At 49.9% G+C, this 57,671-nt stretch carries 51 protein-coding genes, 1 other RNA gene and 1 other annotated feature (1 of these 53 running past the window's edge); of the genes, 23 read left to right on the plus strand and 29 right to left on the minus strand.

The features are described 5' to 3' along the window. The first annotated feature begins 547 nt into the window (after positions 1-547). From WM46_RS00010 to WM46_RS00020, 3 genes are all read left to right on the plus strand, one after another. Positions 548-2,554, plus strand: coding sequence for an integrase (locus tag WM46_RS00010; RefSeq protein ID WP_102601107.1), 2,007 nt, complete (start codon positions 548-550; stop codon positions 2,552-2,554). A 14-nt stretch (positions 2,555-2,568) separates the two neighbouring features. Continuing rightward, a complete protein-coding gene (locus WM46_RS00015) occupies positions 2,569-2,967 on the plus strand; it encodes a hypothetical protein (protein ID WP_102601108.1) in 399 nt (132 codons plus the stop codon). Between the two features lie 146 nt (positions 2,968-3,113). Next, positions 3,114-3,539, plus strand: coding sequence for a hypothetical protein (locus tag WM46_RS00020; RefSeq protein ID WP_102601109.1), 426 nt, complete (start codon positions 3,114-3,116; stop codon positions 3,537-3,539). Positions 3,540-3,590: 51 nt separating this feature from the next. On the opposite strand, the gene WM46_RS00025 is transcribed toward WM46_RS00020, so the two are convergent. From WM46_RS00025 to WM46_RS00045, 5 genes are all read right to left on the minus strand, one after another. Continuing rightward, entirely contained in the window at positions 3,591-3,905 is a 315-nt protein-coding gene (locus tag WM46_RS00025; RefSeq protein WP_080845151.1) for a cell wall-binding protein, read from the minus strand. 19 nt (positions 3,906-3,924) lie between these two features. After that, positions 3,925-4,311, minus strand: a complete 387-nt coding sequence (locus WM46_RS00030; protein ID WP_080845153.1) for a hypothetical protein — start codon at positions 4,309-4,311, stop codon at positions 3,925-3,927. Between the two features lie 29 nt (positions 4,312-4,340). Continuing rightward, the gene (locus WM46_RS00035; protein ID WP_080845154.1) at positions 4,341-4,619 is read right to left on the minus strand and encodes a hypothetical protein; all 279 of its coding nucleotides are present in this window, start codon (positions 4,617-4,619) and stop codon (positions 4,341-4,343) included. Between the two features lie 223 nt (positions 4,620-4,842). Further along, positions 4,843-6,102 (minus strand): relaxase/mobilization nuclease domain-containing protein, encoded by a 1,260-nt coding sequence (locus WM46_RS00040; protein ID WP_102601110.1) that lies wholly within the window; start codon positions 6,100-6,102, stop codon positions 4,843-4,845. Positions 6,103-6,110: 8 nt separating this feature from the next. Then, complete coding sequence (locus WM46_RS00045; RefSeq protein WP_102601111.1) at positions 6,111-6,512, minus strand: hypothetical protein; 402 nt, start codon at positions 6,510-6,512, stop codon at positions 6,111-6,113. 147 nt (positions 6,513-6,659) lie between these two features. Between WM46_RS00045 and WM46_RS00050 the strand changes: the two genes are divergently transcribed. After that, entirely contained in the window at positions 6,660-7,394 is a 735-nt protein-coding gene (locus tag WM46_RS00050; RefSeq protein WP_102601112.1) for a hypothetical protein, read from the plus strand. A gap of 78 nt (positions 7,395-7,472) precedes the next feature. Here the strand turns inward: WM46_RS00050 and WM46_RS00055 are convergent, their stop codons facing one another. Next, complete coding sequence (locus WM46_RS00055) at positions 7,473-7,976, minus strand: hypothetical protein (RefSeq protein ID WP_187394429.1); 504 nt, start codon at positions 7,974-7,976, stop codon at positions 7,473-7,475. Positions 7,977-8,079: 103 nt separating this feature from the next. Between WM46_RS00055 and WM46_RS00060 the strand changes: the two genes are divergently transcribed. From WM46_RS00060 to WM46_RS00085, 6 genes are all read left to right on the plus strand, one after another. After that, the gene (locus tag WM46_RS00060; protein WP_102601114.1) at positions 8,080-8,679 is read left to right on the plus strand and encodes a hypothetical protein; all 600 of its coding nucleotides are present in this window, start codon (positions 8,080-8,082) and stop codon (positions 8,677-8,679) included. Positions 8,680-9,192: 513 nt separating this feature from the next. Then, positions 9,193-9,465, plus strand: a complete 273-nt coding sequence (hxsD, locus tag WM46_RS00065) for a His-Xaa-Ser system protein HxsD (RefSeq protein WP_087052122.1) — start codon at positions 9,193-9,195, stop codon at positions 9,463-9,465. Further along, positions 9,465-10,853 carry a His-Xaa-Ser system radical SAM maturase HxsB gene (gene hxsB / locus WM46_RS00070; RefSeq protein ID WP_102601115.1) on the plus strand — a complete coding sequence of 463 codons (1,389 nt, stop codon included), beginning with the start codon at positions 9,465-9,467 and terminating at the stop codon, positions 10,851-10,853. Before hxsD ends, hxsB begins: the two co-directional genes overlap by 1 nt. Then, positions 10,846-11,958, plus strand: a complete 1,113-nt coding sequence (gene hxsC, locus WM46_RS00075; RefSeq protein ID WP_102601116.1) for a His-Xaa-Ser system radical SAM maturase HxsC — start codon at positions 10,846-10,848, stop codon at positions 11,956-11,958. Before hxsB ends, hxsC begins: the two co-directional genes overlap by 8 nt. Continuing rightward, positions 11,955-12,590, plus strand: coding sequence for a His-Xaa-Ser repeat protein HxsA (hxsA, locus tag WM46_RS00080; RefSeq protein ID WP_102601117.1), 636 nt, complete (start codon positions 11,955-11,957; stop codon positions 12,588-12,590). The genes hxsC and hxsA overlap by 4 nt, the downstream gene beginning before the upstream one ends. Positions 12,591-12,657: 67 nt before the next feature. Further along, positions 12,658-14,307, plus strand: a complete 1,650-nt coding sequence (locus tag WM46_RS00085) for a DUF6119 family protein (protein WP_102601118.1) — start codon at positions 12,658-12,660, stop codon at positions 14,305-14,307. Between the two features lie 263 nt (positions 14,308-14,570). Here the strand turns inward: WM46_RS00085 and WM46_RS00090 are convergent, their stop codons facing one another. The 10 genes from WM46_RS00090 to smpB form a co-directional block, all read right to left on the minus strand. Then, positions 14,571-15,704, minus strand: a complete 1,134-nt coding sequence (locus tag WM46_RS00090; RefSeq protein WP_102601119.1) for a beta family protein — start codon at positions 15,702-15,704, stop codon at positions 14,571-14,573. A 13-nt stretch (positions 15,705-15,717) separates the two neighbouring features. Then, a complete protein-coding gene (locus tag WM46_RS00095) occupies positions 15,718-16,947 on the minus strand; it encodes an ImmA/IrrE family metallo-endopeptidase (RefSeq protein WP_102601120.1) in 1,230 nt (409 codons plus the stop codon). Further along, positions 16,944-17,207 (minus strand): type II toxin-antitoxin system HigB family toxin, encoded by a 264-nt coding sequence (locus tag WM46_RS00100; protein ID WP_102601121.1) that lies wholly within the window; start codon positions 17,205-17,207, stop codon positions 16,944-16,946. Before WM46_RS00100 ends, WM46_RS00095 begins: the two co-directional genes overlap by 4 nt. Positions 17,208-17,413: 206 nt before the next feature. Further along, positions 17,414-18,643, minus strand: coding sequence for an integrase domain-containing protein (locus WM46_RS00105; protein ID WP_187394430.1), 1,230 nt, complete (start codon positions 18,641-18,643; stop codon positions 17,414-17,416). Between the two features lie 166 nt (positions 18,644-18,809). After that, positions 18,810-19,172, minus strand: a transfer-messenger RNA (tmRNA) gene (gene ssrA, locus WM46_RS00110). A 61-nt stretch (positions 19,173-19,233) separates the two neighbouring features. Beyond that, on the minus strand, positions 19,234-20,424 hold the full coding sequence (locus WM46_RS00115; RefSeq protein WP_061075025.1) for an HlyD family efflux transporter periplasmic adaptor subunit: 1,191 nt from the start codon (positions 20,422-20,424) through the stop codon (positions 19,234-19,236). Continuing rightward, positions 20,405-22,591, minus strand: coding sequence for a type I secretion system permease/ATPase (locus WM46_RS00120; RefSeq protein WP_102601123.1), 2,187 nt, complete (start codon positions 22,589-22,591; stop codon positions 20,405-20,407). Before WM46_RS00120 ends, WM46_RS00115 begins: the two co-directional genes overlap by 20 nt. After that, positions 22,588-23,994 (minus strand): TolC family outer membrane protein, encoded by a 1,407-nt coding sequence (locus WM46_RS00125; RefSeq protein WP_102601124.1) that lies wholly within the window; start codon positions 23,992-23,994, stop codon positions 22,588-22,590. Before WM46_RS00125 ends, WM46_RS00120 begins: the two co-directional genes overlap by 4 nt. Before the next feature lie 83 nt (positions 23,995-24,077). Then, positions 24,078-34,823 (minus strand): BapA/Bap/LapF family large adhesin, encoded by a 10,746-nt coding sequence (locus WM46_RS00130; RefSeq protein ID WP_102601125.1) that lies wholly within the window; start codon positions 34,821-34,823, stop codon positions 24,078-24,080. Positions 34,824-35,443: 620 nt separating this feature from the next. Beyond that, a complete protein-coding gene (smpB, locus tag WM46_RS00135; RefSeq protein WP_042325938.1) occupies positions 35,444-35,926 on the minus strand; it encodes an SsrA-binding protein SmpB in 483 nt (160 codons plus the stop codon). A gap of 169 nt (positions 35,927-36,095) precedes the next feature. On the opposite strand from smpB, the gene WM46_RS00140 reads away from it, so the two are divergent. Next, positions 36,096-36,533, plus strand: coding sequence for a type II toxin-antitoxin system RatA family toxin (locus WM46_RS00140; protein ID WP_042325936.1), 438 nt, complete (start codon positions 36,096-36,098; stop codon positions 36,531-36,533). Continuing rightward, positions 36,523-36,813 carry an RnfH family protein gene (locus WM46_RS00145; protein ID WP_061075021.1) on the plus strand — a complete coding sequence of 97 codons (291 nt, stop codon included), beginning with the start codon at positions 36,523-36,525 and terminating at the stop codon, positions 36,811-36,813. Before WM46_RS00140 ends, WM46_RS00145 begins: the two co-directional genes overlap by 11 nt. Before the next feature lie 54 nt (positions 36,814-36,867). Here WM46_RS00145 and bamE read toward each other — a convergent pair whose 3' ends face one another. The 3 genes from bamE to nadK all read right to left on the minus strand — a co-directional run bounded on the left by bamE (position 36,868) and on the right by nadK (position 39,987). Then, the gene (bamE, locus tag WM46_RS00150) at positions 36,868-37,212 is read right to left on the minus strand and encodes an outer membrane protein assembly factor BamE (protein ID WP_102601126.1); all 345 of its coding nucleotides are present in this window, start codon (positions 37,210-37,212) and stop codon (positions 36,868-36,870) included. A gap of 149 nt (positions 37,213-37,361) precedes the next feature. After that, on the minus strand, positions 37,362-39,023 hold the full coding sequence (recN, locus tag WM46_RS00155) for a DNA repair protein RecN (protein WP_102601127.1): 1,662 nt from the start codon (positions 39,021-39,023) through the stop codon (positions 37,362-37,364). A gap of 85 nt (positions 39,024-39,108) precedes the next feature. After that, positions 39,109-39,987 (minus strand): NAD(+) kinase, encoded by an 879-nt coding sequence (nadK, locus tag WM46_RS00160; RefSeq protein WP_042325929.1) that lies wholly within the window; start codon positions 39,985-39,987, stop codon positions 39,109-39,111. Between the two features lie 122 nt (positions 39,988-40,109). Between nadK and grpE the strand changes: the two genes are divergently transcribed. Next, positions 40,110-40,703, plus strand: coding sequence for a nucleotide exchange factor GrpE (gene grpE, locus WM46_RS00165; RefSeq protein WP_061077920.1), 594 nt, complete (start codon positions 40,110-40,112; stop codon positions 40,701-40,703). Between the two features lie 81 nt (positions 40,704-40,784). Here the strand turns inward: grpE and WM46_RS00170 are convergent, their stop codons facing one another. Next, on the minus strand, positions 40,785-42,071 hold the full coding sequence (locus WM46_RS00170) for an HlyC/CorC family transporter (RefSeq protein ID WP_102601129.1): 1,287 nt from the start codon (positions 42,069-42,071) through the stop codon (positions 40,785-40,787). 19 nt (positions 42,072-42,090) lie between these two features. Further along, positions 42,091-42,882 (minus strand): inner membrane protein YpjD, encoded by a 792-nt coding sequence (locus tag WM46_RS00175; RefSeq protein WP_061075018.1) that lies wholly within the window; start codon positions 42,880-42,882, stop codon positions 42,091-42,093. 165 nt (positions 42,883-43,047) lie between these two features. On the opposite strand from WM46_RS00175, the gene ffh reads away from it, so the two are divergent. The 7 genes from ffh to WM46_RS00210 all read left to right on the plus strand — a co-directional run bounded on the left by ffh (position 43,048) and on the right by WM46_RS00210 (position 48,645). Continuing rightward, positions 43,048-44,409: a signal recognition particle protein gene (gene ffh, locus WM46_RS00180; RefSeq protein ID WP_042325920.1), complete on the plus strand. Its 1,362-nt coding sequence runs from the start codon at positions 43,048-43,050 to the stop codon at positions 44,407-44,409. A 253-nt stretch (positions 44,410-44,662) separates the two neighbouring features. After that, positions 44,663-44,911, plus strand: coding sequence for a 30S ribosomal protein S16 (gene rpsP / locus WM46_RS00185; RefSeq protein WP_042325918.1), 249 nt, complete (start codon positions 44,663-44,665; stop codon positions 44,909-44,911). Positions 44,912-44,929: 18 nt separating this feature from the next. Further along, positions 44,930-45,478, plus strand: a complete 549-nt coding sequence (gene rimM, locus WM46_RS00190; RefSeq protein WP_042325915.1) for a ribosome maturation factor RimM — start codon at positions 44,930-44,932, stop codon at positions 45,476-45,478. Between the two features lie 44 nt (positions 45,479-45,522). Further along, positions 45,523-46,290, plus strand: coding sequence for a tRNA (guanosine(37)-N1)-methyltransferase TrmD (gene trmD / locus WM46_RS00195; protein ID WP_042999689.1), 768 nt, complete (start codon positions 45,523-45,525; stop codon positions 46,288-46,290). A 40-nt stretch (positions 46,291-46,330) separates the two neighbouring features. Continuing rightward, positions 46,331-46,678, plus strand: coding sequence for a 50S ribosomal protein L19 (rplS, locus tag WM46_RS00200; protein WP_012134695.1), 348 nt, complete (start codon positions 46,331-46,333; stop codon positions 46,676-46,678). 135 nt (positions 46,679-46,813) lie between these two features. After that, positions 46,814-47,230: a DUF2946 domain-containing protein gene (locus WM46_RS00205; RefSeq protein ID WP_061075017.1), complete on the plus strand. Its 417-nt coding sequence runs from the start codon at positions 46,814-46,816 to the stop codon at positions 47,228-47,230. Between the two features lie 56 nt (positions 47,231-47,286). Beyond that, positions 47,287-48,645 (plus strand): PepSY-associated TM helix domain-containing protein, encoded by a 1,359-nt coding sequence (locus tag WM46_RS00210; RefSeq protein WP_102601130.1) that lies wholly within the window; start codon positions 47,287-47,289, stop codon positions 48,643-48,645. A 3-nt stretch (positions 48,646-48,648) separates the two neighbouring features. Here WM46_RS00210 and WM46_RS00215 read toward each other — a convergent pair whose 3' ends face one another. The 4 genes from WM46_RS00215 to WM46_RS00230 all read right to left on the minus strand — a co-directional run bounded on the left by WM46_RS00215 (position 48,649) and on the right by WM46_RS00230 (position 51,396). Then, positions 48,649-49,131 carry an OmpA family protein gene (locus WM46_RS00215; RefSeq protein WP_061075015.1) on the minus strand — a complete coding sequence of 161 codons (483 nt, stop codon included), beginning with the start codon at positions 49,129-49,131 and terminating at the stop codon, positions 48,649-48,651. Between the two features lie 15 nt (positions 49,132-49,146). After that, positions 49,147-50,370, minus strand: coding sequence for a diguanylate cyclase DgcN (gene dgcN, locus WM46_RS00220; RefSeq protein WP_102601131.1), 1,224 nt, complete (start codon positions 50,368-50,370; stop codon positions 49,147-49,149). Further along, positions 50,363-50,881 carry a YfiR family protein gene (locus WM46_RS00225; protein WP_061075013.1) on the minus strand — a complete coding sequence of 173 codons (519 nt, stop codon included), beginning with the start codon at positions 50,879-50,881 and terminating at the stop codon, positions 50,363-50,365. The genes dgcN and WM46_RS00225 overlap by 8 nt, the downstream gene beginning before the upstream one ends. A gap of 140 nt (positions 50,882-51,021) precedes the next feature. After that, positions 51,022-51,396: a DUF2799 domain-containing protein gene (locus WM46_RS00230; protein ID WP_102601132.1), complete on the minus strand. Its 375-nt coding sequence runs from the start codon at positions 51,394-51,396 to the stop codon at positions 51,022-51,024. A gap of 214 nt (positions 51,397-51,610) precedes the next feature. Here WM46_RS00230 and aroF point away from each other — a divergent pair, with 214 nt between their 5' ends. Together aroF and tyrA are read left to right on the plus strand one after the other, a co-directional pair. Further along, positions 51,611-52,681, plus strand: coding sequence for a 3-deoxy-7-phosphoheptulonate synthase AroF (gene aroF, locus WM46_RS00235; RefSeq protein WP_042325901.1), 1,071 nt, complete (start codon positions 51,611-51,613; stop codon positions 52,679-52,681). 10 nt (positions 52,682-52,691) lie between these two features. Beyond that, on the plus strand, positions 52,692-53,813 hold the full coding sequence (gene tyrA / locus WM46_RS00240; RefSeq protein WP_102601133.1) for a bifunctional chorismate mutase/prephenate dehydrogenase: 1,122 nt from the start codon (positions 52,692-52,694) through the stop codon (positions 53,811-53,813). Between the two features lie 102 nt (positions 53,814-53,915). On the opposite strand, the gene pheA is transcribed toward tyrA, so the two are convergent. The 4 genes from pheA to bamD form a co-directional block, all read right to left on the minus strand. Next, entirely contained in the window at positions 53,916-55,076 is a 1,161-nt protein-coding gene (gene pheA, locus WM46_RS00245; RefSeq protein ID WP_102601134.1) for a bifunctional chorismate mutase/prephenate dehydratase, read from the minus strand. A 22-nt stretch (positions 55,077-55,098) separates the two neighbouring features. Continuing rightward, positions 55,099-55,223, minus strand: a sequence feature (Phe leader region). Then, positions 55,175-55,222: a pheA operon leader peptide PheL gene (gene pheL, locus WM46_RS00250; protein WP_001386991.1), complete on the minus strand. Its 48-nt coding sequence runs from the start codon at positions 55,220-55,222 to the stop codon at positions 55,175-55,177. Its footprint overlaps the feature before it by 48 nt. A 102-nt stretch (positions 55,224-55,325) precedes the next feature. Beyond that, the gene (gene raiA / locus WM46_RS00255) at positions 55,326-55,664 is read right to left on the minus strand and encodes a ribosome-associated translation inhibitor RaiA (RefSeq protein ID WP_003031244.1); all 339 of its coding nucleotides are present in this window, start codon (positions 55,662-55,664) and stop codon (positions 55,326-55,328) included. A gap of 271 nt (positions 55,665-55,935) precedes the next feature. Then, positions 55,936-56,673, minus strand: coding sequence for an outer membrane protein assembly factor BamD (bamD, locus tag WM46_RS00260; protein WP_046485364.1), 738 nt, complete (start codon positions 56,671-56,673; stop codon positions 55,936-55,938). A gap of 131 nt (positions 56,674-56,804) precedes the next feature. On the opposite strand from bamD, the gene rluD reads away from it, so the two are divergent. Next, positions 56,805-57,671, plus strand: partial view of a 23S rRNA pseudouridine(1911/1915/1917) synthase RluD gene (gene rluD, locus WM46_RS00270; RefSeq protein ID WP_042999700.1) — the 5' portion only. It continues 114 nt past the right edge of the window; 867 of the gene's 981 nt are visible here — the first part of the coding sequence; the start codon lies at positions 56,805-56,807; its stop codon lies beyond the right edge, outside the window.

The following is a 57,671-nucleotide window of genomic DNA, read 5'->3' on the forward strand; positions in this document are numbered from 1 at the left end:
GGGAATCTTTACATATAAATGCCAGAAGGTTTCGTTATACGTTAGGAACACGAGCAGCAAGAGAAGGCTATGCAGAATTCATTATCGCAGAGCTACTTGATCACTCCACGATTAAGAGTGTAGGAGTCTATGTTCAGAATCATGTTGATAATGCTTATAAGATTGATAAAACTATGGGGCAGGCATTGACTGGAATATCATGCGTATTCAGAGGACAAGTAAAAAGAAAAGAAGATATTGAATACGACATAACTCCAGGTATAAAAATTAAAAATCATGATGGCGAAGACACTGGCAGTTGTCAGCAATGTTCCACATGTTCAGCTAATGTCCCCATTCCTTGTTATACATGTATGCATTTTACCCCCTGGCTGGATGGACCGCATGAAAAGGTTTATCAGTATTTGATTGGCGAAAGAGAGCGAATATACAGCATAACTAACGACAGAATTGTAACGGAATCGCTCGACAGAACGATCATTGCTGTAAAGGAAGTAATTAACCACTGCAACATAATGCGAAGCTCACACAAGGGGAATAAATCCATATGACCGATAGTAATGTATTATTCTTCAGGAAAAAGATTGATATAAATGCAGAGTTAAATCTGAAAGAGTTTATCCGATTTTGCAGATACGATCTTACCGCTTTAGGGAGTGATTTTAACTGGGAGTCTTACGAGTGGAGAGGTGTCGCTGTTTTTACCAAAATAAATGTAAAACGTAAGGTAAAAACAGATAAAGAACAATTACTCGATGAGGATTATATCGATTTTGCTAAAGCTTATATGAGATATCAGTCGGCTTTAACCAAAAGCAGATGGAAGCTGTCAGCTTCATTGACCATATTAAAAGTTGTCGAACAAACATTACTGATGGTCAATAAAAATGCAAATATCACCGGGGTCAGCATACCTGTTCTTGATGAAGCCATCCAAACCATCAAGAGTCTTTACAAAGAACATCCGGCCTATGATTATGGGCTGGAACTTCAGAAATTTGTGAAGTTCCTTGGTGAGAATGGTCTACTGATCGCGGGTGTCCTTTCATGGGTCAGCCCAATAAAACCACCGGAATCTGTTAACCGTGTGTCTAAAAAAGCAGATGAAGCAAGGTTAAGTAAACTTCCGGATGAAACGGCTTTGAATGCTATGGCAGAGATCTTCTCACTGCCTGATGAGGCATTGAGTTGCCGGGATATTTTTACTACTTCAATTTTTGCGCTCCTGATGTGTGCTCCCAGTCGGATATCGGAGATTTTGGCACTTCCCTGTGATTGCGAGATTACGGAAACAGACTCTAACGGGGTGGAAAGGTATGGGCTAAGGTTTTACTCCCTCAAGGGTTATGGTGCGGACATTAAATGGATTCCAGACGTTATGGTTCCCGTTGCCAGGAGGGCAATAGAAAGGTTAAAGAAACTTTCAAAAAATGCCCGTGAATTCGCACAGTGGGTGGAGGAGAATCCATCTACATTCTTCAGACGGGATAGCCTTCCTGAAACAGGCGAAAACGAAATATTAAAACCCTGGCAGATATGTGAAGGATTAGGATATAACCTTGAAAGAAAAAATGGGAATGTAAAGTTTTTATCTGGAGTGAGTTTTTATAATAGCCAGAAAAATTACACCATGAACTCATTATGGGAAGTTATCCTCTCCAGATTACCAGAAGGTTTTCCATGGTATGATAAAAACAAAGGCATAAAATACAGCAATGCACTTTGCCTGTTGAACACCCATCAACTGGAGAAAAGAAATGAAACTATCATTTACGAGTTACAGAAACCAACTAAAAATATTTTCATGATAGATATTTCTGAGAATAAGTATGAGGGGCTAAGGTTTGAAAACATATTTATCAGACATCGCTATATTGGCCCGGAAGGAAAAGCTCTGCATTTGAGAAGCCATCAGCCTCGTCATTTACTCAATACGATTGGACAGCGAAACGGGATGTCAGATCTCGACCTGGCGAAGTGGTCCGGGAGAGCACTGGTTACCCAAAACCCGGTTTACAACCACGTATCAGAAGATGAGATGCTCCGTAAGGCCGAGACACTGGATATCAGCACTATCGGCTCACAGGCCTTCATGATTGATTCCGTAGAGCCGAACCTTCCTGTTACTCCGGGTATGATCAATCTCTGGGAACATGGTGCAGTTCATGTCACCGAGTTTGGCTACTGTGTTCATGACTATATGATGAGCCCCTGCGACAAGTTCAGGGATTGTATAAACTGCAACGAGCAAGTTTGTGTGAAAGGCGAAGAAGAGAAGCTCCAGCGGCTCAGGGAAAGGCGCAATATGACAGAAGGGCTTCTCTCCAAAGCCAGGGAGTCAATGACGGAAGAAGAACTGGGTGCTGACCGATGGGTTCAGCATCATGCACTGACCCTTACTCGATTGAATGAATTGATCGCAATCCTTTCAAATAACGAAATACCAGACGGTTCACGTATAAAACCCGGTGGGGAAAGTTTCACTCAGCTTGGGCGAGTATTAAATAAATTAGAAAATCTCGAAAATAATGGGAATGATAAATATATAGAGTAAAACAGGAGAAGCATATGGCAAAACATCTTAACCGAAATGATATAGATACAATCATAAATACAATAATTGTTTGGGATAATGACAAAATTACATGGGATGAAATATGTAATGCTGTTGAACCATTAATCGGTAAAAAACCGACAAGACAATCTCTGAACATGAATAAAGATATTGTTGAAGCCTATCAGAACAGAAAGAAAGGTATCCGGGCTACGGATAATGAGGTCAGGAAACCTGCCAATCTGAAGATTGCTGCTGCGAGAATTGCAAATCTTGAGAAAAGAGTTCATCACCTCGAAGAACAGAATAAAAATTTAAAAGAACAGTTTGTGAAGTGGCAGTATAATGCTTATAAGCATGGAATGGAAGAACACCAGTTGAATGAAGATCTACCTACCATTGAGCGACATTGACTTGAGCAATCGGTACATCTGATAAAGTTAGTATAAATGTGTTAAATGTTGAGTTAATAGTTTTTGTCTATTGACAAATTAAATAAATTCGATAAGTTTATATATAGTCAGGATGACTATAACTATTTTTTGCAAGGATGCATTTTATGGACAAAATCAATATCAATCCAGACTTTACTCTGGAAGAGCAACTTATCATTATTGTCGATAAGTATATCTCAAAAAGATACCATCCCAGAGATAAAAGTTTCTCATATCAACTTTACCTAATTTTTGTGGGATACCATTTAAAATATTTCTATCCTAAAAGGATTTATTCCAAATCCAATCGTAATATTGATAACATAATGGCTATGTTTAGCTCGGTATACAAAAGTCTGACAAGCAATCTACTACAACGATTAAATAACAAACAAGGTGTTCTTAGAGAGCTAAACTCGCTTGTTAATTACATAGATAACAATCAGGAAAAAGCAGAAGAAATCTATGCTACTGTCAGAGCACAATATGAAATGAAAGTAATTGAGAAAGAGTTAATCCATGAAGCTCGCGTGAGAACCGTCAGATTATAGGCAATAAAAAGCCCCTATGCAGGGGCTAAAAGAGACTTCTCGATATAACTACTACTGAACTTCTTTCCAGACACCATCAGCTTTCACAAGCTTAACAGGCTTTGTCTGTTTCATATTGCTAATCGAGGCATCGACAATGCAGTTATAAACATTGTTTGCTTCTTCTGTGCAACTTACTTTCTTCACATAATCGATTCTTAAAAGATCTTTTTCGGGAATACTTGAGTTCAGAGCTTTCATACTTGCATTTGACCTGTCTACAACACTTTTAAAAACATTAAATATATCTTTTTCAGAAGGTTCTGAATTACAGGCTGTTAATAGAAAAGTAGAAAGGATAACTGCGAGAATTGAGTATGTTTTCATTTTCTTGTCCAGGAAACGATTAATTAAGAATGCCAGATTTTGTATTGTTATTATCAGTAGAGAATGTCCATTTGCTTACGGTTTCTCCATTGAAGTCGATTTCGAGAGTTTTAGACTGAGTCTGGGAACCGCCAGTTAGCAAACCGACAACAGGGATAAAAGTCGAGGCATTGAACTGATTGTTATACATGAAATATCTCCATTGCTCGTTGCCATCGTCAAGAGTCGTTCTGGTGTCAGGCTCACCAAGTTGAGCAAGTAGCTCTGCCTTAGTTGTTTTGTTTTTAATTATTTTTGATTGTAGACTCTGTGCCGTTTCATTTTTGATTTTTTGGTTGCCGGATGTAGAACAGCCAGAAATTGAAAATATTGCAATAAAAAAGGATGTAATAATAAATTTATTCATTTTATCTTCCTTATTATATTTGGACAGGGTTAGCTTTTATGTGTAAAAACGGCTCTGTGTGCAAATTTTTTACGTAAATAAAATTTTAAAGAAATTGCTGACGCAAAATAGATAACGACAGTTAATATAAAATTTTGACTGATAGCGAATATAAGAAAAGCAATCGCTAACAGCACAATTCCTATTAGTAAAGCTAACCAGGCTGAAACGGCTCCATATCTAATAGTTGAATGACAGCCAGTGCAGACACGGACACCAAACGGACTCTCCTGAAAGCAGAACGGGCACTTAATTGTTTCGTTTTTCATAGCAACCCCAGGGTGGAAGATTTACTGCGTGTTTATAGGGATTCTCGATGGCTGGCTGGCTAAAGTAAAATCACTTGTACCGATCGATGTTTGAATCATGATAGGTAAAGGCTATCATAAATAGTTTATCGATCTGTAATAACGATCAATAATTTCTTGACTAAACACAAATTTATTACTAGAGAATGGAGTGTGGTTACGAAAGGTGTTTACAACTAGCTGTCTATAAACGAATTTTTCTTTCGGGTTTCAGATGATGTGTTGAATAGACTTCTGAGAAGTTTGTAGGAACCTTGTGGAGGATGCTCCTTCCATATTTTCTGAGAAGCTCTATGAGCCGTTGTAAAAAGGGAATCCAGCCGGTGAGCCTGAGATGCTTTTGCTGTTTGACTGCATTCTTTTGAAGAATCTTTTCTACGATTTCGTTCCGTTTGTCTTCTCTGAGCCGTAGTTCCAGTTCTGCAATTTTTTTACCGATACTTTCCTTTCTCTCAGCGGTTTTCAAAACTGTTGCAGGAGCAGGAGCAGGAGCAGGAGCAGGAGCAGGAGCAGGAGCAGGAGCAGGAGCAGGAGCAGGAGCAGGAGCAGGAGCAGGAGCAGGAGCAGGAGCAGGAGCAGGAGCAGGAGCAACTGTGTTGGTATTAAGTAGTAGTGAGTTGTCTCGTTCAGGCTTGTAGTCGATGAGCTTTTGAAGATTTACCCAAGAAAACTTTTTGCCAAGTTGAGATGCTTTGAATGCAATACCATTGAATACGAAAGAAAAGCCGTTCATTCTACCAGTGGTAGCTATGTTAGCTGTACATGAAACTTTCGCTTCCTCAAGCCTCATTAGGAAAGTTTTCACATCTGGTGAATCTGCCAAACTTTTATCAAGGAGCATTTGTAACCGCTGCTTATTGCAGATCTCACCTGTTCTTTGTTCAAACATTGCTTCATTCCGGGAAATCTTTTTTGATTTTTGGGGAATTGCTTTGTTTGTTTCTTTTCCAGTATCCGTAGGTTTTAGTGGTTCAGGGCCTTTTGTGATAGTGAGACTGTATTTGATTTCAAGTTCCTGGATTATACGACCACTTTTAAGGCTTTCATGTCTTCCTAAGTTAACCCTTCCTGAGACTGAATCTATTCTGTTAGCAATGATGTGTATGTGCTGGCCTGCACTGTCGTCATGCAGAACATAACAACGAAGGTGAGTGTCACTGAATCCCATATGGTGCATGTAGTCGTCAGCTATCGACTTCCATTTCTCATTGGAAAGCTTATCTCCTTGAGGAAGACGAAGCGAGTTGTGCCAGGCCGGTTTAGCTATGTCCTTCCGTAGTTCGCTGGCCGTATCAAACTCTGCTATCAGTTCATTGGCACAATTACTTGTCATGTTACCTCCGATAACAACAGGATCACTTTTATGGTGAGAACCAGGCTTCAACACATACTTCACAACATTAACGAAGTTTTTGTGTCTTTTAATTCGTTGCATTCCTTTCATAGGAATACCTACTTAGCTGGCTGACCAAAAGAAGCTGTGAGACACGAACGAAGCTCTTTAATCTGTTTCTTGACGGCAAAGATCTCTGTTTTAGTTAATTCGCTATTGCTACTTTTTGTGTCCAGATGATCGATTAATCTATTTAACTTCTGGGATATGTCAGACAATGATTTCCATGCTTCAATATTTATTTTAGGGATAATGGCAGGAAGTTTATTAAGGGAAGTTAAACGAAGCCATTCGCCTTTACTTTTGTTTCCGCGATTGGAATTAAGGATCTCCAACTCTTCTTTATTAAATCGAACACTGACACAGTGTATTCGTAATGATTCATTCGGTGTCATTGCTGTTTTATGATTAACAATAGGCTGGAAATTATTTGTATAGGATAAGGTTATTGTATTACTCATAGAAACTCCTTTTCATATGTGTATTCGCTTTAGGGTGAGCAATTCCTTTGCTTACCTTCTATATTTATAAATTAAATATTATTCATGTCAATGTTTGCATTGTTTATTTTTTATAATATAATCGATTGAAAACAAAAGGAGATTATCATGAGCATTATAATTTTAGATAGTGACTGGGGAAATATTCCAACAAGTGATATCCATTGTCTAATTAATTCTGCAATAGATTTAATGGACTCATTTTATGGTAAGCCGATTCGTTATAATATCGAAATTAGTAACAATCCGAATATTAATTCTCCAATGGTATATCACAACAGAGGATTGTCAGGGCAATATTATGTGAATTTGACCATTCAAGGAAGCTATTATTCTCAATTATATTACCAGTTTTTCCATGAGTATTGCCATATCAGAACTAACTATTTGACTATAGATACTAAATATAGTTGGTTTGAAGAGTCTTTATGTGAATTAACTTCTATGTTCGGAGTTAAAAAAATGGCATCTGTTTGGAAAAAATCAAAGGTTTTACCAAATGCCGTAAATAATTACGGCTATGTCATAGAAAAATATATACAAAAAGTTATAAATAACCCCAAGAAAAATCTTTCCAAACAACAACTATTCAAAATATGGCTTGATGAAAACATCGAGTATTTAGAACTTGAAAGATACGATAGAGATAAAAATGGAATTGTAGCAAATCAACTTTTATCTTTATTCGAGAGAGAACCAACTTTATGGGAGTTAATGACCTATTGGAATAAATGGGAGATTAACCATAATGACTCAATCTATGAAGCTTTTGATAAATGGTTATCAATTCTTCCTGAAGAAAAAAAAGCAGTAGCCCAAAAATTAATTAATGTGTTTTTATGACTTCTTTTTTCAACGGAACGGCGAAAAAAGCAAGGGACAAGAGAAGCGGAGCTTCTCTTAGTCATACCTTGCATATGTTTATTTAAATTTCAATTTCACTTCGTTAGAGATATCGATAGCTTCTAATAAAGCATCTTTTCTTTTTTTAGTGTTTTCCAAAGTATTACTTATGTAATTGGGAAGTGGGGTCAGCAGGTTTTTTAGATAATCTTGATCTTCTTTGTCAAAAGATTCCCATCTTTTTTTTCCACCATTAAATTCAAGGTTATTATAAACTTCTTCACTATTAACAATTTTAGTAGTTACAGTGAGGCTTAGATTTACTGAAACAAAAGAATTTATATGCCCTATTTTGTTAGTATCTTCTTTAACTAAGTTACTATAAAATTCTTCTGCTTTTTTTCTCGAAAGAAATCTTTTGTATGGTTTTGGGTTGTTCTTTGCCATAATGAAATAAAAAACAACATACTTAGAGTTTGTAATGTAAGGTGTAAAATATGTAATAAATATAGGCGGGATGAGACATAAGGGATAATATACAAGAACTAAAATATAATTTTGGGAACTTATTTCTATCTTCATTTTAATACCCATAATAAACAATTGGAATATTTGTTCTTCTCTTGACTAATATAAAATAATCACTTAACTATTAAATTATTATTACAAGAGGATTAAGTATGTTATGAATCAATTCGAAAATAATATAGCAGAACTAATAAGTAATGTAAATGAAACGTTTTTTAATTACAAGTTATTAATAAGTGAAGATGATGTCGTTTACCTAAACAAATATAGGTTTGGAATAAACCTTTGTTCGCAAACTGACAGTAATGATATAGCAAGTAAAATTATAAATCTTAAAAATAAAAATAATATAAAGGAGTTATATGTCGAGTTATCTGAACATAATGTTATTAAAATAGATTATATGATAAAAGAAGAACTTCCTGCCGAATATTTTAATGATATTAGAAATACGGCTAAATTTTATATAAAAAGAATAAATGGGAATAAAAATCGAGATTGCATTATAGATTTATTATCAAAAGAAAGAATATTAAATTCCATGAAAATTATCCAATATTTTATTTTTTATAATTATATCAAACCACAATTAATTATGAGTATTCTCAATGACTATATAGATAAATTACATGATGAAACTGATTTCGGCATTAAAAACAATATTTTTTACTTGAAATATAAATGCCTCTATTTGCACAATTTAAATTATTTTAAGATTAATATTTTTAACAAAGATATTAAACATTCTTTTTTTTAAATGAAAATGCCAATATTGATGATTTTTTAATTTTTAAAACAAAATATTGTAGCTAATAGGTATGCTATATGGGATTTTAATTTTATTATTAGACTATTGACTGTTCTCTGAAAATATATAGTATTATATTTACTGGGTGTGGTAAAAGAGACTGCCCTCTCCACATGGCGCTGAAAGATGCAAGCAGACGAACACAATATTTGTTTTACAAAAAATCACCTGACAGGTGGTTTTTTTGTTTTTCTCCCACTACCACCAATGTATGCCACCAGTAAGCTAGAACCTACTTAGAAATCCCTTTCTGCGTCAATTTCAACAGTTTAACCATTGAAAAAGGGTACTGCTGCATCATTTGAGTATGCGATTCGATTTAACCTCAAAGTGAACTGGATCTCAGAATTTTGACATACTCAGTAACATTTTTCTAAAAATATTGTATCCTTAATTCTATAAGAAAAATCCTTAAATGGAATAAGTTTCTTTCCGTTATTATTTCTTTGGAAGGTAATGACAATGTGGGAAAAGGTGTTACAAAAAGATCAGTTTTCTGAATGGGTCATCCGAAACACCCTGTACTGGATGACACCTGTAAGCTCATGGAAACTTGAAGAAAATATATCCTCTTGGATTATCTTCTTTGAGACAAGTAGTCCTGAATGTGAGTTTGAATTCGAAAGGCTGGTAAACGATTTTAGCCTCAGGGAGAAACTTCATCATCAAACCGGTCAATTGCGTGATGCCATTGTCAGCAAGGTTCTCCGAAGCATAGATGACAGGCTTGCATAATGAGACTGATGCCTTTCAACTTCGACAGGATGCCTGACGACCGCGTTTTCATCAGCAACCTCGCTGGCTTTCATCATTTTTTAGGTGAGCAGGAATTTCTCGATCTGGTAAACGGTCCTATCAGTCAAGAACAGTCCTCATCGCTTGAAAGCAAACTTTTCATTAGCGGAGATGATAATTCCTCTGTTATTCCTTATGCATTAAGTTCGGCTTTTGCCAAACGACTCATGAATGAATTGGCGGTCAGGCCAATCTTCATGATTGTACCTACTCTTCGTTGTGATCATACTTGCAAATATTGCCAGGTCAGTAGGGCATCGGTCACCGCTGATGGTTATGACCTCAATCCTGAACTGATACCGCAAATTGTCAACACTATAAAGAAACTGGGTACACCTCCCTATAAAATAGAAGTACAGGGCGGTGAACCACTTCTCCGGTTCGATCTTGTCCAGTCAATCTATCACGAGTGCGAGATTTCATTGGGTAGGGATGCTTTCGAAATGGTGATTGCTACAAGTCTGTCATTACTCGATGAAAGCATCCTCTCATGGGTTAAAGGGCGGAATATCACCTTCTCTGTCTCGCTTGATGGGAATGAAGCCGTCCATAACAAGAATCGCATCCTTACTGACTTTCAGGCTCACAACAAAGCAGTAACAGGTATTCGGAAAATCACAGAAGAACTTGGGACAAACCGGGTAGCAACTGTCACCACCGTTACTAAGGAACTGACAAAGGAGCCGGCTTCCATAGTAGATGCTCATCTGTCTCTGGGTCTTACAGACATGTTTATCAGGCCTGTTAGTCCTTATGGGTTTGCTCAGAAGCAGAGCTTCACTTTTTCAATGCCAGAGTATTTTGCTTTTTATAAAGAGTTGATGCAGGAAGTGTTGATTCAGAATGAAAAGGGCATACCTGTCATTGAGCACTCGGCTGCTATTCATCTCAAGCGAATTTTCAATCCAGGCTTCAGTGGTTATGCAGATCTAAAATCGCCAAGCGGAGTCGTGCTGAACTGCATCCTGTTCAATTATGATGGTAAAGTCTACGGTAGTGATGAAAGTCGTATGCTTCAGAAAGTAAACCCGGAAGCAGATTTCAGTGCAGGAGAGTTTGCCTCACTCTCATTCAGTAGCAACGAATACTACCGTTCCGCTCTCTCATCTTCATTTAACTTCGCCATGCCAGGTTGTGACACCTGTGCATACCAGCCTTTCTGTGGAGCAGATCCTTGCCAGAACATTAGTGTTCATGGCGAACCTGTTGGTGACAAGAGTCGTTCTACTTTCTGCCAGTATCACAAAGGCATGTTCCGCTTCCTTCTGAATGAAATCTCTCAGGATGGACCGATGGCAAAGATGCTTAAAGGGTGGGCTTATGTCTGAGGTGCTGAGAAACGACATTTTCAGATTTACGGCAGATCTGCCAGTTCAGCAAGGTTTCTATCGCCTGTGCAAATTTAAGCCCGAAAATCCTCAATTCTATCTGCCAAATTTACTGGTCAGTGAAACTCAACTTGATTCCAGACTTCCTGCATATTTTGCAGACTTCGTTGTGAGCACTGATCTTTTCAATTCCATAGAAGATGGTGATATAGGGGTTGTTAACAATGGCAACATGATTAGGGTGATTTTGTCACGAAGAGCAAACCATAACACTGTCCTTGTAACTGAAAGGTGCAATAACAGTTGCCTTTTTTGTTCCCAACCCCCTAAGACAGGAAACGATGACTGGCTTCTTAACCAGTCAGCACTTGCCATCGCCTCTTTCTCACTGAATGGCATAGTCGGAGTGAGTGGGGGAGAACCTCTAATGTATGGCGAAGATTTCCTGCACTTTCTCGACTTCATAATCGAAAACTCGCCTGAGACAGCTTTGCATGTTTTGACCAACGGGCGAAAGTTCGCAGATGTCAGTTTTACTCAACAGGTAAAAGAGCGAAGCGAAAAGCTCAAAATAACTTTCGGTATTCCGCTTTATTCTTCAAGGTCGTCAGTTCATGACTATCTGGTTGGAAGCGAGGGGGCATTTGATGAGACAGTTAGGGGGCTTATCAATGCCGGTAACTCAGGTATCAACATTGAGTTAAGAATCATTCCGACACTGGCTAACTATATGGAACTGGACAAAATCATAGAGTTTGCTGGTCGCGTGTTCTCCAATATCAACCAGATTTCTCTTATGGGGTTAGAATCTATTGGCTGGGCACGTAAAAACTGGTCATCAATCTTTATTGAGCATGATAGCTATAGTGAGAAAATTCTCTCTGCCATAGGCACAGCACAAAGGTCAGGCATCCCTCTAACAATCTTCAATTACCCATTGTGCCATCTTCCTGAAAGAGCTTGGGGGTTTGCTACTCAGTCAATTTCTGACTGGAAAAATTACTATCCCAAAGAATGTGATGAATGTACTCAGAAGTCTTCCTGTGCTGGCTATTTCAGTTCATCAAAAGGCCGTTTTCATCAACCACCGAGACCAATTTTATGAAAAAATTTAATTTCGCTGCTCTGCTTCCGGGATTTTTAGCACTCAATAATTCTGTATGGGCAAGTGATTCTTCCACTGGAGCGAGTGATTTGCCCGGCATGACTCTTAATGAGCACGATTTAGTCATAGCTCCACTTAACACGGAAGTACCTTTCTACATTGCAGGGCACCGTAGTCATAGCTCCCATCGAAGCCATAGTTCTCATAGATCTTCGTCTGGTGGTGGGTACTATGGTGGAAGCACTCCTTATTATCCTAAAACATACAGTTCACCAAGCTCATCAGGTTCATCCAGTTCAGGGACAAGTTCGTCATCGTCTTCTTCATCTATTCGTTCGCTTCGCTCTAATGACATGGATACCTCTACGACCACAAACTCTAATGGAACGAATGGAACTAACCGTGCAAGTAGTGGGGTGGCTTCTGATACTGAAAAGCGTAAACGTTTAATCATGCGAGTACAGTTTGCGTTACTCGATAAGGGGTTCTATAACGGCAATATAGACGGAAGCATGGGACCTGCGACACGAACTGCTATCAAGAATTACAGAATTGCAAACGGACTCCCCACACCGGCAAGGGAAACCTTGGATACACAGTTGCTAAATTCATTGAATATATTGGCTCGGTAAGACATTTTTATGAACTTGCACACTTACAATTTCACTCTTACACAATAAAAATACAAAAGGCTATATAATGTCAGTGAGTTATAATATTTACAGGATGCCATGTAAGCTCTTGACTGAGTTGACAAAGAAAATAACTAAAGAAGGACTTGTTGAGCAAAAAACTATATCGCATAAGGCTTATCAACTTAAGTTTTATTTCTCTGATAAATTAAAAGGGAATGAAGTTTGGTGGTGGGAAGTTTTTAGTGATTTCTTTAACGAAAAAACTAAAAAGCCACATAATATATTTTATTTTGGTCTGCTAATAGGATTTAAAGAAAAAGACCCTGAAAATTGTTATCTTATTAGTCTTGGTAAGTCGCATTTTTATCTTAGCAAATTTATAGAAGCAGACTTTGGACTAAATATAGCAATGCGTATAGCTAATGATGAGAATATCTTGCTTAAGAAAAGCAGATTCTTTTGTGGAGGTAAGAGTCAGGAGGCGTCATCATATTCAAAATTTGTGCAAGGATCATATTTTCCTGGTGAATCAATTGAACATCTTAAAACGAAGGCGAAAGAGACTGATAAGTGGGGAAGTAATAACATTACTTTTTCAGACTCAATCCAACTAAGTTTAGATGGAGATCCTACTGCGTTGGTTGATGTCTTCGACGATATAGATTCTTCATTAGCAACTAAGGAAATAATTGAATTTCCTAAATCCGAAAAAATAACTGACGAATTAAAAATAGAAGAGCTTGACAAGTGCCTTCTGAATTCAATTCTCACAGGTGACGCAAATGTTATCATAGATGAAATTCAGTCTTTTGGTGCCTCTATTATAATAAATAACGCTTTGACACACTTTAAGTTGCACACAAAAATTGAGGGAAGTAGCAAGTATGATCAATCAACAAATAAATTAAATGATATAAAAATAACAGATATAAAGGAGTTTTTCGATAAAAACGCCATAAAAGATATTAATAAAGTTTATGTTAAACTAACCAATGATGCAAATAATGGACACACTGCATCCCTGAAAGAAATTCTTAGCATTACTTACACTGAAGGTAGCGAGCACTACTTCCTTAAAAGAGGTAATTGGAATAAATTTAATGCTGCTTTTATGAAATACCTTTCTAATTCCTTAAAAAACATAACTTTTGAAATTAAAGATGATCTTAAGGAAGTTGAATTCAATACATGGCAATCAATTAAAAAACAGCAAATCACTCAAGGTAATTCTAAAGATAAATTGGATTACAGGGAGTATTGGTTCAATGAGAAAATGGCCAATGAGCAAGGCTATAAGCTATTAGACAGACAGCTTACAAAAATCACTTCAATAAGTGAGGTAGGGAAGGATTATAATGTCGAGGTTGCAGACCTATATAAAAATGGGGAGTTGATTGCCGTAAAAATATCCGATAAACCTCATGATCTAATATATAATATTCAGCAGTCAATAACAACCATCCAAACTATACAAAGGGGGGCAATAGAATTTAAAAGCTCCATTACCGATGTTGTGTTATGGATTTCCACTACAAAAAAAGTTAAAAATTTAATAGATATCAATTCTATTCAATTTTTATTAGCTATACAAACTTGGAAAGAAATTGTTGAAGGGTTTAATTTAAAGCCAAAAATATATTACTCCCATCACGAAAAAACCAAACCTCCCCAAAAAAACCAAAAAGCAAAGAAAAAGACAGGGGAGAAAGCATAGGTTCTAAAACTTATTTTTCAGACACTCGGAGGATGAACATTGTAAGTGCTAACTTTGTTTTGACCATTTATAAAAGTCACTTATCAAAAATAATGATGCCCTCCTCTTTGAAAAAGAGGAGGGGGGAGGAAAAATTCATCATCTCGTTTTAAAAAAACAATAAATATAAAATCATTAGTGCCACGCATTAATCTACTTGATTTGTCGGCTAATCGGGTATCATATCCGGTAAATTAATTAAAAATGCCCATGAAGCTTTATTATTAATTTTGATGCTCTCTTTGATACTGGATAATCAATTCGAACTCTCTAACTTCTGAAACTACATGAGTTACATGATGTGTAGTATCAATTGATACCCAATTCGTAGTATTACCAACAAATTCTTCATTGGCACATTCATAAATCTTTTTATCACCCCAGCTAAATTGCTCACCTTTATAATGGGGGGATGAAACCAGTATTTTACATAGATCTTGCATTTGTGCTCCCTTTTTACCGGTAGCACGAGAATAGCCTCTTACAACGAAAAGGCTATCGTCTATCGTATATCTAATCTTACCGTTAGCATCAGGTGCAATGATGTCATCTCCGATAGAGGGATTGACGATACCATAATCTCCAAATACTAAATTTAAATCAGGTTGGAATTTTTTGAATGCTTTCCATACCTTAGCTTCTTTACGAATAACTATACCTTCTGAATTGTGGGTAGGAACCATTCCATTAATATCACTTGTTATTGAACTTCCCGCAATTGAAATAAATTTAAAATTATACTTGTCCAATGAATCCAGTGCTCTCTGTACTGTTTCATTTAGATCAACTATTGATGTTTTAGTAATATCTTCTAAATCTATCATGACAGAGCAATTTTCTGGCATTGCACCCAGCGAGGTTAAAATACCTTCTATTGTTTCAATAAACGGTTCTTCTTCGATCATATCTTCAAAAGCAAAAGAGTTTAACCGAATTACAAAGTCAGTATAGCTTGCACCTAATTGTTGCAAAGTAGTAGCATACTCATCATCTTCCCATCGGTCATAACCGACGACAGGAATGATATTGCACCCAGCATTTCTTAAGGCACTGGTGAGATGACTTAAAATATGCTCCCCTGTTTCAAGAGAAGAGTTTGGAGGCCATCTGCTTATATCAATCCCCATAGGAAGCTTTTGCATTCTTTCGGACAATGTTTTAATTGTATTGTTTAGAAAAAACTCAACAGGATTACCTATGTTAGAATATTTTTTATTTGCTCTCTGTTTTTTCGACAGATATGGGATTTCAAAAATCGGAAACATGTCCCTTATAACGTGGGGATAAGGAAGCATCGACTCAATGGCATCTAACTCACCTTTCTTAGCTTTTAAAATCGGCATATATTTAGGGTACATATAGACACCTCGTCTACCAAATATGATTAGGGAAATGCTTTCTTACTTCACCTTGACCAACTAAATCAGAAAATTGATTGTATTTTCCAGTTTCTCTTCTAATTCTTCCTGCTATTATTGCAGGATGAATTCTTAATTCTCTTGAAAGCTCATCTATCGTGATTGTGCTGGGATTTAAGTAAGCTGAACTCCGTTTCCAAATGACGCGAGGAATGAGAGTATCTCTGGCTATTCGATTAGCCTCTGCTTCCATTTTGTCTGTACTATTCTTGAGAGTTTCAATGTCATCGATAAATGTGTTAGTAGAATCTGCATGTTTCCAGATATGGACTAACTCATGTAAAAGTGTAAACCAGAAATTATCCAAACGATCTTGTCTTAAAGTGAGTGCAATAATTGGTGTACCGTCAATATCCCTCAGAGCAGCCCCATCAACAGCAGTACCAGTCAGACAAGGTTCAATGATCACACAAATCCCATTTTTTTCTAAGAACTCCACCGCTAATAGAGGCCCATATTCGGACCAACTTAAATGTGCGATCTCTTTTAAAAAATCTTTAGTTATGCAATCTTGCTTAAATTTAGTTGCGAGTTTTTTTTCCCTGGCTTTCTGGACTACTCTTGCAATCCATGCATGTAATTTATAAATAGTTGTAGGTGAGTAAGACTCTCCGTTAAGTGTTCGCTTGAAGGCTGCTGTAGAAAAATTCGCACCCAAACCCTCAATGAAATTTTTGACTTTTTCTTCTGTTGTCGTTTTTGTTTGCGAGACAATGTTTTCTATCCAACCTTTGGAAAGCATTTCTTTTATAGGAAATTTTGACCAATTAACCTCCTCAACTGGAGAACGATTTGCATATCCAGTTTCTGTTTCTAAGCCCAATAACGTTTGAGGAGACATACCTAAACCTATTGATAAGGCTTTGATCATAGCAACGGTTAAAGGACGTTTTCCCGATAACACCTCTGATACACGACTTTTTGTTCCAAAATATGGGGTCAGATCCGCTTGGCGTAAGCCCTGTTCGTCCATTCGGAATTTGATTGCCTCGATTGGATCTACCGGTGTTACTGGATAGTTAGCATTTTCATAATTTTCAATAACAACTGTAAGTAAATCAAGACGTTCTGATTCTTCAGATCCTGCAGGAAGATCCAATCTGAGTAATCTCTCAACTTCTGAAAGGGCCGCATGATATTGTTCTTCAGTTCGAATAACCCGAACTTCAGTAAGTTTACTCATTTAGATACCACCTGGTTAATCACCGCAATGCTCCTTTCAAACTGAAATGTTACTTTTATGCCCTGCGATTTAATGCCTCGAACAAAGAACACATAGCACAAATTATCAATCTGCTTTGCTCTGGGGAAAGCATCTAAAACTCCCTTAGCATCTTTCCAGTAAGCGTTAGTGAGCTCTGCAACCCAAGCGGAAAGCCAAACATCCGTTTCAGGGTTAGTACCACTTAGCACTTGAAGCCTTTGCTTGCCGATTAGTCGCATTGATGTTCTCCATTTGGGAACCAGAATAAGTGTGGTGATTCTGAATGTCAATACAATGTTCCCATAGGTGGAACTTGTCGCCTCCAGTTCTCATCTCTTTATGGCTACATAACTCTAAGAATCAATGGAAAGCTCTTTAATAAGAATAAAAATATGATTTAGATCAAATGTATATCGGCGTGCCGGGATGCTTATAGTGGGGCGACTTAGGCCGCAATCGCTTTTAGCTGTTGAGCCTGAACATAGTCATTCCACCACTGCATGAGAACTACTCGTTCTGCTAAGTATTCTGCACGATTATAGGCTGCGATGATTTCGTCTTTCTTCGAGTGAGCAAGGGCCGCTTCTAAGACATCTGTCCTGAACTTACCCGACTCCTCTGCGGCCGTTCGTGCAATAGACCTCATTCCATGGGCTACAAGCTCTCCACCAAAGCCCATACGGATTATGGCCGCATTAGCTGTTTGTTCATGCATATGGCTAAGAGGAGCCTTTATACTTGGAAACACCCATTCACGATGTCCACTTATCGCTTTCATTGACTCCAGGACTCGCAAAGCTCCTTTGCTTAGTGGAACTTTATGGGGTTTCTTCATTTTCATAAACTCAGCAGGGATGTTCCACATGCCGGTTTCTATATCAATATCTGACCATCTTGTGCGAACAGCTTCACCTGGGCGAACCCATGTGAGAAGTTGCCACTCAATCAGTAGCCTTGTTTCTAAACGGATAGAAGCATTGTTTAGAGCAACCAGGAAGCGGGGGAGTTCGGAAGGGGGTAATGCTGGCATATTCTGTTTTTTAGGCTTACTGAACCGTTGCCCCAGGTTGTCAGCCGGATTGAACTCTATGAGTTCTTCTGTTGCTGCATAGCGAAAAATTTCATTCAGGCGGGAAATGATTCGCCGTAAAGTTTCGAGGACTCCTCGTTGCTCAATAGGATCGAGATGTTGCTTTAAGAGTTTGGGGCGGATCTCATTGACAGGAACATTACCCAAGCCGGGAAAAATATTTCTCTCCAGGCTTCGCCAGATGTCTTCTGCATGGTCTTGTGAGATACCTGAGGTCTTTACCTTCTCATCTAACCATTTCCTTGCCACGGTTTGGAGAGTGTGTTCAGTAGCATTCTTTAAAGCATTAGCTTTATCGTTGTTATGGACTTGAGGATCAATGCCATTGGCAAGCAAGGAAAGGTATTCATCTCGTAAGGCTCTGGCTCTTGCCAGTGTAAGGTGAGGATAGGTCCCAAGGCTCATTTTGGTTCTTTTCTTACTCACCGGTACTGCATATCTGAAATACCAATTCTTCTTCCCTCCTTTCGAGAGGGGAGCGATTCGTAGGATCAAACCATCACCGTCAAACAAGTTGATTTCTTTGTCGGCTGGCTTGGTGCTTTTGATTTCAGTGTCAGTGAGCTTCTTAGCGATTTTTGCCATTTTGGGACCCTCGATTTTAGGACCCTTCGTTGTGGGTCCCATTCAGGGTGCCATAAGTGATAGTTCTCAGCAATTCTCACTAGACTACAATAGACGTAAAAAAAGCCCGCAAGACTGGTTCCATGCGGGCTTAGTAGACTTCATTGTACTTCAAACAACTAAAAAGTGGTGGAGCTGGCGGGAGTTGAACCCGCGTCCGAAATTCCTACATCCTCGGTACTACATGCTTAGTCAGTCTTTACATTCGCCTGGCACCTGCGGATTGACACGCCACTACCAGACTAGCCTGATTAGTTTTAACGCTTCAACCCCAGGCAGGGCATCCACGCGATCTCTTTTGGGTTTGACCTCTCTTTGATCCCCGTCTTAAGAGCGGAAGCTAGGGAGAGAGGGCTCAGAGCAGGTTATTAAGCTGCTAAAGCGTAGTTTTCGTCGTTTGCGACTATTTTTTGCGGCTTTTTACGAGGCCAACCGCCCCTCGGCATGCACCTTGGGTTTCGCAAATCCCGTCGAATCCAGAATCAGCCCCAATGTGTTGAGACAAGTATAACAGACTTGTGACAGCCCTTTCCAGCCCAATCCTCAAGGATTTACCGCTCGCGCAGCGCTTCACGCGCCCGGTTGAACGGTTTGATTAAATAGTCGACGATGGTTTTTTCGCCTGTTTTTATATCCACTGTTGCAATCATGCCCGGTACGATGGAAAAACGGCGTCCCAGCTTGTTTTGCAGATAGTCCTGATGGGTACGGATGAAGACGCGGTAGTAGAAGATTTCTGGCTTCACTTTGTCCTGAATGGTATCCGGCGAGATGGTTTCGACAACGCCTTCCAGCCCGCCGTAGATGGCGTAATCGTAGGCGGTGATTTTGACCAGCGCGCGCTGACCGGGATGGATAAAGGCGATATCGCGCGGAGACAGGCGCGTCTCAATCAGCAGATGGTCGTCAACCGGTACGATCTCCATCATCTCGCCGTTTGGCGGGATCACGCCGCCGATAGTCGTGACCTGAATGTTCTTCACAATACCGCGAACCGGTGAGCGAACGGTCAGGCGGGTCACCGAATCTTCGCGTCCTTTAATGATGGCGGAGAGCATTGCCACTTCGGCGTTGGCTTTGGACAGCGCCTCGCGCGCCTGGACGTAATATTGCGAGCGCAAGTCCGTGAGCTTCAGGCCGATGTCGCTTTTTTGCCGCTGTAAGCGCAGCACTTCGACGTGGCTGGCGGCCCCGCTTTTTGCCAGCCGCTCGGTGATCGCCAGCTCTTTATTCACCAGCGCCAGCGCCTCTTTGAGCTCAGACTGCGCGTCGGCGAGTTGCGCGCGGCGACTGGTATAAAGCCGCGTTTCCGAGGCAAGCAGATCCGGCCAGGCGTTCAGTTCGTCAGAGAAGACCAGCGGCTTGTCGCTGACCTCCGCCGTCAGACGCTGACTGGAGGCCAACGAGGCGCGATAGCGGGCGGCGCTTTCGCCGACGTTAGACTCCGAGCGCGTAGGATCCATTCGCGCCAGTACCTGTCCTGCCTGGACCTGATCGCCCTCATGCACCATCAGTTCGGCGAGGATCCCCCCGTCGAGTGACTGCAATACCTGCTCGCGCGAGCTGGGGATCACCTTGCCGGTGCCCGTCGAGACCTCATCAAGAATGCCGAACCACGCCCACACCGCGAGGATCAGGCACAAGATCCCGGTGAGCCAGATGATGCGGCTGGCACCTGAGAATTCTCGCTCGCGGCTGTCGTCGAGCGCGTCGTGGGTTGCATCAGGCTGACTGGTTTTCATTTTTCCACTCCCGCGTGTTGCCCTGTGAGGCCATTCGACTTTGCCCCAGCGCCTGCGCTTTCGGTGCGTCCATCACCAGTTGCCCCTCTTTAAGCACCACCACCCGTTCGACCAGCTCCAGGACCGGTACGCGATGGGTGGCGACGACCAGAGTACGGTTGCCGAGCCACTGACCCAGTCGTTGAATAAACTCGCGTTCGGAATGCTCATCCAGCGAGGCGGTGGGCTCATCGAGCAGAACGATATTGGGGGCGCGCAGCAGCATGCGGGCGAGCATGATGGACTGTCGCTGACCGCCGGATAGCCCGCTGCCGCCTTCCATAATCGGATGATCGAGACCTTTCGGCAGCCGTTTCACGAAGTTGGCCGCGCCGCAAATCTCCAGCACGCTAAATATCTCGTCGTCGCTGGCGTGCGGGGCGCCCAGCGTCAGGTTCTCGCGCAGGGTGCCGAAAAACAGGCGGGCGTTCTGGCTAAGAAGGCCGACATTGCGGCGTAAATCGGCCATATCGATTTGCGGCAGACTGAGGTTATCGAGACGGGCGTCACCCTCGACCAGATCCACGCCGCCTGCCAGCGCCTGCAACAGCGTGGATTTACCCGCACCGTTGCGCCCGAGCACCGCGATACGCTCGCCGGCGGCGATCTCCAGTCGGTTAATGCGCAGCGGCACTCGCTGGTCTTCACTGTGATAGCGAAACTGTGCGTTCTCGAACAAATAGTGGCCGTGAAAGATCTCCTGATGTACCCGCGTTTCGTCGCGCTGGGTCTCGGTAGGGAGTTCCATAATGCTGTCCAGCCCCTTTTTGACGGCTTTCACCTGCTGCCAGCGCGCCAGTACGCCGCACAGATTGCCCATTGGGGCGATCATCCTCGAGCCAAGCATGGAGGCAGCAACCACCGAACCGGTCGTCAGCGTGCCTTCAATCACCAGCGGGGCGCCAAACATCACCATCGCCGCATAAACCAGCCCCTGGACGGTCACTCCCCAGTTGATCAGCCCCTGCGACAGTTCGCGGGTGCGCAGTCCGGACTCGGCAGTGATACGGATATAGCTGTTCCACTGTTGCAGAAACCGGTTCTCCGCCTGCATCAGCTTGATGTCCTCCAGCCCCTGAACGCTTTCGACCAGCACGGCGTTGCGCAGCGTGGCCTCGTGCGCCGACTGATTCGCCAGCTCTGCGAGTTTTTTTTGCAGCAGCAGACCGGGAAGGATCATCAGCAGCGCGGCGACCGGGGCGATCCAGGCCAGCGGCGGGGCGATGATTGCCAGCACCACAATGAACAGGAAAAAGAAGGGCAGATCCACAATCGTAGAGATGGTGGAAGAGGTCACCATCTCGCGGATCTGTTCCAGCTCGCGTAGCTGCGAAATAAAGCTGCCGGTGGAGCGCGGGATCGCGCTGTTGCGCAGGCGCAGCGCGTGGCTGAACACGCGATCCGACACCCGCATATCGGCGCGTTTACCCAACAGATCCATCACATGACCACGGGCGAGTCGCAGCAGAAAACCAAACAGCATGGCGATCAATACGCCGATGGCGAGAACATACAGCGACGGCCACGACTGCGCGGGGATCACCCGGTCATACACCTGCATTGAAAAGACGATCCCGGCAAGCGACAGGATGTTGATCAGCAGCGCCGCCAGCATCACCGGGCCGTAAGGACGTAGATCTTTCAGCACCAGGCTTTTCAGCCAGTCGGGTTTGAAACGCGAAATGTAGGCGTCCACCCGGCTGTCTTTCACGGCGGAAAGCGGGCGTAAAGCGATAATGAAACGGATCGTCGGCAGCAGTTCGCGCAGGGAGATCCGGTTACGCTGCAGTTCGCCGTTGATAAAACAGACGTCAAGCTGGTCTTCGCCATCGAACTGTTCTACCAGCACCAGTTCACCCTCCTGGAGCTGGATCACCACCGGCAGACGCCAGCGGGTGAGCGACTGTTCGGTGGGCACCAGCGGCTGAAAAGATAGTCCGGCCTGGCGTGCCAGTTGGCTGAGCGCCTGCGGCATCGGTTTATCTTTGAACCACGGGGCGCTGGCCTGTAATGCGCCGGGTGAACAGGCAATACGATAATGGGCGGCGATATGGCTCATTGCCCGCGCCCAGTTGGCCAGCGCCGGTGCGGTGATGCGCTCGTCGCCAGGAATGTCGGCGTGGGTCATGGCTGGATCTCCACTGACTGGATCGTGCGGTTTTCCAGACCAAAGGCCTGGCGCATCTGACCGGTGTTGTACAGGCAGTTAAGCTGCAGTTGATGCAACTGACTCTCTGTCTGTAACTGTGCGAAGCGCGCCTGATAGACCTCTTGCTCGGCGTTAAGCACGTCGAGAAGCGGTCGGGAGCCGAGGTCGAGATACTGTTGCTGATACAGTTCGCGAGTCCGCTCGCTCAACGTCTCCTGACGCTTCTGGATCTGCAAGGAGGTCACTAGGTTCATCGCTTCACTGCGATCCGCAAGCAACTTCTTGCGCACGTCCAGCCGGGTGCGTTGGATCGCCGACTGGGCGGATTCCACCGCGTGACTGGCAGCGTTGCGGCGGGCGGTTAAGCCGCCGCCCTGATAAATGGGCATCTCCACTTTGACCCACGCTGAATACTGGGTACGGTCAACGGTCTCATGGCCAGCGTAGTTATCGTTGAGGTAGCGCCGCACCTCCGGCTCCAGCGAAACCGTCGGCGTCATCTGCGCGTTGGCGTAGTCGAGATTGGCCTGCGCGACGTTGGCCTGCGCCCAGGCGGCAAGAACCGAAGGCACCAGCTTGTCGTCCGGTTTTGCCAGTTCGCAACTGCGGCCCAGCTTTTGCGGGAAGTCGTTGCTGATGGCATTGAGGTTATTCCAGCCCAGCCAGGTCATGAGCGTCGCCTGCGAGCTCTCAAGATTGGCCTGATACTGCACGAGCTGGGAGCGCGCGCCCTCAATGCGCGCATCGGTCTGCACTACGTCCGACAGCGAGCTGGCGCCTTCATCGTTGCGCTGATTCGCCAGCCTGCCGATGGCGCTCAGGGCATCCAGTTGCTCCTTTGCTACCGTCACCATCTGTTGCCAGGTCTGCACCTGGACGATAGCGGTCGCCGTTTCATGACTGACCGTATCAATGCTGACCAGCACGTTGGCCTGTTCCTGCGCCACGCCGGCGTTTTCTGCCCGCACCTGGCTGGCGACTTTGCCGAAGTCATAGAGCATTTGCGACAGTGACAGTACCAGTGACGGGCTGAATCCGCTGTCGGAATAGCTGTTGGTATAGCCGTTATTCATCCCGGCGTTAACCTGCGGATAGTATTTGGCTTTTGCGACATCGACCTGCTGGATTTGGGCATACAGTTTACCGACCACTTCAGCGATCGATGGATGCCAGGTGACGGCACGATTGACCGCCTGAGAGAGGGTCAGTTCGCCGGGAGCGGCGCTGTCACCGCTGAGCGGCATCGGTCCATCAAGCGCGGGTAACTCCTGCTGTTCAATCCACTGCTGTGGGGCGATGCGGGGCGTCTCCCCGGCAGTGATGGCCGGGGCTGCGCACAGGTTTCCCGCCAGCCACCAGAAAGCAAGCTGTCGTTTTCCCATTTTTCTTCCCTAATTGAGCGTTGTTTTTTGCCCCGGGCGAACGTGCGCCCGGGGTCGTTGTGTTGTCGTGCTGCTGGCCTGTATCAGGTCACAATATGGTTTTGTTCGATAAGCTCCGTCAGCGTGGTTTGTACATTCTCCAGGGTCACCAGTTGCGTGGAGTGAAAGGTGCTGCCTGTCCCGTCACGGTCGATAGAGATGATGGTATTGCTGCCGCTGGTGCTGACGTTGAGATAGTTGCCCAGCGAGGCGGTTTGCCCGTTCCAGCCCACCAGCAAATCGCCGATGTCAATTTTGTCGCCCTGCGCCAGCGAGAAGTTTCTCCATGTGTCCGTACCGTTGCCGCCCGTGGCATCGCTGGCGTTAAGCAGGTTGTAGATCAGCGTGTCGCCATACACCGATCCCACCAGCACGTCGCTTTGCGCGGTACTGGTGACCTGCGGGGCGATATCCACCGTCAGCGTGGCGGTATCGGTATGACCGTGAGTGTCATTCAACGTGTAGCTAAAGGTCTCCTTCGCCGTGATCGAAGAGAGCGCCACACCGTTGTTGAGCGTGTAGGTGTACGAACCGTCGGCGCGAATTTGCAGCGAACCGTAGTGGCCCTGAATAGTGGTGGTGGCGTTGGAGTAAGGATCCAGCGTGGCGGTACTGCCGTTAAAGCCGGTAATGGTCAGGCGCGTATCAACGGTATTTAACTGATCCATCGCACCGCCGGAGTCGCTGCCGTCAAAGATATTGCCGGTGACGGTGTGCGTGCCGGAGGTTTCGAAGTTATCCAGATCGACCGTCGTGCCGGTGATTTTCGGCGTAATGGTCGCTGCGCCCGCCAGGGTGTTATTGCCGGTGAAGTTCAGCGTGTAGGTGCCGCCATCCAGCTCCAGTCCGCTCAGATTGACGGTCACGGTGGCGCCGCCCAGCGTGATATTGGCGACCGGCACGGTACCGGAGCGAACGATCACGCCGTTTTCCAGTATCGACCAGCTGATGGTCAGATTACCCAGCGTCACCAGCGTCGAGACATCAAAGACGATGGCGGCGCCTTTCAGAATGGTGCCTGCCGCGACGTCAAAGGTTCCGCTGCCGCTACCGGTTCTGCCGAGTACTCCCCAACTGGCGCTCCCGACGGTGGAATCCAGATAACTCGCGGTGTCCTGCACGGACGGGGCCAGCAGGGTATCGCTGACGTCGTTTACGGCATCCAGCGGACGGGCGGTTGGCTGAATATTGAGTGAGGCGGTATCGGTATCTCCGTTTGGCGCTTTCACCGTGTAGATGAAGCTGTCCGGTGTTTTGGTGCCGTCCGCGCCCACGCCGCTTTTCAGGGTGTAGGTGTAGTTACCTTTGGCATCGATGGTTAACGTGCCGTAAGTACCGACAATGGTTGTCGTGCCCGTGGCAGCAATCGCCACGCCGTTCACCTGTGTGACCAGCGTGCCGACGGGCGCAATGTCGTCGCTCAGTACGTTGCCCTGGGTGGTGGTGGTCAGGCTGTCAACGCTGTAAACATGGTCCTCAAGCACGTTAAGGGTGTAGCCGGTGAGCGCCGTGATGCCAAACGCCGGGTTCAGCAGGAACAGGTATTCGCCGCCCGGCAGGTTCAGCGTCAGTTTGCCGGACTGACCGCCCAGCAGCGGTGCGTTCAGCCAGTTTTTCTCCACTCGCCACTGTTCAAACTGTTGGGTGACATCGTTGAAGCGATAGATGTACAGATCGAAACTGGACGCCACCGCCACGCCGCCAATGGAGGATTGCAGCGTCATGGTGCGCGTTGAACCCTGCTCAACGTCGAAAATAATCGGGTTGCTCAGTTTGTCCAGTACGCCCAGATCCAATACGTTGCCCAGACTAACGTTCACGACCGTAAAGCCGCCCTGCGAGGACGCCCCGTTGTTGATTGCCTCCACATGGGTGTCATAGGGCAGAGTGGCGACGTTATCCACGGCGGTCACGCTGCTGGCCGGAGCGTCATTGCCCAGAGTAATCACCAGCTTCGCCGAGGCGCTGTTGCCGCCGCCGTTGATGGTGTAGGTGAAGCTCTCCGTGCGTCCAATGACTGAGGCCGGACTGTTCGGGTTCAGCGCATAGCTGTAACTGCCGTCCTGATTGATCGTCAGCGTGCCGTAGACGCCCTGAATGACGTTACTGCCGGCACCCAGCGTAAAGCTTTGTCCATTGGCGTTGGTGATGGTGGTGACGACGGTGTCCAGCGGGGCGCTGTCGTTATTCAGCACGTTGCCGGTCTGCGGCGTGGTGGTGGTTATGGTACCGGCGCTGGTCTCTTCGACGCTGACGTTCAGTGCGGTATAGGAACCGGTCGCCAGTAGCGCCGTGTTGTAGGTCAGAACCCGGTAGGTTCCTCCTTCAAGCCCGGACACGTTCACCGTGACGCCGCTGCTGCCAAGTGTCAGCAGATTGGCAAACTGTGCCTGCGCAGTGTCGATGACCGTGGTCCACGAGTTGGTCGCGGCATCATATTTCTGGATTGCCACTTCCTGCGTATTCAGCAGCGAGAGCACGACCCCGGTGGTGCTGGCATCGATCACCAGCCTGGCGCTGCCGCCGTCCTGGATAGTGAACCCAATGGCTGCCGTATCGTTACCCAATACGTTCGCCACGTTGCCCAGCGCGCCAACCAGCAGCAAACCATAGTCGCTCAGTTGCTCGGTTGTGACGGTGGCACTGGAGGTAAGCTCCAGATTCTCAACGTTATCGCTGGCCGAAATGGGCAACGTTGGCGCGGTGACCTGCGTCGGGGTCGAGGCGTTGCCAACGGCGTCCGTGGCGCTGACGCTGATGTTCTCGCCACTGGTCTGTTTGCGATCAAAGGTATAGGTGTAATTGCCGCTGCTGTTGGCGGTCGTGGTCACCGTTAAGCCCGTACTGAGGGTGATGGTCACGGTGCTGCCCGCTTCGGCAGTGCCGCTGATGCTGGCACCGTCGCTGCTGATGGCGCCGGTTGGCGCGGCCGTGACCGTATCCACCGTGACGGTATAGCCTGATGACAGCGTGCTGGTGCCGTTGGTATTGGTGGCGGTGGCCGTGATGACGTGGGTCCCGTCGGCGATATTGGCCTGCGGGGTTAGCGACCAGTTGCCCTGTGCATCGACGCTGGCGCTACCAATAGAGACGCCGTCGCTGTACACCGTGATGGTGGAGAACGGCTGGCCCGTCCCGTTTAACAGCGGTCTGGCGTCATTGGTGGCCTGACCGTTGGCTACCAGTCCGGTGATGGAGCCCACATCGTCGGTCAGCGTGGCGATCACGGGCGCACCGGGCAGGCCACTGAACGGCGCAATGACGCTGCCGGAGGTCCCGGTATTACCCGCTTTATCCTGGGCGACCACCTGCAACGTCTCTCCACCGACCTGTGCCGGGTTAATCAGAATGTTAAAACTGCCGGTGGTGCCATCTGCGACGCCGGTTCCCAGTACCGTGCCGTTGCTGCTGGTGATCGTGACCGTGCTGCCGGCCTCTGCCATACCGGTGACGTGACTGCCGTTGGTCACCACTGCCAGATTGGTCGGCGCACCTGGCGGTGTGGTATCCACCACGATGGTCGATGTCGCCGACGAGGCGCTGACGTTGCCCGCGGCGTCGGTGGCTTTGGCGGTAAAGGTATGCGATCCCTCCGTGAGTGCGGTGGTAGGCGTAAAGCTCCACGCGCCGTTGGCATCCGCCTGAATCGGGGTTGGCGTGAGTAACGTTGCGCCGTCATAGAGAGTGATGAATGCGCCCGGCTCGCTGGTCCCACGCAGTTCTGGCAGGGTGTCATTCGTGCTTTGTCCGCTGCCGACGGGACCGGTGATATTGCTGACATCATCAAGAATAGTGGTGATCACCGGCGCATTTGGCGCCAGCGTGTCCACCGTGACGACGAAACTGGCGGCCGGACCGACGTTGCCCGCGGCATCGGTCGCAGTCACGGCAAGGGTATGCGCGCCATTGGTTAACGCCGCTGTCGGCGTGAAGTTCCAGTTGCCGTCCGTGCCGACAACGAGGCTGCCAATGACCGTGCCGTTATCGGTAAAGGTCAGCGTGGTGCCTGGCTCTGCCGTGCCGTTAAGCGTTGGGCGGGTGTCATTGGTGCTTTGATTGGGCGACAGATTGCCGGTTTGCGGCGCGCTGTCATCGACCACTGAGGTGATCACCGGCGCCAGCGGCGCGGCGGTATCTACCGTGACGGAGAAGCTGGCAGAAGGACCAACGTTACCGGCGGCATCCGTTGCGGTGAAGGTCAACGTATGATTCCCCTGGCCCAGGTCGCTGGCGGGGGTAAAGGTCCAGGTCCCGTTCGCCTCAACCGTCACGCTGGCGAGGGGAACGCCATTGTCCGCGATATTGATCGTGGCCCCCGGTTCGCCGGTACCAGTGAAACCTGGGCGCGCATCGTTGGTGGTTTGACCGCTGCTCAGACTACCGGTGACCGGACCAACGTCATCCTGCACATTGCCGATCGTTGGAGCGCCAGGCGAAACGGTATCAACCGTCAGCGTAAAATTCGCCGATGCCGGGCCGGTATTGCCCGCGCTGTCTGTGGCGGTGACCCTCAGCGAGTGGGCCCCCTGGGACAGTCCATCTGGTCGGTAGCTCCAGCTTCCCCCTTCGGTCACGGTGGCGGTGCCAAGCAGAACGTTGCCATCGTAGACGTTAATGGTGCTACCGGGTTCGCCGGTTCCGGTAATGATCGGGCGAGTATCGTTCGTGCTTTGCCCGTTGGTGAGATCGCCGGTTCCTGGCGTTACGTTATCGGTGACGCTGACGATGGCGGGCGCCGTAGGGGCAACCGTATCGACGACCACAGTAAAGGCGGCGCCAGGGCTGACATTACCGGCCGCGTCTGTGGCGGTTACGTTGAAGGTGTGTGAGCCATTGCCCAGCGCGGTGGCGGGCGTAAAGGTCCATGCGCCTGTACCGTCGGCCTGCACGGTACCCAACAGCGTGGTGCCGTCAAAAATGCTGACGGTGCTGTTGGCTTCGGCGGTTCCGGTCAGCGTTGGCCGTGTGTCGTTGGTGCTTTGTCCGTTGCTTAGCGAACCACTATTGGGGGCGACATCATCGGTGACGGAACTGATGACAGGAGCCGATGGCGCCTGTGTATCCACGGTCAGGGAGAACGCGGCGGACGGGCCTTCGTTGCCTGCCGCATCCGTCGCCGTGACGGTCAGATTGTGCGATCCGTTGCCTAACGGGTTATCCGGAGAGAGCGACCAGCTTCCGTCGGTGCCCACCACCACGCTGCCAACGGCGAGTCCGCCGTCATACAGCGTAACGGTGGAGCCCGGCTCCGCCGTTCCCTGGAAGGTTGGCTGAGTATCATTAGTGCTTTGTCCGTTCGCCAGTACGCCGGTTGCCGGGTTGGTGTCATCGGTGACGCTCTGAATCACTGGAACCCGTGGCGCGGTGGTATCGACATTCACTGTGTACGCGGCGGAAGGCGCGCTGACGTTACCCATCGCATCGGTGGCGGTGACGGTAATGGCGTGTGAGCCAGTGGCCAGCGTCGGCGCGGTGAAGCTCCAGCTACCGTTGACGACCTGCGCGGTACCGATTTTTATCCCATTGTCATAGACGGTAATCGTACTGCCTTCTTCAGCGCTGCCGCTAAAGTCGGGCGTGGTATCGTTGGTACTGCCGCCGTTACCGATGACGCCCGTCTGCGGTTCGCTGTCATCTGTGGCGCTGGCAATGGTTGGCGCTACCGGTGGCGTGGTGTCCACCACGACCACAAAGGGATCCGACGCGACGCTGGTATTCCCCGCCGCATCGGTGGCGGTGATGGTGAGATCGTGGCTGCCTTCGCCGAGGGCGATAGGGGGGGTAAAACTCCACGCGCCGTTAACCACCTGTACCTGACCGATTGGCGTATCGCCATCGTAAATCGTGATGGTTTCGCCGTTGGTGCCGCTGTCGCTCAGGGTTGGGCGGGTATCGTTGGTCGTCTGTCCGCTGGTCAGCGTTCCCGTTCCGGGGGCGACATCATCCGTCACGCTGCCAATCGCCGGTTGCGTCGGTGGGGTGAGATCGACGGTAATGTTAACCACGGCGGACGTTTTGCTGCCATCCGCGCTATCGACCACCTGGAAGGTGTGCTGGCCTTCGTCCAGCGCGTCGGTGGATGTCCAGTCCCAGCTCCAGTTGCCATTTTCGTCGACCTGAACGTTCGACGCGACAACGACGCCATCGACCAGAATATCGACGGTAGAGTTCGGTGTGGAAAAACCGTGCAGCCCCGGCTGCGTATCGTCGGTGGTTTGCCCACTCTTCAGATCGCCCTGAACGCTACCGGTATCATCGACGATGGCGCTAATGACCGGTAGCCCGGTGCCGGAACCGCTGAAGTTGGTGGGATCGCTGTTGTTACCGGCGGTATCCTCCGCCGTGGCAGTCAGCGTATTGAGGCCCGTCTGCGCTGGCGTGATCTGAATCTGGAACGTACCGTCCGTCGCCACGCCGGTACCAATGATATTGCCGTCGGTGTCGCGGATGGTCACCGTGCTGCCGGTTTCCGCCGTGCCGCTGACCGTTGCGCCATCGGCAGAGATGGTCACCTCTTCCGGGGCCGCCGGTTTAGTCAGATCGACGTTCAGCGAGATGGAGGCGGAAGGCGTGCTGACGTTCCCCGCCGGATCGGTGGCCGTTGCCGTCAACGTGTAATTGCCTTCGGTGAGCGGCGAATCCGGGGTGATTGTCCAGTTTCCCTCAGGATCGACTTCGGCAGTGCCGATAACCGTGCTGCCATTCGACAGGGTGATGGTGTTGCCCGGTTCGCCGGTGCCGCTAATGGGCAGCTCGGGCTGATTGGTGACCGCCGGACTGCCCAGCGAGGTGATAAACGGCGCGTCGGGTGCCTGGGTATCAATGGTGATGCCAATCGCGTCCGACGGCGGACTGGTGTTACCTGCGGCATCTTTTGCCGTCACGGTAAAGTGGTAGCTGCCTTCGACCAGTTCGCTATCCGGGGTGAAACTCCAGACGCCATCAATGACTTCGGCGGTGCCAATTGGTACGCCGTTATTCAGAATGGTGACAATACTGCCCGTATCGCCCGTCCCACTCAGGGTTGGGGTGGTGTCGTTGGTCTGCCCACCGTCGCTCAACGGTCCGGCGTCATCGTTGACGGCCAGCGTCGGCGTACCGGGGGCCTGGGTATCAACACGCACAATGCGATCCGGCGACGTACTGCTGTTACCGGCCGGATCGGTCGCGGTCACCTGGATAATATGATCGCCCGTTAACAGCGGGGCCGTCGGTTGGAAGCTCCAGTTTCCGGAATTGTCGATAACCAACGGCGACTGTTCGACGCCGTCGAGGGTAATGGTGATGGTGTCGCCTGGCGTACCGCTTCCGCTCAATAGCGGCCGCGTATCATCGGTGTACTGACCGTTATCGAGTATGCCGGTCTGGCTGCCGACATTATCGGTGACGGTCAGGTTGGGCACGGCGGGTGGGGTGGTATCCACCAGAATGCCGATCGGCGCGGAAGGTTCACTGACATTGCCCGCCGGATCGGTGCTGGTGAGGGTAAAGACATGGTCGCCTTCATCAAGGGCATCCGACGTGTAGCTCCAGGCGCCGTTAGTCACCGTGACGGTGGTAACCAGATCACCATTGTCGTAAATGCTGATGATATCGCCATCTGTTCCCGTACCGCTCAGAACCGGTTGGGTTTCCTGGGTCGCCTGGCCATCGGTGAGTGGATCATTTGCGCCATCCGTCAGCGTCAGCGCAGGGATATCGGGGGCAGCAGTATCCACCGTAATGGTAATGGGGGTGGACTTATCGCTGGTATTGCCCAGGGGATCGCTGGCGGTGACGCTCAGCGTGTGGTCGCCTTCGCCCATCGCGGGTGTCGGGGTAAAGCTCCAGCTACCGTTTTCCGCAACTTTTGTCGTACCAATGATCGCCGTTCCGTCATACACCGTAATGGTGTCTCCGGCGGTGCCGCTTCCGCTTAACACCGGTTGCGTTGCGTCGGTCACGTCGTTGTCCGTCAGTTCACCTACGTTACTGCCGATGTTGTCAGTCAGGGTCACGACCGGAATGACTGGTGGCGTGGTATCGACGGTAATAGTGATGGGGGCAGAAGGCGTGCTGGTCTGGTTTTCTGCATCGGTCGCGGTGACGGTAAAGGTATGGTCGCCGTCGCCCAGTACCGGTGTAGTGAGCGTCCAGTTGCCGTTGCTGTCCACGGTGGCGGTTCCCGCCAGCGGGGTACCTCCGTCCAGAATAGTGATGATTGCGCCGGGTTCACCGGTTCCGCTGAAGGTCAACTGATTGTCATCAGTGAGTTGTCCGTCCCCCAGATTGCCTTTCTGGGCGCCAACATCATCAACAATCGAACTGACGACGGGGGCCTCCGGTGCGGTGATATCCGGAGCCACGACCTCGACCGGCAAACTGGTATTGCTCGCGGCATCCGTGGCGGTGACGTTCAGCGTTTCACCGTTGGCCTGCGGCGGGTTAAGGATGATCACCAGCGTGCCGTTCTCCGGGACCGGACCGGTTTCTGCCAGCGTATTGCCATCACTGTTTTTAATCGTAATCGTACTGCCGGGTTCGGCGGTGGCGGTCAGGGTGGTGCCGTCTGCTGAAATAACCGCCGTAGGTGGCTGCGGCGCTGTGGTATCCGGTGCGGTGACGTTGGCGGGCGTGCTGTTCTGATTCGCCGGATCGGTCACTGTGGCAGTAAGCGTTTCACCATTAGTTTGCGGCGTGTCCAGTGTGACGGTGAAATTCCCCTCGCCGTCGGTTTGACCATGGCCAATCGGGTTACCGTCAGGATCGCGAATCGTCACCGTGCTGCCGGGTTCTGCTGTCCCCGTCACGGTGGTGCCATCATCCGAGACATCCAGGTTTCCGGCGGGCTGCGGCGGGGTGGTGTCCGGGGCGAGGGTGGTCGCCGGAGGGCTGGTCAGATTCGCCGGATCCTTGACGATGGCAGTTAAAATTTCTCCGTTGGTTTGCGGCGGGTTCAGTGTGACGGTAAATGAGCCGTCGGGTTGAACTTGTTCCGATCCCAGCGGAGCGTTGTCGCTGCCGTAAATGGTCACCGTCGTGCCTGGCTCGGCGGTACCGGTCACGGTTGTCCCATCGTCAGAAACATCCAGATTACCTGCCGCCTGCGGAGGTGTGGTATCAGGAGCGGTTGCGTTGGCAGGCGAGCTGTCATTCCCCGCTTTATCCGTGGCGGTGGCGGTCAGCACCTCACCGTTTACCCGTGGCGGATTGAGCGGGAAGCTGAATTTCCCTTCGCTGTCTGCGGTCACGGTGCCGAGCGTGGTACCGCTGGCATCAGCAATGGTGACTTTACTTCCCGCCTCGGCGCTGCCGGTCAGTACGGTTCCGTTTTGCGAGATAAGCAGTTCGTCGGGGGCTGCCGGCGGGGTGGTATCCACGGTGACCGAGAATTCCACGGCGTTTCCGCTGACGCCATCTTCGGTGGATTGTGTGGCGGTGTAGTGGTGCAATCCTTCAGACACACCGCTTAGCTCGAATACCCACGTGCCGTCGTTGGCGCTCGCCGTGCCGATCGCGATACCATTTTCATAAATGATTACCTCTGCCCCAGGCAGCGCGGTACCCGTGAGAGTGGGGGTGGTATCCTTCGTAAACTGACCGTTGCCTAACGTCACCGCGGTGGGCTGCGTATCATCAATGATGCCGGTAATAGTGGGGGCATCAGGAAAACCTGAGTTGGAACCGAGGAAGGCGGCTTCGTCGCCTTCGTTACCCGCGGCGTCAGAAATATCGGCATACAGCTGTTCGGAATCGGTTTGCGCCGAATTGAGGCGAACGGTAAACCGACCGGTGTCATCGACCTGAACAGAGGCCAGGACATTGTGCTGGCTGTCGAAAATCGTGACGACGCAACCCGCTTCTGCGATCCCTGATACCCAGAGCCCATCTTCAGAAACCGTTAACCCGGAGACCTCATCAGGGGCAATCGTATCGACGGTAAAGGTGAAATCGCCGGAAATGGCGCTGGTATTGCCATTTTCGTCCGTCGCGGTCGCGGTCAGCACATGTTCGCCTTCGGAAAGCGGTAGGTCGGGTTTATAGCTCCAGTTCCCCTGTTCATCGACCATGACGGTGCCAATTTCCTGCCCATTGTCATAGAGAGTGATGAGGGATCCTGCTTCACCGGTACCGGTAATCATCGGCTGGCTGTCGTTGGTGGTCTGATTCTCCTGAATGGCACCTGTGATGGCGGAGACGGCGTCCGTCGCGCCGATAATTACAGGGGCCGTCGGTGGCGTGGGGTTTTCCCCGCCAGGAGGATTTGTGCCGTTATCGCCGCCGCCGTTGTCTCCGCCTCCGTTATTTCCGCCGCCATCCCCCGGCGTGCCGCCGTTCCCGGAACCCTCACCAGGATTGCCATTGTCGTTATCATGATGGTGGCTGCCGCCACCGCCTGAGGATGCGATGGCCGCGATCCCACCGGCGGCAACCGCGCCACCCAGCACCCACGGCCAGATTGCCCCGCCTTCGTGAGATTCACCGGCGGTGACCAGCAAATCGTCAATGGTGGAAATGTGTTCAAAATGCAGGCCGCTTTCCGGGTTTTCCACCCACCACAGCGCACCGTGACTGTCTTCCAGTACCAGTTGGCTGGCCCCCTGGTCGTTCGCCACATAGAAATTTTTAACGGTCAGTTTTTCACCGGACGTAAAGGTGATCACCAGATCCTGATTCACGCGAGCCAGTTGACTGATATCGCTACGCTCTGCGGATAATTTCACAATGGAAGGGGCATTTAGTGTGATTTCAGAGGCTTCGACATGGGTGGAAACGCCCGTCAACTTGGATATAACAGCGAGAAGACGCATATGTTTACTCCTGATGGCTTGCTCTGTGCATTAATTCGTTAAAATCACCGGACGGGGAAAATGTGCAGATGCGCGATCCCGTTCATCATGTCGATGAATTCTCGCCGGTGATTTCTATGCTGTGGCTGTGCAGATGTTGGTTTCTGTTGCGCTGAATAACCCTTTGTTTTTTTGATTCACTGGTACTTTCGTATTAGATGATATAGTCAGAAAGCACTCGTTCTGCAAATTAAGGTATATTTGTGATTTGTTTAGTGAGGGTGAAATATATACGGTTTTGCACCGGTTGACGAAGTGAAACGGCACGATGCAGAAAGTGTATGTGATTTATCTTAATGTATTAAAAAGGTTTTTTTTATTAATATTGGCCCGAAAGGGAATTGATTTCTTGCACAAATTGTATTGGTATTTCTGAATCTTAAAATGTCAAAAAAAATTATTTGAAGTATTAGATTATTGGACTATGTACCTGATTTGAATATGGCTGAAGATATATTCTTGTCAGTTTTTACGTTTCAGCGGAAATAGAAGCAATGAAAAGGAGAATATATTTTTGGAGATTCAAGGGGTAAATAATAATGACCTACCCCGAATGCGAGGCAGGTCACATAATAACACCGTTAGCGTCCGGCATTTTTCATAATGCGCGCTTTATCCAGTTGCCATTCACGTTCTTTCAGGTCGGAACGTTTGTCGTGCTGTTTTTTACCCTTCGCTACGCCAATTTTGACTTTGCACCAGGCATTCTTCCAGTACAGAGAAAGGGCGACAACGGTGTAGCCTTCACGATTCACGCGGCCATACAGGGAGTCAAGTTCACGCTGATTCAGCAACAGTTTACGGGTGCGAGTGGGATCGCACACCACGTGTGTAGAAGCCACCGCCATCGGCGTAAAGTTAGCGCCGAACAGGTAAGCTTCGCCGTCTTTCAGGATCACATAGCTGTCGCCGATGTTGGCTTTACCAGCGCGCAGGGATTTCACTTCCCACCCTTGCAGGGCGAGTCCCGCTTCGAACTCTTCTTCGATAAAGTATTCATGTCGCGCGCGTTTGTTGAGCGCGATGGTGGCTGAGCCAGGTTTGTGTGCTTTTTTCTTCGTCATAGTGCCGCTCAGTATAGGTAATCTGGAATCGAAAAACACCCCATTTCATCCTTCGGGGCGTAAGGGGATATCTTAGCATGAACAAGGTTGTACCCTGTTGTGGGATAGCGTTTTTTTTACCTTGCGATAAATGGTATTATTTGTTCGATTTTTGTTGATGGAAATAGCTATGCCGCAGATTAGTCGAACCGCGTTAGTCCCTTACAGTGCGGAACAGATGTATCAGTTAGTGAATGATGTTCAGTCCTATCCCCAGTTTTTACCGGGTTGCACCGGCAGCCGTGTTCTTGAGTCTACGCCAGGACAGATGACGGCCGCGGTGGATGTCTCTAAGGCGGGGATCAGCAAGACGTTTACCACGCGAAATCAGTTAACCAGTAACCAGAGTATCCTGATGCAACTGGTCGACGGCCCGTTCAAAAAATTGATTGGCGGCTGGAAATTTACGCCGTTGAGTACGGATGCCTGCCGCATTGAGTTTCATCTCGATTTCGAGTTTACCAATAAGCTGATCGAGCTGGCGTTTGGCCGTATCTTCAAAGAGCTGGCATCCAATATGGTGCAGGCTTTTACGGTTCGAGCCAAAGAGGTTTACCGTGTCGCCTAAGATTGTCGTTGAGGTGGCCTATGCGCTGCCTGAGAAACAGTACCTGCAAAGGGTGACGTTGCAGCCGGGGGCAACGGTCGAAGAGGCGATCCGCGCGTCGGGGTTGCTGGAACTGCGTACCGATATCGATCTGACGAAAAACAAAGTCGGTATTTACAGCCGTCCGGTCAAGCTGGCGGATGAGTTACAGGATGGCGATCGGGTCGAAATTTACCGTCCACTGATTGCCGATCCGAAAGAGTTGCGCAGACAGCGGGCAGAGAAATCGGCAAAAAAATAGCAGATAACAAAAAAGGTGCTCCGTGAGCACCTTTTTTGTTATCTGAAGACAAGCTTACTGGTTGTCGGTCAACGAAGGCTTGTTGTCGATATTGGTCAATACGCCGTTGCTGTTGAAGGTCAACGTCAGCGTTTGCTGCGTAACACCTTCATGGCCCGGCTGTTGACGGAACACATAGAACCAGGTGTTGGTGCCAAACGGATCGGACATCATCGGCGTACCCAGCGCATAGGCAACCTGCTGTTGCGTCATGCCCACACGAATTTTGGCTACATCGTTCGCGGTCAGATAGTTCCCCTGGTTGATATCAGGGCGGTAAACCACTCGCTCCAGAGTGGAACAGCCTGCGGTCAACATCAATAATACTGCTGCGGCAGCAGTCAGCGTTTTACAGCGCATAGTGATTTGATTCCTTTTCGGGCCCGAGCAGTACGTGGCTCATATGTAATATGCCGATGATAATAGACCTTTCACCACTTTAAAACCTTTTGCTTACGGGTCCGACGGCGTTTTTGTTGTCTACTCTGACCGTTAAGGTGCAAAAAAGTTTACGCTGCCAGCAGTTCTTTCGCATTTGCGAGGGTGTTGCGCGTCACTTCGCTGCCGCCCAGCAGGCGCGCCAGCTCCTGCAACCGCGCGCGTTTATCCAACGGCTGCATGTGTGTTTCGGTCATTTCACCGTCTGTCTCTTTGCTGACAAAAAAGTGCTGATGGCCGCATCCAGCCACCTGCGGAAGGTGGGTGACGCACATTACTTGTGTTGACTCACCGAGCTGACGCAGCAATTTCCCGACCACGGCGGCAGTGGGACCACTGATGCCGACATCGACTTCATCGAAAATCAGCGCCGGGGTTTCCATCTTACGTGCGGTAATCACCTGAATGGCGAGAGCAATACGCGACAGTTCCCCACCGGAGGCCACTTTGGCAATCGGCTGCATCGGCTGACCAGGGTTCGTCGTCACTTTAAACTCGACGCGATCTGCGCCGTCCTGGCTCAGATGGTGCTCATCAAACGCCACGTCGATGGTGAAACGACCGTGCGGCATGGAGAGTGAGTGCATACTCTCGGTAATCAGGGTGCTCAGTTCCTGGGCATAGTGCTGACGCTGCTCATGCAGCGCTTTCGCTGCCTCCAGCGCCTGCTGGCGGTGTTTGTTCACGGTCAGAGTCAACGTTTCCAGCGAGTCGGCCTGATCGTCAAGCTGCTGCTGTTCCTCCAGCAACGACTGATAATACTGTGGCAGCGCTTCCGGACTGACGTGGTGTTTACGGGCCAGTGAAATTTGCTTCGAGATACGCTGTTCCAGTTCAAACAGGCGATTAGGGTCTAAATCCAGACGATCGCAATAGTGGCGCAATTCGTCACTGGCTTCCGTCAGTTGAATCGTCGCCTCTTCCAGCATATCAAGAATGCCTGAGAGCTTACCGTCCATACCGACCAGTTCACTCACCAGTTGCTTTGCGGTATAGAGCTGACTTTGTAGGTTAACGTCTTCACCGTCCGCCATCAGCGACAGCGCATTCTGGCTGGTGGAGAGTAGCTGACCGCTGTTGGCCAGGCGTTTGTATTCTTCATCAATCTGCTCAAATTCACCCGCCTGCGGGTTAAATTCATTCAGCTCTTTAAGCTGATACTGCAGCAGTTCTGCACGGGCAGCACGTTCCTGACTCAACTGTTGGTGGTGTGCTAAATCACGGCAGCTCTGGTGCCAGAGTTGGTAACGCGCAGCCATATCCTGCACCCGCACGGATTCATTCGCGTAGCCATCGAGCAGGGATTTTTGGTGTTCGGCTTTGGTCAGCAACTGATGCGCGTGCTGGCCGTGAATTTGAATGAGCAGTTGTCCCAGTTCGCGAAGCTGAGAGAGAGGAACCGCAGTCCCGTTGATAAAACCACGGGAGCGCCCGTCGCTGCTGATCACGCGGCGAAGTAAACACTCACGTCCTTCTTCAAGCTGGTTTTCTTCCAGCCAGCGCAGGGCGGCAGGGGTATCTTTCAGCGAAAAACGGGCGCACAGGTCGGCACGGCTGGCGCCGGCCCGGACCATGTCGGCTTCAGCACGGCCGCCGAGGCACAAGCCGAGCGCATCAATTGCAATAGATTTACCCGCCCCGGTTTCACCGGTGATGACGGTCATTCCGCTTTGAAAATCGATCTCAAGTTCACGAACGATAGCAAAATTGCTGATGGTCAGTTGTGCCAACATAGTCGTTTTCCTGTATGAAAAACCATAACTGTAATTACATACAGTATAAACGGGTTTTTTATACAGTAAAGAGGTTGGCGTTAAATTAGAATAATTTTTTTGACCAGCCCAGTTTGGTACTTAATGTATTGAAATAGCTATAATCTTTAGGATGGATGAGATTCAGATGGTAGTCACAGCGGCGGATCAGCACATCTTCACCTTCCTGGATCGGCAGCGCGATCTGGCTGTCACAACTGATCTCGAGATCGTTACGGCGGTGCGAGAAGCGCAGCCGAATGGTGCTGCTGCTGTTGATGACCAGCGGGCGCGCCGAAAGGGTGTGCGGGAACATCGGCACCAGCGTGATGGCATCAAGCGATGGGGTCAGAATCGGGCCGCCGGCCGACAGGGAATAGGCGGTGGAACCGGTAGGCGTTGAGATGATCAGGCCATCAGAACGCTGAGAGAAGGCAAAGCTTTCGTCAATATAGACTTCAAACTCAATCATGTGCGCGACTTTGCCGGGATGCAGCACCACCTCGTTAATGGCGGTACTGATACGCTTCTGGCAGTCCTTCTGGCACACTTGTGCTTCGAGCAGAAAGCGTTTTTCCGCGACGTAATGACCTTCCAGCACGTCGGCGAGCTGTTGCTGCGCATTATCGGGATCAAGGTCGGTCAGAAAGCCGAGATTGCCACGGTTGATACCGATCACTTTGATATCGTAACGCGCCAGGGTACGTGCTGCGCCGAGCATGTTGCCGTCGCCGCCGACGACAACCGCGAGGTCTGCCTGCTGACCAATCTCCGCCAGGGTGCCAATTTTCACATTCTTCAACTGCAGCTCGTGAGCGATTTGCTGCTCGACAATGACCTCATACCCTTTCGTGCATAACCAGCGGTAGAGCATTTCATGTGTCGTGAGTGCCGTGGGGTGACGCGGGTGTCCCACAATGCCGATACACTTGAAATGATTATTCATTTTTCGAGGTCCTTGTGACGAAGATTGATGACAATGTGAGTGCTTCCCTTGAAACCCTGAATCTGATCCCCATAATAAGCGAAGTTAGCGAGATGAATGCGAAAAAAAACGCGGAGAAATTCATGAGTAGTAAAGAACAGAAAACGCCTGAGGGGCAAGCCCCGGAAGAAATTATCATGGATCAGCACGAAGAAGTTGAGGCGGTTGAATCAGACGCTTCTGCTGAGCAGGTGGATCCGCGCGATGAAAAAATTGCGAATCTGGAAGCGCAGCTTACTGAAGCTCAGACCCGTGAACGTGATGCGGTACTGCGCATAAAAGCGGAAATGGAAAACCTGCGTCGCCGTACCGAGCTGGACGTTGAGAAGGCGCACAAGTTCGCGCTGGAGAAATTCGTCAACGAACTGCTGCCGGTGATTGATAGCCTGGATCGCGCGCTGGAAGTGGCGGACAAAGCCAATCCGGATATGAAGCCGATGGTTGAAGGGATCGAACTGACCCTGAAATCGATGCTGGATGTGGTGCGCAAGTTTGGTGTTGAAGTGATCGCTGAGACGAACGTTGCGCTGGATCCGAACGTGCATCAGGCGATTGCGATGGTCGAATCTGAAGACATCGCGCCGGGCAACGTGCTGGGTATTATGCAGAAAGGCTATACGCTGAACGGTCGTACGATCCGTGCGGCGATGGTGACCGTTGCGAAAGCGAAAGCTTAATCTTCCGGCTAGTTATATTGCCGGATGGCGCTGACGTTCATCCGGCCCACGGCCCGTCGGAGTATCCGCGGGCCGTCTTCATTATTCCGCCACACTTTCCCGCAGCGGTTTAACGGGTAACACTTTGACCTGCTTGATCATATTCTCCTGGACGTCGAGAATATCGATATCGTATTGACCGATGCGCACGCGAGTGCCCGCAATCGGGATCTCTTCCAGCGCTTCCAGAATCACGCCATTTACCGTACGCGCGTCGTCTTCCGGCAGATGCCAGTTAAACGCTTTGTTAATTTCCCGCACGTTGGCGCTGCCATCGATGATCACCGAACCGTCATTTTGCGGCGTCACTTCCTCAGCCAGCGTAGGTGACATTGAGGTGGTAAAGTCGCCGACAATCTCTTCGAGAATATCTTCCACCGTGACCAGCCCCTGAATATCGCCATATTCATTGACGACCAGGCCGACTTTCTTTTTATTGCGTTGAAATTTGATGAGCTGCGTGCTGAGCGGCGTGCCCTCCGGGACGAAGTAAATCTCATCGGCGGCGCGCAGCATGGTCTCTTTGGTGAACTCTTTCTTTTCCGACATTAACCGCCAGGCTTCGCGAACGCGCAGCATGCTGATCGCGTCATCAAGCGAATCGCGGTACAGCACAATGCGCCCGTGCGGCGAGTGCGACAACTGACGCACGATGGACTTCCAGTCGTCATTAATATCAATACCGATAATTTCGCTGCGCGGCACCATGATGTCGTCAACGCTAACCTTTTCCAGATCGAGCACCGACAGCAGCATATCCTGATTACGCCGGGAGATTTGCGCGCGGGATTCATTCACGATGGTGCGCAGCTCGTCTTTACTCAGCGAACCGCTAATGACGATATCGGTTTTAATACCCATCATGCGCATCAGCAATCGGGTGATGGTGTTGAGCAGCCAGACCAACGGCATCATCAGAATTTGTAACGGCGCCAGCAGGAAGCTACTGGGATAGGCCACCTTTTCCGGGTACAGCGCCGCAATGGTTTTTGGCAGAACTTCGGCAAACACCAGCACGACGAAGGTCAGCACGCCGGTGGCGATGGCAACGCCCGCATCGCCATACAGACGCATACCGACAATGGTGCCGAGCGCCGAGGCAAGAATATTGACCAGGTTATTGCCAATCAGCACCAGGCTTATCAGGCGATCGGGTTTACGCAGCAGCTTTTCAACACGCTTTGCCGGACGATTCCCCTGTTTGGCCAGGTGGCGTAAGCGGTAGCGATTCAGAGTCATCATTCCGGTTTCGGAACCGGAAAAATAGGCGGAGATGACCACCATGACGATCAATGTGACGATCAGCGTGGTGGTGGAGATGTGTTCCAGGGGGTGCCTCCTTTAAGGCTTAGCTGACAAACTGCTGCAATATTCGGCTACCGAAATAGGCCAGCGTCAGGATCCCGGCGCCCGCGACGTTAAACCACACGACACGACGGCCGCGCCAACCTTCATGATAATGCCCCCACAACAGAACAATATAGACAAACCATGCGATGATCGAGAGCACCGCTTTGTCGATGTTTTCCATGCTGAACAGATTGTGCATGTAAAACAGACCGGTACACAGGGTGAGCGTCAGCAGGACCACGCCAATCTGCGTGATGTGGAACATCTTGCGCTCGATGCTCATCAGCGGCGGCATTTCATTATTGAACGCCAGTTTTTTGTTCTTAAGCTGATAGTCGATCCACGCCAACTGCAGCGCGTACAACGCGGCGATAATGAGCGTCGCATAGGAGAACAGCGACAGCCCGATGTGGATCATCATCCCCGGCGTGGTTTCGAGGTGGGTGATGAACTCGTTCGGCATGAAGGTCGCGAAGGCCAGATTGATCAGCGCGAAGGCATATACCACTGGCAGCAACAGCCAGCCACGATTGCGTGAAGCGACAATCGTCATCACCGTACAGATCATCAGACTGACCAGCGAACCCACGTTCAGCAGGCTCAGGTTTTGTCCGCTATCGCCACCCGGCAGAATGCGGGCTTCAAGCGCGATCGCGTGACACACCAGCGCGACAACCGCAGAAAGAATGGCCATACGCCGCCAGCCGCTGTTTTTTTGCAGCAGAGCGGGGACGATCAGCGCGAGGCTGACGGAATAGGCGACAAGGGCGAGCAGAGCAAAAACGGGCATAGTGGTGTCGACAGTTGGCCAGTGAGAAAGAGAAGCAGTATAGCGTTACGTGACCGCGGCTCCAACCGTTGCATAACAACAAAGACGGCTTCATGTTATACTGCGACAAAATTCTGTTCATGTGTCGCTTGAGCGACCAACCGTTTCCACCCCAGGCGAGAGACAATGTTTGATAATTTAACCGATCGTTTGTCGCGCACGTTGCGCAATATCAGTGGCCGCGGACGCCTTACTGAAGACAACGTTAAAGAGACGCTGCGCGAAGTGCGCATGGCGCTGCTGGAGGCTGACGTTGCGCTGCCGGTAGTGCGAGAGTTTATCAATCGCGTAAAAGAGAAAGCGGTTGGACATGAAGTTAACAAGAGCCTGACGCCAGGGCAGGAGTTCGTCAAGATTGTCCGTAACGAACTCGTGGCGGCGATGGGCGAAGAGAACCAAAGCCTGAATTTGGCCGCGCAGCCGCCAGCCGTGGTGCTGATGGCGGGCTTGCAGGGCGCCGGTAAAACGACCAGCGTCGGTAAGCTGGGTAAATTCCTGCGCGAAAAGCACAAGAAGAAAGTGCTGGTCGTCTCTGCCGACGTGTATCGCCCGGCGGCGATCAAACAGTTGGAGACGCTGGCAGAGCAGGTTGGCGTTGATTTCTTCCCATCGGATGTCGGCCAGAAGCCGGTCGATATCGTTAACGCGGCGCTGAAAGAAGCCAAACTCAAATTCTACGACGTGCTGCTGGTGGATACCGCCGGTCGTCTGCACGTTGATGAAGCGATGATGGACGAAATCAAGCAGGTTCATGCTTCTATCAATCCGGTAGAAACCCTGTTTGTGGTCGATGCGATGACCGGTCAGGATGCGGCGAATACCGCGAAGGCGTTCAATGAAGCGCTGCCGCTGACCGGCGTGGTGCTGACCAAAGTCGATGGTGACGCCCGTGGCGGTGCCGCGCTCTCTATTCGTCACATCACCGGCAAACCGATCAAATTCCTCGGCGTTGGCGAGAAAACCGAGGCGCTGGAGCCGTTCCACCCGGACCGTATCGCGTCACGTATTCTCGGCATGGGCGACGTGCTGTCGCTGATCGAAGATATCGAAAGTAAAGTTGACCGCGCGCAGGCTGAGAAGCTGGCGACTAAACTGAAAAAAGGCGACGGTTTTGATCTGACCGACTTCCTGGAACAGTTACGCCAGATGAAAAACATGGGCGGCATGGCGAGCCTGATGGGCAAGCTGCCGGGCATGGGGCAGATCCCGGACAACGTGAAGTCACAGATGGATGACAAAGTGCTGGTGCGCATGGAGGCGATCATCAACTCGATGACGCTGAAAGAGCGCGCGAAGCCGGAAATCATCAAAGGGTCCCGTAAACGCCGCATCGCGCAAGGCTGCGGTATGCAGGTGCAGGACGTTAACCGCCTTCTGAAACAGTTCGACGACATGCAGCGCATGATGAAGAAGATGAAGAAGGGCGGGATGGCCAAAATGATGAGAAGTATGAAGGGGATGATGCCGCCCGGTTTTCCAGGCCGCTAATCTTTAAGGCCTGGCTCATTTGCCATTTCGGCACCGGGGTGTGCTCGCCATCCTCACGTACTACGTGTACGCTCCGGTGGCTGTGCGCACGCCGGCACCGAACTGACTGCACCGCCGACGGCCTTTTGCCGCAGAGTTATTAACTGCTGATTGCAATTTCCCCAAAAATCAGTAAAATTTTCGGGCTTTTAATATGACACCGGGCTCCGTTCCTCGATGGGGCCCGGTTGTTTTATTCACACAAGAGGATGTTATGGTAACTATTCGTTTAGCTCGTCACGGCGCTAAAAAGCGTCCGTTCTACCAGGTTGTTGTTACTGACAGTCGTAACGCACGTAACGGTCGCTTCATTGAGCGCGTTGGCTTCTTTAACCCAATCGCCAGCGAAAAAGAAGAAGGCACTCGCCTAGATCTGGATCGCATCGCTCACTGGGTTGGCCAGGGCGCGACCATTTCTGATCGCGTAGCTACGCTGATCAAAGAAGTAAGCAAAGCAGCTTAATCTGTCACGGTGGTCATGATGAGCAAGCAACTCACTGCGCAAGCACCCGTGGACCCGATTGTCTTAGGGAAAATGGGATCGTCTTACGGTATTCGTGGTTGGCTCAGAGTGTTTTCTTCCACTGAAGACGCCGAAAGCATTTTTGACTATCAGCCCTGGTTTATCCAGAAGGCGGGTCAGTGGCAGCAAGTACAGCTGGAAAGCTGGAAGCACCACAATCAGGATCTGATCATCAAGCTGAAAGGCGTTGAAGATCGGGATGCTGCGAATCTGTTGACCAATTGCGAAATTGTCGTGGATTCTACGCAACTGCCAAAACTGGAAGAGGGTGACTACTACTGGAAAGACCTGATGGGCTGCCAGGTAGTGACCACTGAAGGCTACGATCTCGGTAAAGTCGTCGACATGATGGAAACCGGATCGAATGACGTCATCGTCATTAAGGCAAACCTGAAAGATGCGTTTGGTATCAAGGAGCGCCTCGTGCCGTTCCTCGATGGGCAGGTTATCAAGAAAGTCGATCTCACTACGCGGACTATCGAAGTAGATTGGGATCCTGGTTTTTAAACCACCGGATAAGCGGTAAATGACGGCGTGATGGGGATTGGCTTGTGTTTATAGGTATCGTTAGCCTGTTTCCAGAAATGTTTCGTGCAATTACCGATTACGGGGTAACTGGCCGGGCTGTTAAAAATGGCCTGCTGAACATCCAGAGCTGGAGTCCCCGTGACTTCACGCATGACCGGCACCGTACCGTGGACGATCGTCCTTACGGCGGCGGACCGGGGATGTTAATGATGGTACAACCCTTACGGGATGCCATTCATGCAGCAAAAAGCGCGGCGGGTGAAGGCGCTAAGGTGATTTATCTGTCACCTCAGGGACGCAAGCTTGATCAAGCAGGCGTCAGCGAACTGGCCACGAATCAAAAGCTGATTCTGGTCTGTGGTCGCTACGAAGGCATAGATGAGCGCGTGATCCAAACCGAAATTGACGAAGAATGGTCAATCGGCGATTACGTTCTCAGCGGTGGTGAGTTACCGGCAATGGTACTGATTGACTCCGTTTCCCGGTTTATTCCGGGGGTTCTGGGTCATGAGGCATCGGCAACGGAAGATTCCTTTGCGGATGGATTGCTGGACTGCCCGCACTATACCCGACCTGAAGTGTTAGAAGAGATGGACGTCCCGGCAGTGTTACTGTCAGGAAACCATGCTGAGATACGTCGCTGGCGCTTGAAACAGTCGCTGGGCCGCACCTGGCTTAGAAGACCTGAACTTCTGGAAAACCTGGCTCTGACTGAAGAGCAAGCAAGGTTGCTGGCGGAGTTCAAAACGGAACACGCACAACAGCAACATAAACATGATGGGATGGCGTAAGCCCCCGATTATCAGTTTACCCAGGATAAGAGATTAAATTATGAGCAACATTATTAAGCAACTTGAACAAGAGCAGATGAAGCAGGACGTACCTTCCTTCCGTCCGGGTGATACCGTGGAAGTGAAAGTATGGGTTGTTGAAGGTTCCAAAAAACGTCTGCAGGCATTCGAGGGCGTGGTTATCGCTATTCGTAACCGCGGTCTGCACTCTGCATTCACTGTTCGTAAAATTTCCAACGGCGAAGGCGTTGAGCGTGTCTTCCAGACTCACTCTCCGGTTGTTGACAGCATTGCTGTTAAACGTCGTGGTGCCGTTCGTAAAGCTAAACTGTACTACCTGCGTGAGCGTACTGGTAAGGCTGCTCGTATCAAAGAGCGTCTTAACTAAGATATCGCTCAGGCGACATCCTGTTAGAAGGGCTGGCCAGTTGGCTGGCCCTTTTTTTATCTCCGTAACATTCACAATGTTAACCTTCAGTTCATAAATCATTTACAATGTCCCGCGTTCTCTGCGGGAGGGACAGTGAATAACGGTAAATTTCGTCAGTCAGGTTTTCAGCGGCACGCGGCATGTCTCGCGTTGTTTGCGATCCTGCTGATTGTCATTGCCCCGCTAATCTCCGTTGCACTGCAAAAAGACCCGATGAGCACGATGCCGGGTATGCATCATGAGATGAGTTCGATGGCGACGCATACCGGGCATCACAGTGATTCTCCTTCCGTCCCGATGCCTGTCGATCACGGCGAAGCCTGTGGCTATTGTGTGTTACTGGCTCATGTTCCAGGGCTTATCCTGGCGATGATGATTCTGCTCTGCGGCGTTCTGCTCAGAGTGCAATGTCAACCCACTCGTCCGACGGTAAAACACTGGTATTTCTTCCCCTGGCTGTATCCTGATACGCGCGCGCCGCCGCGCAGGTCCTCACTTTCCTGTTTCTGAAAATAAGATTGACGCATAAGCGTCACGACACTCTTTTGCTTTTTCTGAGGAAAAGTATGACGACCTGCACACCGCGCGCGGCATGGATAACCCTGCTGCGACGCCTTCATTTCTATATCGGTCTGTTTGTCGGGCCATTTATCTTTGTTGCCGCACTGACCGGCACGCTATATGTGGCGACGCCGCAGCTGGAAGAGGCCATTTACGCTCAGGCACTTAACGCGACGACGCAGGGAGAGCCGCAATCGCTGGCGGCACAGGTTGCGATCGCGCAGCAGGTGACCGGTGGGCACCTGCGCCTGCACGCCGTTCGACCCGGACTGGAACTGGGTGATACAACGCGCGTCATGTTTACTGACCCTGCGCTGGCGGCCTCTGAACATCGGGCTATTTTTATCGATCCGGTGACCCTGGCCGTTAAAGGCGATATGCCGGTGTACGGCACCAGCGGTATCCTGCCGCTGCGGCAGTGGATTGATTATGCCCACCGTTCCCTACTGTTGGGGGAGGTCGGGCGTCTTTACAGTGAACTGGCGGCATCCTGGATGTGGGTGGCGGCGCTGGGCGGTATTACGCTCTGGTCAGTAACGCGACCCCGGCGCCGGTTGAACAATCCGGTACAGAACCACCGGCGCTTGCACGTTACGCTGGGGGGGCTGCTGTTTGTCGGAATGCTGCTGTTTTCAGCTACCGGTCTGACCTGGTCGCAGTGGGCTGGCGGCAATGTGGATAAAATGCGCGCGGCGTTTGGCTGGCTGACGCCACAGCTTAATGCTCAACTTCATGGATCTCAACAACCTCATGATGAGCATGTAGACCATCATGGCGGGATGGTGATGTCTGCGACGCATGTGAATATTCGTCAGTTCGATACCGTATTACAGACCGCGCAGGCGGCGGGGCTCAATGCGCTCCAGCTGGAAATTCGCCCGCCAAAGGATGCGCAGCACGGCTGGACGGTAACGGAAATCGATCGCCGCTGGCCTACGCAGGTTGATGCCGTTGCCGTTGACCCGACGACGCTGCAGGTGACCGACCACACCCGGTTTGCCGACTTCCCGCTGATGGCGAAGCTGACGCGTTGGGGCGTCGATTTTCATATGGGCATTCTGCTGGGATTGCCGAATCAATTACTGCTGATCGGTTTTGGCGTCGGCCTTTGCCTGATGATCGTGATTGGCTATCGGCTGTGGTGGATTCGCCGCCCTGCGAGCCCATCAGCCAGTCCGGCGCAGACGCTGGTTCAAAGCTGGCTCATGCTGAGCGTTTGGGGGCGTGTGGGTGTCGGATTGCTGGCGATTGTGCTCGGACTGGCAATGCCGGTGCTGGGGGGAAGTCTGCTGCTGTTTATGCTGGTCGACTGGCTGCGCTGGGTTTACGCGTCACGGGCGGTAATCGCGCAGTCAGCCGACTGAGGTTTAAGGCGTGCTGATGACCACGGCGACACGGCGGTTTTCAGCGCGACCTTTCGCCGACTGGTTGCTGGCGATCGGGTACTTCTTCCCTAATCCCTGAGTGGTCAGATTGGTGCGCGGAATCTTCGCGCCTTCTGACCACGCGTCCGCCACAACATTGGCGCGTTTGAGTGATAACGCCTCATTGTAGCTGTCCTCGCCGTAGTTATCGGTATGCCCATCCATACGCGCATGATTCAGACCCACTGAGGCCAGACGAGCGGCCATCGACTGGATCTGCTGTTGGCTTTCCGCACGCAGCGTGTAGTCATTCTTATCAAACAGGATGGTGTCGGAAAGCCCCAGGGACCAGTCTCCCGCGGATTCAGTAAATCCGTACGACTGCATGGCCGCTACCTGCTCAGGCGTGAATTTGCCCTGTGGAGCCTGACAGCCTGCCAGCAGGAGCGTGACAAGAATGAGTGGAGATAAAAGACGCTTAAGCATGTGTGCATTCCTTTTTTATTTAATCGAGCGCTCTGTGCGCTGATGTTTAGCCTGATACATATTGCGATCGGCCAGTTCTTGTAATTTCTCGGCGGAAGCGTGCTCCCAGGTCAGAGCGTAACCCATACTCAGCGTCATACTGACTAAATGCCCGTTATGCAGGTCAAAAGGACGATTAAACTCTTGTGACAGCGCGGCGCTGATTCGCTGGACTTCATAGTCTGAATGGACGCCGTAAAGTACGACGGCAAACTCATCCCCGCCGAGGCGATAAGGGATATGGCGGTTGCCGCCAAATTCAGCCAGCCGTCTGGCGACTTCAATCAGCACGCGATCGCCTGCGGCATGTCCCCAGGTGTCATTCACGAATTTGAAGTTATCGCCATCAAGAAACAGGAGCGCTGAGCTGCTACGAGCGGAATTGTCGTTCATCAGCGCGCTGATGCTGCTACGGAAAGCCGCCCGGTTTGCCAGCCCGGTCAGCGGATCGTGCAACGCCGTTCGCAGTAATTGTGCATTTTTGGCCTGCAAACGCAGCTGCCACTCTTCCATTTCATCCAGCAGGCTGTTGAAGTCCTGGGCAAAATTGTGGAACTCTTCAATCCGTTCTTCAGAGACGCGGCGGGAGAAATTACGGTTGGTACGCACATCGTGTACCACCTCGGTGATATTTTGCAGCGCCTCAACCACGCCACGATGCAGATGACGCGTCAGCAAAATGGCAATACCGGAGGCCAGCAGAATCGACCCGGTGAGTACCGCCAGAGAAAGCCAGATGAAGTGGCTGATTAAGCTATCGCGTGCGGTAAGTCGAACTTCACCGATAATCTCACCGCTATGCCAGACGGGCTGAGCGACGGGTAAGGGAAAGAGCCAGTGACTAATAAAATCCCCCAGCTTATCGTCGTTCTCCTGCGCGTTGTAGCGCCAGGAGGCAATGACATTCTGATTGTTGTCACGTACTTCAGCGGCGGAAAATTGTCCCTGTTGGCCGAGCGCGGCCAGCGTTTCTGCGGCGGCGGCATCATCGGTGAATACCAGCGCAGCTTCCAGGCTGTGAGTCATTGTCGCCGCCGTGAGCTCGAGGTTCCTTTGCGCGTACTGTTTTAACGTCAGTACCGAGGCCGCACATAGCAGCAGCCAGATCAGCGTCATGGTCACGATCACGCTGGTGATGTTGATGCGTCGCAACGCTCGCTTAAATGTGGGACGGGGGGTAGGGGAAAGATCCTTATCCATTTTTTTTATTCCGTGCGAGCATCAATACATCCGGATTGACTCTTACGCCACTGTGTGACAAGGAATCCAGATTAACGGCGAATCTGACATCATTATTGTTAATAATCAGGCAAAAGGCGCTACCAATAATGCATTCGGCATTCTGTTCTGCAATTAATAACAACGCCTTAGACGGATATTTATTTGTTAATTCAACCTGAGCAGTGGGAGATTCACTGCCGAAATAAACACCATCACAACGCGCAGTTAATGCTTCTTGTTCGGTGTTAATAATGACGGGTTGATAAGGCAGCGACGTATCACTGCTGTCTCCCAGTACGTTGGCGAACCGGGAAGACGAGAAAATACACAGTCTGGGCGGCCCTGAGAGGGCAGGCCAGCGCGTATAGCTGACAATGCCAGAGACCATGGTGCGAACGTTCTTCGCTGTATCAGGGATGTCATTCGCAAAAACTGGCGATCCTGCCAGTAAGAGCATTAACAGCATCAGGCGTCGGTGAGAAGCGAACATAACGATTTCCTCACCAGCATCTTTTATCAGTCATCAAAATACATCCATGTTTTGTTTAAAGCAAAATAACATTATTTTTGCGGAGCGTCATTATACCTTGTAGATTAACGTATGTGTCTTAAGCTAAATCTGACTAAATATTAATTCAGACGTATTGAGCCAGCATTTTCATCGGCACCTTGTTGCCATGCTTCACGCAACTGGCTGGCATTTTCTACGGTATCGCAACTGGCAGGGAAGGTTTTCCCCGTTACGCCTCTGGCATAGGCAAAATTTTGCTGACAGGTTTTACGTTGACCTTCTGCGTAACCTTTGAGGTATTGCGGACGATCCACCTCCGGGTCGTTAAAGCTATCGGCCAGCGTTTCATTATCTTTAACCGCAACGCCGGAAATGGCATCTTCGATACCGGCGTCATACCAGTTGGTGCTGGTCCATGTTGGCGCGTGGGTGTAAGGATCGATCTGGCAGCCACTGAGCAGAAAAATGACTGCGATACTGACTCTTCTCGTCATTGCTCGTTCTCCTGTTTTTTCAAAGCATAGCGGATCGTACAATAGTTATGTGTAAATTATTTTGTACAATTTAATGGGCTTTAAATCGAACAAATATCGCTGTTGTAACGTAATGTTTACGTATTTTGGATTGATATCTTTACTCGTTGTGTTATCGTTACGTCATCCTCACCGAGGAAAACTATCGCAAACGAGCTAAAACAGGATCGCCATCATGCAAAAAGACGCGCTGAACAACGTACATATTACCGACGAACAGGTTCTGATGACCCCGGAACAACTTAAAGCGGAATTCCCGCTGAGCCTGGCGCAAGAGGCGCAAATCGCCCAGTCGCGCAAAACCATTTCTGACATCATTGCCGGTCGCGATCCGCGTCTGTTAGTGGTGTGTGGTCCGTGCTCCATTCACGATCCTGAAACGGCCCTGGAATATGCTCGTCGATTTAAAGCCCTTGCCGCAGAGGTCAGCGATAGCCTCTATCTGGTGATGCGCGTCTATTTTGAAAAACCCCGTACCACCGTTGGTTGGAAAGGGTTAATTAACGATCCTCATATGGATGGCTCCTTTGACGTTGAAGCCGGTCTGAAAATTGCGCGTCAGTTGCTGCTTGAACTGGTCAACATGGGACTGCCACTGGCGACGGAAGCGCTGGATCCGAACAGCCCGCAGTACCTGGGCGATCTGTTTAGCTGGTCTGCGATTGGCGCGCGTACCACGGAATCGCAAACGCACCGTGAAATGGCATCGGGTCTGTCGATGCCGGTGGGCTTCAAAAACGGCACCGACGGCAGTCTGGCGACGGCGATCAACGCCATGCGCGCGGCGGCGCAATCGCATCGTTTTGTCGGTATTAACCAGGCGGGTCAGGTTGCGCTGTTGCAAACCCAGGGGAACCCGGACGGGCATGTGATCCTGCGCGGCGGCAAAGCACCTAATTACAGCCCGGCGGATGTCGCCCAGTGCGAAAAAGAGATGGAGCAGGCGGGACTGCGGCCGTCACTGATGGTAGATTGCAGTCATGGTAACTCCAATAAAGATTACCGTCGTCAGCCTGCCGTGGCGGAGTCGGTGGTTGCGCAAATTAAAGATGGCAACCGCTCAATCATCGGCCTGATGATTGAAAGTAATATTCACGAAGGCAACCAGTCCTCAGAGCAACCGCGCAGCGAAATGAAGTACGGCGTGTCCGTTACCGATGCCTGCATCAGTTGGGAAATGACGGACGCGTTACTGCGTGAAATTAACAAAGACTTGAACGGTCAGTTGGCGGCGCGCCAGGCTTAAGAGGTTCGTTATGGTTGCTGAGTTGACCGCATTACGCGATCAAATTGATGAAGTAGACAAGGCGTTGCTGGATTTGCTGGCGCGCCGTCTGGAACTGGTGGCTGAGGTTGGTGAAGTCAAAAGCCGCTTTGGCCTGCCGATTTACGTGCCGGAGCGCGAAGCCTCGATGCTGGCTTCGCGCCGTGCCGAAGCGGAGTCGCTCGGCGTGCCGCCGGATCTGATTGAAGATGTGTTGCGCCGGGTGATGCGTGAATCCTATTCCAGTGAGAACGATAAAGGGTTTAAGACGCTGTGTCCTTCGCTGCGCCCGGTGGTGATTGTCGGCGGTGGTGGTCAGATGGGACGGTTGTTCGAGAAAATGCTCACTCTGTCGGGCTATCAGGTGCGGATCCTCGAACAGCATGACTGGGATCGCGCGCAGGAGATCGTTGCTGATGCCGGCATGGTGATCGTCAGCGTCCCGATCCATCTGACGGAATCGGTGATCGGCAAGTTACCGCCTTTGCCAGCCGACTGTATTCTGGTCGATCTGGCGTCGGTGAAAAACGGTCCCTTACAGGCAATGCTGGCGGCGCACGCTGGCCCGGTGCTCGGCCTGCACCCGATGTTTGGTCCGGACAGCGGCAGCCTGGCAAAGCAGGTGGTGGTCTGGTGCGATGGGCGTAATCCGGAAGCTTATCAGTGGTTCCTGGAGCAGATTCAGGTCTGGGGTGCGCGGCTGCACCGCATTAGCGCCGTCGAGCACGATCAGAACATGGCGTTCATTCAGGCGCTGCGTCACTTTGCGACCTTTGCCTATGGTCTGCATCTGGCAGAAGAAAACGTACAGCTTGAACAACTGCTGGCGCTCTCTTCGCCGATCTATCGTCTTGAACTGGCGATGGTGGGGCGACTGTTTGCTCAGGACCCACAGCTTTACGCCGATATCATTATGTCGTCGGAGAGCAATCTGGCGCTGATTAAGCGCTACTACAAACGTTTTGGCGATGCGATAAGTCTGCTGGAGCAGGGGGATAAACAGGCGTTTATCGACAGCTTCCGCAAAGTGGAGCACTGGTTCGGTGACTACGCGAAGCGCTTCCAGAGCGAAAGTCGTACGCTGTTACGCCAGGCGAATGACAGTCGACAGTAATGGCAGGATTATGCCGGATGGCGACGCTAAAGCGTCTTATCCGGTCTACGCGACATAAACAGCAAGCCGGACAGGCATAGCGCCCTCCGGCCTTGTTGCACGTTAGCTCGGATCGACCGGCACCACGTTCTCACTGGGATAGCAGCCCAACACCTTCATGGAACGAGTAATCTCGCCCAACTCCTTAAGCGCCTTCTGCATCTGCGGGGATTCCAGATTGGCCTGGATGTCGAGATAAAACATCTCTTCCCACGGGTTGCCGTGTATGGGGCGGGATTCCAGTTTGGTCATGATCAGATTGTGGTTACGCATCACCAGCAGCGCTTCCACCAACGCGCCTGCCTGTTGTCCTGTCGCCATCAGCAGCGTTGTTTTGGCTGGTACCTGGTCAGAAACATTGATCGCTTTACGTGCCAGCACGATGAAACGAGTGATATTTTGCGTCTGATTCGCCTCGATACGTTCAAGAACCTGTAAACCATGCAGCACGCCGCCGGCTTCGCTTCCGAGCGCAGCGACATGCGGAGAGTTCGCCTGAGCGACTTTTTCCATTGCGGCGGATGTGCTTTCGGTGTACTCAATTTTCCAGTGCGGATAACGACTGAGGAACTTGCTGCATTGCTGGAACGGTTGTGGATGGCTGTATACCGTCTCAATGGTGTCGAGGTCCGTGGTACCGGAAACCAGCACGCAGTGGTCGATAGTCACCGTCATCTCGCCCACAATTGAGAGACTGGTGTGCTGGAGTAGATCGTAGACATCGTTAATCCCCCCCGAGCTGGTGTTTTCAATCGGGACGACGGCGTAATCGGCCTGGCCGGTTTCTACCTGATTAAAGATATCGGCAAACTTCGCACAACCGCTCTCAATAAACTGCTCAAAGTGGCGCGCCGCGTACTGACGTGCCGCGAGATGGGAGTAAGAGCCTTTTGGCCCCAGGAATGCCACGCGCGCAGAATGTGGGTTGATCTTATTCAGATGTTGCTGGAGCAGCGCCTGCTGGGTGAGAACGGAGTCTTCGATGATGAGTTGAAAAAGGCGGGTGATGTAGTGCGCATCCAGATGATGGGCTTTGCCAAGCGTAATCAATCTGTCCAGTAGATCGCGCTCGCGGTCGATATCCCGCACCGGGCGATGGGATTCAAGCTTGGCTTTGCCGACTTCAACCGCCAGCCCACGTCGCTCGGCCAGTAACGCCAGCAATTTTGCATCCAGTGCGCTGATTTTATCGCGCAGCGCCAGTAATGGGTTTTCCGATGTCATAGTGTTGCCTTTATTGTTATCAATAAAAAAGGCCCCCCGGTGTGGGAGGCCTTATTGTTCGTCTTCGCATTCTTTTTCACACGACGAAAGCCTCCCATTCAGGGGAAGGTAAAAAAGAATGCGAAGAAGAACGGGGTGTGTTTCATATCAGTTTCCTTAAGTGATGTCAGTAAAGTACCTGTACTGTTTTCACCCTGTCAACAAAAAACGCGCCCGAAGGCGCGTTGGCGATACACTCAATGTAAGGGACTACTCTTCTTCTGCTTCGACGAAGTTGGCGTCTTTTACTGAAGTTGTTGCACGACGGGCTTCGCCTTTGTGCTGCACTTTATTGAGCTGCCGTTCCAGCTTGTTGATCAAATCGTTAATAGCGGTATACATATCTTCGTGTTTTGCGCTGGCGACCAGATGTCCGTTCGGTGTATTGATGGTGGCATCAGCGATGAAACCCTGTGGCTCCTTGGACAGAATGATATGTGGATTAATGAGATGGGTTTGCCATTTTTCAAGTTTGGCGAGACGGTCTGCGACATGTTGGCGAATTGCCGGAGTAATTTCCATTTGTTTACTGGTAATGTTCATTGTCATAAATTTTACCTCTTGTCTTTCCCGTCTTGGTGATTCCAGCATACCGTTCCTAATGTCAAAATGTGTGATTTGAATCACATTATTTTGTCACTTTTTGTCAAGGGTACCTTTTTGTGAGTTATCGCAGGAAGAGGTGATTTTTAACTTGAGGAAAGCCAGAAAGCAGGCCATATTTGATGGGTTGCGTCACGCAAAAGTCATCAGCGCTACGACGCGAAACGGATAAAAAAACGGCAGCCTCGGAGCTGCCGTTTTTGCATCTGAAAATCGATCAGGTGTTGCTGCTGTTGGAGGCGATAATCTTCGCCACTTTGTCAGCCTGCGCTGTCATCTGCATTTCGCGATAGGCATTTTCCATTAGCGGCAGGGCATCACGCGTTGCCTGCGTATCCGGGAAATCGCGCAGCATACCTTCTACACGGTTAACCACGGCAACCCATGCACCGCGCTGGGTGTAGTAATCCGCAACGGAGTACTCATATTTCGCCAGACGATCTTTCAGGAACACCAGACGTTTGGTGGCATCGGTGGTGTACTGGCTGTTCGGATAACCGCGAACCAGTTTCGAAAAGTCATTGAACGCAGCTCGCGCATGTTGAGGGTCACGGTCGCTACGATCGACACCAAAGAACCCTTGTAATGCGCTGTCATCTAACGCCATATTGGTCAGGCCACGCATATACATGACATAATCAATGTTAGGATGAGTCGGGTTCAGGCGGATAAAGCGATCGATGGCAGCCTGAGCAAGCGGCAGATCGGCGTTTTTGTAGTAGGCGTAGATGAGATCTAACTGCACCTGCTGAGAATAAGGACCAAATGGATAGCGGTTATCCAACGCTTCCAATTGCGTTATTGCCTGTTTCCAGTTACCGTCCTGCAGCTTTTGCTGAGCAGTCGCGTAGATTTCATTAGGCGGATTATCGGGCACCTCTTCCTTTGAACCAGAGCAACCCGCCAAAAACAGGCTCAACGTGGCTGCTGCCACCAGATATTTCATGCGCGTCATGACGTTTTGACTTTCCTCAAAATGTTTTACGGGAGATTCTCTGTTCCTGCTCCCGGTTAAGACCAGCTACAATAGCACACTATATTAAACGGCAAAGCCGTAAAACCCAACGTTAAACGAAGAAGCTGTATATGGCACAACGAGTACAACTCACCGCAACGGTATCCGAAAATCAACTCGGTCAACGCTTAGATCAAGCTTTGGCCGAAATGTTCCCTGATTATTCGCGATCGCGCATAAAAGATTGGATTCTTGATCGGCGCGTGCTGGTCAACGGTAAACTTTGCGACAAACCTAAAGAAAAAGTGTTAGGCGGAGAACGAGTCGCCATCGATGCTGAAATCGATGAAGAAATCCGCTTCGAGCCTCAGGATATCCCACTGGATATCGTTTATGAAGATGATGACATCATTGTTATCAACAAGCCACGCGATCTGGTTGTTCACCCTGGCGCGGGCAACCCGGACGGCACGGTTCTGAATGCGTTATTGCATTATTATCCGCCGATTGCTGATGTTCCACGCGCAGGTATTGTCCATCGCCTGGATAAAGACACCACCGGGCTGATGGTGGTTGCGAAAACTGTCCCGGCACAAACGCGGCTGGTGGAAGCGCTACAACTGCGTGAGATCACCCGTGAATACGAAGCGGTAGCGATCGGTCATATGACGGCTGGCGGCACGGTGGAAGAACCTATCAGCCGTCACCCGACGAAGCGTACTCATATGGCGGTGCATCCGATGGGTAAACCGGCGGTCACGCACTATCGCATCATGGAACACTTCCGTGTGCACACGCGTCTGCGCTTGCGTCTGGAGACCGGACGTACGCACCAGATCCGCGTGCATATGGCGCATATTACCCACCCGCTGGTGGGCGATCAGGTATACGGTGGCCGTCCGCGTCCGCCGAAAGGCGCGTCGGAGGCATTTATCTCGACATTGCGTAAATTCGATCGTCAGGCGCTGCATGCCACCATGCTGCGTCTGTATCACCCG

It is taken from the genome of Citrobacter freundii complex sp. CFNIH2 (genome assembly GCF_002880615.1).
In the GTDB taxonomy this organism is placed as follows: domain Bacteria; phylum Pseudomonadota; class Gammaproteobacteria; order Enterobacterales; family Enterobacteriaceae; genus Citrobacter_A; species Citrobacter_A amalonaticus_F.

Coding starts and splice junctions, on each gene's coding strand:
- bamD (WP_046485364.1), bottom strand. CDS start 56,673: ATGACGCGCATGAAATATCTGGTGGCAGCAGCCACGTTGAGCCTGTTT.
- WM46_RS00125 (WP_102601124.1), bottom strand. CDS start 23,994: ATGGGAAAACGACAGCTTGCTTTCTGGTGGCTGGCGGGAAACCTGTGC.
- hxsD (WP_087052122.1), top strand. CDS start 9,193: ATGTGGGAAAAGGTGTTACAAAAAGATCAGTTTTCTGAATGGGTCATC.
- WM46_RS00120 (WP_102601123.1), bottom strand. CDS start 22,591: ATGACCCACGCCGACATTCCTGGCGACGAGCGCATCACCGCACCGGCG.
- WM46_RS00225 (WP_061075013.1), bottom strand. CDS start 50,881: ATGTTCGCTTCTCACCGACGCCTGATGCTGTTAATGCTCTTACTGGCA.
- WM46_RS00055 (WP_187394429.1), bottom strand. CDS start 7,976: ATGAAGATAGAAATAAGTTCCCAAAATTATATTTTAGTTCTTGTATAT.
- WM46_RS00050 (WP_102601112.1), top strand. CDS start 6,660: ATGAGCATTATAATTTTAGATAGTGACTGGGGAAATATTCCAACAAGT.
- WM46_RS00130 (WP_102601125.1), bottom strand. CDS start 34,823: ATGCGTCTTCTCGCTGTTATATCCAAGTTGACGGGCGTTTCCACCCAT.
- WM46_RS00175 (WP_061075018.1), bottom strand. CDS start 42,882: ATGCCCGTTTTTGCTCTGCTCGCCCTTGTCGCCTATTCCGTCAGCCTC.
- WM46_RS00210 (WP_102601130.1), top strand. CDS start 47,287: ATGACGACCTGCACACCGCGCGCGGCATGGATAACCCTGCTGCGACGC.
- WM46_RS00020 (WP_102601109.1), top strand. CDS start 3,114: ATGGACAAAATCAATATCAATCCAGACTTTACTCTGGAAGAGCAACTT.
- WM46_RS00010 (WP_102601107.1), top strand. CDS start 548: ATGACCGATAGTAATGTATTATTCTTCAGGAAAAAGATTGATATAAAT.
- bamE (WP_102601126.1), bottom strand. CDS start 37,212: ATGCGCTGTAAAACGCTGACTGCTGCCGCAGCAGTATTATTGATGTTG.
- WM46_RS00095 (WP_102601120.1), bottom strand. CDS start 16,947: ATGAGTAAACTTACTGAAGTTCGGGTTATTCGAACTGAAGAACAATAT.
- hxsB (WP_102601115.1), top strand. CDS start 9,465: ATGAGACTGATGCCTTTCAACTTCGACAGGATGCCTGACGACCGCGTT.
- WM46_RS00140 (WP_042325936.1), top strand. CDS start 36,096: ATGCCGCAGATTAGTCGAACCGCGTTAGTCCCTTACAGTGCGGAACAG.
- ffh (WP_042325920.1), top strand. CDS start 43,048: ATGTTTGATAATTTAACCGATCGTTTGTCGCGCACGTTGCGCAATATC.
- aroF (WP_042325901.1), top strand. CDS start 51,611: ATGCAAAAAGACGCGCTGAACAACGTACATATTACCGACGAACAGGTT.
- WM46_RS00025 (WP_080845151.1), bottom strand. CDS start 3,905: ATGAAAACATACTCAATTCTCGCAGTTATCCTTTCTACTTTTCTATTA.
- WM46_RS00015 (WP_102601108.1), top strand. CDS start 2,569: ATGGCAAAACATCTTAACCGAAATGATATAGATACAATCATAAATACA.
- WM46_RS00105 (WP_187394430.1), bottom strand. CDS start 18,643: ATGGCAAAAATCGCTAAGAAGCTCACTGACACTGAAATCAAAAGCACC.
- smpB (WP_042325938.1), bottom strand. CDS start 35,926: ATGACGAAGAAAAAAGCACACAAACCTGGCTCAGCCACCATCGCGCTC.
- raiA (WP_003031244.1), bottom strand. CDS start 55,664: ATGACAATGAACATTACCAGTAAACAAATGGAAATTACTCCGGCAATT.
- grpE (WP_061077920.1), top strand. CDS start 40,110: ATGAGTAGTAAAGAACAGAAAACGCCTGAGGGGCAAGCCCCGGAAGAA.
- pheA (WP_102601134.1), bottom strand. CDS start 55,076: ATGACATCGGAAAACCCATTACTGGCGCTGCGCGATAAAATCAGCGCA.
- WM46_RS00085 (WP_102601118.1), top strand. CDS start 12,658: ATGTCAGTGAGTTATAATATTTACAGGATGCCATGTAAGCTCTTGACT.
- WM46_RS00060 (WP_102601114.1), top strand. CDS start 8,080: ATGAATCAATTCGAAAATAATATAGCAGAACTAATAAGTAATGTAAAT.
- WM46_RS00100 (WP_102601121.1), bottom strand. CDS start 17,207: ATGCGACTAATCGGCAAGCAAAGGCTTCAAGTGCTAAGTGGTACTAAC.
- WM46_RS00090 (WP_102601119.1), bottom strand. CDS start 15,704: ATGTACCCTAAATATATGCCGATTTTAAAAGCTAAGAAAGGTGAGTTA.
- tyrA (WP_102601133.1), top strand. CDS start 52,692: ATGGTTGCTGAGTTGACCGCATTACGCGATCAAATTGATGAAGTAGAC.
- WM46_RS00215 (WP_061075015.1), bottom strand. CDS start 49,131: ATGCTTAAGCGTCTTTTATCTCCACTCATTCTTGTCACGCTCCTGCTG.
- hxsC (WP_102601116.1), top strand. CDS start 10,846: ATGTCTGAGGTGCTGAGAAACGACATTTTCAGATTTACGGCAGATCTG.
- WM46_RS00045 (WP_102601111.1), bottom strand. CDS start 6,512: ATGAGTAATACAATAACCTTATCCTATACAAATAATTTCCAGCCTATT.
- WM46_RS00035 (WP_080845154.1), bottom strand. CDS start 4,619: ATGAAAAACGAAACAATTAAGTGCCCGTTCTGCTTTCAGGAGAGTCCG.
- WM46_RS00230 (WP_102601132.1), bottom strand. CDS start 51,396: ATGACGAGAAGAGTCAGTATCGCAGTCATTTTTCTGCTCAGTGGCTGC.
- rimM (WP_042325915.1), top strand. CDS start 44,930: ATGAGCAAGCAACTCACTGCGCAAGCACCCGTGGACCCGATTGTCTTA.
- nadK (WP_042325929.1), bottom strand. CDS start 39,987: ATGAATAATCATTTCAAGTGTATCGGCATTGTGGGACACCCGCGTCAC.
- dgcN (WP_102601131.1), bottom strand. CDS start 50,370: ATGGATAAGGATCTTTCCCCTACCCCCCGTCCCACATTTAAGCGAGCG.
- WM46_RS00040 (WP_102601110.1), bottom strand. CDS start 6,102: ATGAAAGGAATGCAACGAATTAAAAGACACAAAAACTTCGTTAATGTT.
- WM46_RS00115 (WP_061075025.1), bottom strand. CDS start 20,424: ATGAAAACCAGTCAGCCTGATGCAACCCACGACGCGCTCGACGACAGC.
- rplS (WP_012134695.1), top strand. CDS start 46,331: ATGAGCAACATTATTAAGCAACTTGAACAAGAGCAGATGAAGCAGGAC.
- recN (WP_102601127.1), bottom strand. CDS start 39,023: ATGTTGGCACAACTGACCATCAGCAATTTTGCTATCGTTCGTGAACTT.
- rpsP (WP_042325918.1), top strand. CDS start 44,663: ATGGTAACTATTCGTTTAGCTCGTCACGGCGCTAAAAAGCGTCCGTTC.
- hxsA (WP_102601117.1), top strand. CDS start 11,955: ATGAAAAAATTTAATTTCGCTGCTCTGCTTCCGGGATTTTTAGCACTC.
- WM46_RS00030 (WP_080845153.1), bottom strand. CDS start 4,311: ATGAATAAATTTATTATTACATCCTTTTTTATTGCAATATTTTCAATT.